Source organism: Caenibacillus caldisaponilyticus, from assembly GCF_002003465.1.
In the GTDB taxonomy this organism is placed as follows: Bacteria; Bacillota; Bacilli; order Bacillales; family Sporolactobacillaceae; genus Caenibacillus; species Caenibacillus caldisaponilyticus.
In genome coordinates, this window is the sequence record NZ_BDDQ01000002.1 from 1 (window position 1) to 57,671 (window position 57,671).

Annotated in this window: 49 protein-coding genes, 2 tRNA genes, 1 other RNA gene and 1 pseudogene (1 of these 53 running past the window's edge); 11 read left to right on the plus strand and 42 right to left on the minus strand. The window is 53.5% G+C overall.

The features are described 5' to 3' along the window. Positions 1-529: IS3 family transposase (locus CCB157_RS00180; protein ID WP_143286856.1), on the plus strand; the 529-nt coding region annotated here is incomplete at its 5' end. A gap of 86 nt (positions 530-615) precedes the next feature. Here CCB157_RS00180 and ssrA read toward each other — a convergent pair. Further along, positions 616-973, minus strand: a transfer-messenger RNA (tmRNA) gene (gene ssrA, locus CCB157_RS00185). 566 nt (positions 974-1,539) lie between these two features. Here ssrA and CCB157_RS00190 point away from each other — a divergent pair. Then, complete coding sequence (locus tag CCB157_RS00190; RefSeq protein WP_077613909.1) at positions 1,540-2,295, plus strand: DUF5694 domain-containing protein; 756 nt, start codon at positions 1,540-1,542, stop codon at positions 2,293-2,295. Between the two features lie 59 nt (positions 2,296-2,354). Then, positions 2,355-2,558 (plus strand): hypothetical protein, encoded by a 204-nt coding sequence (locus CCB157_RS00195; RefSeq protein ID WP_077613910.1) that lies wholly within the window; start codon positions 2,355-2,357, stop codon positions 2,556-2,558. Between the two features lie 33 nt (positions 2,559-2,591). On the opposite strand, the gene smpB is transcribed toward CCB157_RS00195, so the two are convergent. The 10 genes from smpB to secG form a co-directional block, all read right to left on the minus strand. Then, entirely contained in the window at positions 2,592-3,059 is a 468-nt protein-coding gene (smpB, locus tag CCB157_RS00200; RefSeq protein WP_238594538.1) for an SsrA-binding protein SmpB, read from the minus strand. Positions 3,060-3,176: 117 nt separating this feature from the next. Beyond that, positions 3,177-3,476 (minus strand): Dabb family protein, encoded by a 300-nt coding sequence (locus CCB157_RS00205; RefSeq protein ID WP_077614059.1) that lies wholly within the window; start codon positions 3,474-3,476, stop codon positions 3,177-3,179. A 91-nt stretch (positions 3,477-3,567) separates the two neighbouring features. Next, positions 3,568-4,443 (minus strand): Cof-type HAD-IIB family hydrolase, encoded by an 876-nt coding sequence (locus tag CCB157_RS00210; RefSeq protein ID WP_077613912.1) that lies wholly within the window; start codon positions 4,441-4,443, stop codon positions 3,568-3,570. A 133-nt stretch (positions 4,444-4,576) separates the two neighbouring features. Continuing rightward, positions 4,577-5,332 carry a trehalose operon repressor gene (treR, locus tag CCB157_RS00215; protein ID WP_077613913.1) on the minus strand — a complete coding sequence of 252 codons (756 nt, stop codon included), beginning with the start codon at positions 5,330-5,332 and terminating at the stop codon, positions 4,577-4,579. A 257-nt stretch (positions 5,333-5,589) separates the two neighbouring features. Beyond that, entirely contained in the window at positions 5,590-7,260 is a 1,671-nt protein-coding gene (gene treC / locus CCB157_RS00220; RefSeq protein ID WP_077613914.1) for an alpha,alpha-phosphotrehalase, read from the minus strand. Between the two features lie 296 nt (positions 7,261-7,556). Further along, positions 7,557-8,969, minus strand: coding sequence for a PTS system trehalose-specific EIIBC component (gene treP / locus CCB157_RS00225; protein ID WP_077613915.1), 1,413 nt, complete (start codon positions 8,967-8,969; stop codon positions 7,557-7,559). Positions 8,970-9,023: 54 nt separating this feature from the next. Further along, positions 9,024-9,527: a PTS sugar transporter subunit IIA gene (locus CCB157_RS00230; RefSeq protein WP_077613916.1), complete on the minus strand. Its 504-nt coding sequence runs from the start codon at positions 9,525-9,527 to the stop codon at positions 9,024-9,026. Positions 9,528-9,880: 353 nt separating this feature from the next. After that, entirely contained in the window at positions 9,881-12,181 is a 2,301-nt protein-coding gene (rnr, locus tag CCB157_RS00235) for a ribonuclease R (protein WP_077613917.1), read from the minus strand. A gap of 18 nt (positions 12,182-12,199) precedes the next feature. Further along, the gene (locus CCB157_RS00240; protein WP_077613918.1) at positions 12,200-12,949 is read right to left on the minus strand and encodes an alpha/beta hydrolase; all 750 of its coding nucleotides are present in this window, start codon (positions 12,947-12,949) and stop codon (positions 12,200-12,202) included. A gap of 159 nt (positions 12,950-13,108) precedes the next feature. Next, positions 13,109-13,339, minus strand: coding sequence for a preprotein translocase subunit SecG (gene secG / locus CCB157_RS00245; RefSeq protein ID WP_077614060.1), 231 nt, complete (start codon positions 13,337-13,339; stop codon positions 13,109-13,111). Positions 13,340-13,567: 228 nt separating this feature from the next. Between secG and CCB157_RS00250 the strand changes: the two genes are divergently transcribed. Next, on the plus strand, positions 13,568-14,173 hold the full coding sequence (locus tag CCB157_RS00250) for a hypothetical protein (protein WP_077613919.1): 606 nt from the start codon (positions 13,568-13,570) through the stop codon (positions 14,171-14,173). 216 nt (positions 14,174-14,389) lie between these two features. After that, positions 14,390-14,725: a hypothetical protein gene (locus CCB157_RS17800; protein ID WP_077613920.1), complete on the plus strand. Its 336-nt coding sequence runs from the start codon at positions 14,390-14,392 to the stop codon at positions 14,723-14,725. Positions 14,726-14,899: 174 nt separating this feature from the next. On the opposite strand, the gene eno is transcribed toward CCB157_RS17800, so the two are convergent. The 10 genes and pseudogenes from eno to CCB157_RS00310 all read right to left on the minus strand — a co-directional run bounded on the left by eno (position 14,900) and on the right by CCB157_RS00310 (position 25,062). Beyond that, the gene (gene eno / locus CCB157_RS00260) at positions 14,900-16,189 is read right to left on the minus strand and encodes a phosphopyruvate hydratase (RefSeq protein WP_077613921.1); all 1,290 of its coding nucleotides are present in this window, start codon (positions 16,187-16,189) and stop codon (positions 14,900-14,902) included. Between the two features lie 23 nt (positions 16,190-16,212). Then, positions 16,213-17,751, minus strand: a complete 1,539-nt coding sequence (gene gpmI, locus CCB157_RS00265) for a 2,3-bisphosphoglycerate-independent phosphoglycerate mutase (protein ID WP_077613922.1) — start codon at positions 17,749-17,751, stop codon at positions 16,213-16,215. Next, a complete protein-coding gene (tpiA, locus tag CCB157_RS00270) occupies positions 17,744-18,505 on the minus strand; it encodes a triose-phosphate isomerase (RefSeq protein WP_077613923.1) in 762 nt (253 codons plus the stop codon). The genes gpmI and tpiA overlap by 8 nt, the downstream gene beginning before the upstream one ends. A 55-nt stretch (positions 18,506-18,560) precedes the next feature. Next, positions 18,561-19,752 (minus strand): annotated as a pseudogene (locus tag CCB157_RS00275) (phosphoglycerate kinase). A 149-nt stretch (positions 19,753-19,901) separates the two neighbouring features. Then, positions 19,902-20,909, minus strand: coding sequence for an ArsJ-associated glyceraldehyde-3-phosphate dehydrogenase (locus tag CCB157_RS00280; RefSeq protein WP_077613924.1), 1,008 nt, complete (start codon positions 20,907-20,909; stop codon positions 19,902-19,904). 24 nt (positions 20,910-20,933) lie between these two features. Then, positions 20,934-21,959, minus strand: a complete 1,026-nt coding sequence (locus CCB157_RS00285) for a sugar-binding transcriptional regulator (protein ID WP_077613925.1) — start codon at positions 21,957-21,959, stop codon at positions 20,934-20,936. Between the two features lie 369 nt (positions 21,960-22,328). Next, on the minus strand, positions 22,329-22,580 hold the full coding sequence (locus tag CCB157_RS00290; protein ID WP_238594539.1) for a glutaredoxin family protein: 252 nt from the start codon (positions 22,578-22,580) through the stop codon (positions 22,329-22,331). 173 nt (positions 22,581-22,753) lie between these two features. Further along, positions 22,754-23,755 carry a magnesium transporter CorA family protein gene (locus CCB157_RS00295; RefSeq protein ID WP_077613926.1) on the minus strand — a complete coding sequence of 334 codons (1,002 nt, stop codon included), beginning with the start codon at positions 23,753-23,755 and terminating at the stop codon, positions 22,754-22,756. Positions 23,756-24,311: 556 nt separating this feature from the next. Then, positions 24,312-24,839 (minus strand): GrpB family protein, encoded by a 528-nt coding sequence (locus tag CCB157_RS00305; protein WP_077613928.1) that lies wholly within the window; start codon positions 24,837-24,839, stop codon positions 24,312-24,314. Positions 24,840-24,983: 144 nt separating this feature from the next. Next, positions 24,984-25,062: transfer RNA gene (locus CCB157_RS00310), tRNA-Arg, on the minus strand. A 362-nt stretch (positions 25,063-25,424) separates the two neighbouring features. Here CCB157_RS00310 and CCB157_RS00315 point away from each other — a divergent pair. Beyond that, positions 25,425-25,910, plus strand: coding sequence for a hypothetical protein (locus CCB157_RS00315; protein ID WP_077613929.1), 486 nt, complete (start codon positions 25,425-25,427; stop codon positions 25,908-25,910). 17 nt (positions 25,911-25,927) lie between these two features. Beyond that, positions 25,928-26,149 carry a hypothetical protein gene (locus CCB157_RS00320; RefSeq protein ID WP_077613930.1) on the plus strand — a complete coding sequence of 74 codons (222 nt, stop codon included), beginning with the start codon at positions 25,928-25,930 and terminating at the stop codon, positions 26,147-26,149. Between the two features lie 177 nt (positions 26,150-26,326). On the opposite strand, the gene CCB157_RS00325 is transcribed toward CCB157_RS00320, so the two are convergent. The 4 genes from CCB157_RS00325 to CCB157_RS00350 form a co-directional block, all read right to left on the minus strand. Continuing rightward, a tRNA-Arg gene (locus CCB157_RS00325) sits at positions 26,327-26,405 on the minus strand. A gap of 413 nt (positions 26,406-26,818) precedes the next feature. Beyond that, on the minus strand, positions 26,819-29,410 hold the full coding sequence (locus CCB157_RS00330; RefSeq protein ID WP_158077147.1) for an ABC transporter permease: 2,592 nt from the start codon (positions 29,408-29,410) through the stop codon (positions 26,819-26,821). 1,021 nt (positions 29,411-30,431) lie between these two features. Continuing rightward, positions 30,432-30,965, minus strand: coding sequence for a hypothetical protein (locus CCB157_RS00345; protein WP_077613934.1), 534 nt, complete (start codon positions 30,963-30,965; stop codon positions 30,432-30,434). A gap of 198 nt (positions 30,966-31,163) precedes the next feature. Continuing rightward, a complete protein-coding gene (locus CCB157_RS00350) occupies positions 31,164-31,868 on the minus strand; it encodes an ABC transporter ATP-binding protein (protein WP_077613935.1) in 705 nt (234 codons plus the stop codon). A 414-nt stretch (positions 31,869-32,282) separates the two neighbouring features. Here CCB157_RS00350 and CCB157_RS00355 point away from each other — a divergent pair, with 414 nt between their 5' ends. From CCB157_RS00355 to clpP, 3 genes are all read left to right on the plus strand, one after another. Continuing rightward, positions 32,283-33,194, plus strand: a complete 912-nt coding sequence (locus CCB157_RS00355; protein WP_077613936.1) for a TetR/AcrR family transcriptional regulator — start codon at positions 32,283-32,285, stop codon at positions 33,192-33,194. A gap of 15 nt (positions 33,195-33,209) precedes the next feature. Next, positions 33,210-34,832 (plus strand): DHA2 family efflux MFS transporter permease subunit, encoded by a 1,623-nt coding sequence (locus CCB157_RS00360; protein WP_077613937.1) that lies wholly within the window; start codon positions 33,210-33,212, stop codon positions 34,830-34,832. A 511-nt stretch (positions 34,833-35,343) separates the two neighbouring features. Next, positions 35,344-35,943 (plus strand): ATP-dependent Clp endopeptidase proteolytic subunit ClpP, encoded by a 600-nt coding sequence (gene clpP, locus CCB157_RS00370; protein ID WP_077613939.1) that lies wholly within the window; start codon positions 35,344-35,346, stop codon positions 35,941-35,943. 92 nt (positions 35,944-36,035) lie between these two features. On the opposite strand, the gene CCB157_RS00375 is transcribed toward clpP, so the two are convergent. The 7 genes from CCB157_RS00375 to CCB157_RS00405 all read right to left on the minus strand — a co-directional run bounded on the left by CCB157_RS00375 (position 36,036) and on the right by CCB157_RS00405 (position 43,156). Further along, on the minus strand, positions 36,036-36,293 hold the full coding sequence (locus CCB157_RS00375) for an HPr family phosphocarrier protein (RefSeq protein WP_077613940.1): 258 nt from the start codon (positions 36,291-36,293) through the stop codon (positions 36,036-36,038). Positions 36,294-36,863: 570 nt separating this feature from the next. Continuing rightward, on the minus strand, positions 36,864-37,841 hold the full coding sequence (gene whiA, locus CCB157_RS00380; protein WP_077613941.1) for a DNA-binding protein WhiA: 978 nt from the start codon (positions 37,839-37,841) through the stop codon (positions 36,864-36,866). Between the two features lie 55 nt (positions 37,842-37,896). Next, positions 37,897-38,856 (minus strand): gluconeogenesis morphogenetic factor MgfK, encoded by a 960-nt coding sequence (gene mgfK / locus CCB157_RS00385; RefSeq protein ID WP_077613942.1) that lies wholly within the window; start codon positions 38,854-38,856, stop codon positions 37,897-37,899. Further along, on the minus strand, positions 38,853-39,734 hold the full coding sequence (gene rapZ / locus CCB157_RS00390) for an RNase adapter RapZ (protein WP_077613943.1): 882 nt from the start codon (positions 39,732-39,734) through the stop codon (positions 38,853-38,855). The genes mgfK and rapZ overlap by 4 nt, the downstream gene beginning before the upstream one ends. Positions 39,735-39,770: 36 nt before the next feature. Continuing rightward, positions 39,771-40,229, minus strand: a complete 459-nt coding sequence (locus CCB157_RS00395) for an 8-oxo-dGTP diphosphatase (RefSeq protein WP_077613944.1) — start codon at positions 40,227-40,229, stop codon at positions 39,771-39,773. A gap of 322 nt (positions 40,230-40,551) precedes the next feature. Next, the gene (trxB, locus tag CCB157_RS00400) at positions 40,552-41,505 is read right to left on the minus strand and encodes a thioredoxin-disulfide reductase (protein ID WP_077613945.1); all 954 of its coding nucleotides are present in this window, start codon (positions 41,503-41,505) and stop codon (positions 40,552-40,554) included. A 97-nt stretch (positions 41,506-41,602) separates the two neighbouring features. Beyond that, complete coding sequence (locus CCB157_RS00405) at positions 41,603-43,156, minus strand: tetratricopeptide repeat protein (RefSeq protein WP_077613946.1); 1,554 nt, start codon at positions 43,154-43,156, stop codon at positions 41,603-41,605. 341 nt (positions 43,157-43,497) lie between these two features. Here CCB157_RS00405 and cax point away from each other — a divergent pair, with 341 nt between their 5' ends. Then, a complete protein-coding gene (cax, locus tag CCB157_RS00410) occupies positions 43,498-44,565 on the plus strand; it encodes a calcium/proton exchanger (protein WP_077613947.1) in 1,068 nt (355 codons plus the stop codon). Positions 44,566-44,946: 381 nt separating this feature from the next. Here cax and CCB157_RS00420 read toward each other — a convergent pair whose 3' ends face one another. The 10 genes from CCB157_RS00420 to CCB157_RS00480 all read right to left on the minus strand — a co-directional run. Then, positions 44,947-45,438, minus strand: a complete 492-nt coding sequence (locus CCB157_RS00420) for an acyltransferase (RefSeq protein ID WP_077613949.1) — start codon at positions 45,436-45,438, stop codon at positions 44,947-44,949. Between the two features lie 134 nt (positions 45,439-45,572). Next, entirely contained in the window at positions 45,573-46,208 is a 636-nt protein-coding gene (gene ppaX / locus CCB157_RS00425) for a pyrophosphatase PpaX (protein ID WP_238594540.1), read from the minus strand. Beyond that, the gene (locus tag CCB157_RS00430; protein WP_077613951.1) at positions 46,205-47,146 is read right to left on the minus strand and encodes a nucleoside recognition domain-containing protein; all 942 of its coding nucleotides are present in this window, start codon (positions 47,144-47,146) and stop codon (positions 46,205-46,207) included. The genes ppaX and CCB157_RS00430 overlap by 4 nt, the downstream gene beginning before the upstream one ends. Positions 47,147-47,535: 389 nt before the next feature. Further along, positions 47,536-48,459 (minus strand): HPr(Ser) kinase/phosphatase, encoded by a 924-nt coding sequence (hprK, locus tag CCB157_RS00435; RefSeq protein ID WP_077613952.1) that lies wholly within the window; start codon positions 48,457-48,459, stop codon positions 47,536-47,538. Positions 48,460-48,709: 250 nt separating this feature from the next. Beyond that, positions 48,710-49,069 carry a phage holin family protein gene (locus tag CCB157_RS00445; RefSeq protein ID WP_077614062.1) on the minus strand — a complete coding sequence of 120 codons (360 nt, stop codon included), beginning with the start codon at positions 49,067-49,069 and terminating at the stop codon, positions 48,710-48,712. A 39-nt stretch (positions 49,070-49,108) separates the two neighbouring features. Beyond that, positions 49,109-49,306, minus strand: a complete 198-nt coding sequence (locus CCB157_RS00450) for a PspC domain-containing protein (RefSeq protein ID WP_077613954.1) — start codon at positions 49,304-49,306, stop codon at positions 49,109-49,111. Between the two features lie 557 nt (positions 49,307-49,863). After that, a complete protein-coding gene (uvrA, locus tag CCB157_RS00460; RefSeq protein WP_077613956.1) occupies positions 49,864-52,740 on the minus strand; it encodes an excinuclease ABC subunit UvrA in 2,877 nt (958 codons plus the stop codon). Between the two features lie 85 nt (positions 52,741-52,825). Continuing rightward, on the minus strand, positions 52,826-54,802 hold the full coding sequence (gene uvrB / locus CCB157_RS00465) for an excinuclease ABC subunit UvrB (RefSeq protein WP_077613957.1): 1,977 nt from the start codon (positions 54,800-54,802) through the stop codon (positions 52,826-52,828). Between the two features lie 366 nt (positions 54,803-55,168). After that, entirely contained in the window at positions 55,169-56,356 is a 1,188-nt protein-coding gene (locus CCB157_RS00470) for a PDZ domain-containing protein (protein WP_077613958.1), read from the minus strand. A 199-nt stretch (positions 56,357-56,555) separates the two neighbouring features. Continuing rightward, a protein-coding gene (locus tag CCB157_RS00480; protein ID WP_077614063.1) for a S41 family peptidase crosses the window boundary here: on the minus strand, positions 56,556-57,671 show its 3' portion. 318 nt of this gene lie beyond the right edge of the window; only the last 1,116 of its 1,434 coding nucleotides appear in the window; its start codon lies beyond the right edge, outside the window; the stop codon is at positions 56,556-56,558.

Here is a 57,671-nt window from a genome sequence, read left to right on the forward strand (position 1 = left end):
ATACGTGGTATCGGATAACCATTTGAATCGAGAATTTCAAGCCAAAAGACCAAATGAGAAGTGGGTGACGGATATTACGTATCTTCAAAGCAATGGCATCCGATTATATTTATCCGCCATTAAAGACTTATATAACAACGAGATTGTCGCTTATCAAATCAGTCATCGAAATGATGTTAGGCTCGTCATCGATACCGTGAAGTTAGCGATAAAACGAAAAAAAGATGTGTCTGGAATCCTTCTCCATAGTGACCAAGGATTTCAGTACACATCCAGACAATATCACGGACTACTTAAACAATACAATATAAGGGCTAGTATGTCTAGAAAAGGGAATTGTTTAGATAATGCTTGTATGGAAAACTTTTTTAGCCATTTAAAGACAGAATGTATCTATATGCATCAATTTAAAACAGCTGAAGAAATGAAGCAAGCCGTTATACAATATATAGAATTCTACAACAATGAACGGATCCAAACGAAATTAAACAGCTGTAGTCCTAGAGAATATCTGACTACAGCTGCTTAATAAGATCCTTTTTATTTACTGTCTACTTGACAGGGGTAAGTTCATTTCGGGCGAGTCCTTTATTTCTTACATCAAGCTTATATGTATGGTGGAGACGGTGGGAGTCGAACCCACGTCCAGAGATAACGTGGTTTAAGCATCTACGAGCGTAGTCGGCATATTGCGCTTCGCGGACACGTTGGCCTGCCGACGGGCACCAGTGCCGCTAGCCTGATCGGTCTCTTCCCCTCGTTCTCAGGCGGCGAACTTGGGGCGTATCCCGCTAGAGTGAGTCCCTGACCCTACCACGCGGGCGATGGAGGGAGGGACCGCTCGCTGACTTAGGCAGCAAGAGCGAGGTTGTTGTTTTCTTTGCCAGTTATTGGCTTTGGCGTTTTTACGAGGCCGCCGCCCTCGGCTCGCAGCTTAAACCCGACCTATCTCTGTCGAATCCGGATCGTCCCCATGATGAAATATGCGATGGTTGGGTTTCCTTCTCTATTCACGTCACGCCATTAGTATAACAAACACTGCAAACATAATCAAGGAACAACAATTTCCCAATCAAATCGAAAGCGGTTCTGACGACTCCCACTAAATGTTTGCCGAACGGGATGGAGGCTCTTCCATGACCCACTTGCGAAAAGACAAAAACGCCTTTCGCCGAAAGGCTGTTTCAGAGCAAAAAACCGCTCGGAAACTTTCGGGAAACTTATTATAAGACAGAGGCTTTCCATTGTCCAGAAACCTGAAGCGCCGCTATAAAAAGGGGGGCGCCGTTTCTCACGTTCGTTTCCGGCGGTTGCCTCATCCAAGCCGGGATCGGACGGAACACGTGGAAACGCCCCATCGCCATTATCCACGGCAATTTTCGGTTACTATTCGGAGTGCCTACGATGATGGGCGGCGGGCGGTCGATGGGCGATGAGACGAAATGAAAAACGGGACGAAACCGAACCCGGCAATTGAACCGTTGGGTTTATGAGTTAAAATAAATATATAATTTTCAGTCCATAAAGAGGGGGATTCGTATGGCCGTTCAAACGCAACCGCACATATTAGTCCTCGGAACGTACCATATGAGCCGGGGGAAACGGGATGTGCATCAACTGGACGCAGGAAACATCCAAGAAGCGAAAAAACAACGGGAAATCCGCGAGGTGGTCGATCGTTTAACCGCATTCCGGCCGACGAAAGTCGCGGTCGAATATGATCGGATGCGCGCCGACCTTTTGCAGCAAAAATACAAACGCTTTTTGGACGGACATTCAGAGCTGGAGAACGATGAAATTGAACAGCTCGGCTTTCGCATCGCGAAAGAAATGGGCCACTCGTCTATTTATGCCGTCGATTGGAATCGCCCGGTCGGAGGGGTGCCGCTCGGGTATGTGTATGACTTTGCCAAAGAAGAGCAACCGGACGTATTTGAAGAAATGACAGTCGAAGGCAAGAGCGCAAACGAAAAGTACCAACAGCTCCTAAATTCGTGTACGCTTCGGGAATTTCTGCTTTATAAAAACAGCCAAAGCGAAGCTCGGAAAGATCATCAACAATACATTAAATATGTCGCGCGGGTGGCGACCGACGATTACTATGTCGGGATTGACTGGCTGGCCAACTACTGGTACCGCCGCAACCTCATCATTTATGCGAACACGACCCGTTTAATCGAGACGCCCCGTGAACGCATCCTCGTCATTTACGGAGCCGGGCACAAATATCTGTTGGATCGGTTTTTCCTTGAAAGCGGCTTGTTCCATGTAGAAAAGGTGGAAGATTATTTATAAAAAGGGTGGCGGCTTCAAGACGATTACCGATAAGCCCGATGCGGGATGGTATGGGGAGAATGAAAGCGGACAAACCTTTCCCAAAGGCGATTGGAATTCATTCAATTATCGATCGTTCGTCAAAAACAAAAAGGCGCTACAAGGCACACCCGATCTATATTGAATGGAATGCCCTTCTCATTTGGAGGATATCCCTCAACCGCAAGCGAGATACGCCGCATAAATATTTTAAAGTGACGGATGGAGCGGACCGCAGGCCGTGAAAGCTCCTTTCGTCCCGTTCACCTTTCGCCGCGCTACATGCTTTTCTCCGCGCGGCGCAACGCCTTTTGGATTTGCCGCTCCATCGTTTTCTTCCGCATCGTTTCGCGTTTGTCGTATATCTTCTTACCTTTGGCGAGGCCGATCAGCATTTTGGCGAAACCGCCTTTAATATAAAGCTTGAGCGGTATGATGGTATAGCCGGCCTCTTTCGTCTTGCCGATCAACTTGACGATTTCTTTTTTATGCAGCAAAAGCTTGCGCGTCCGGAGCGGATCGTGGTTAAAACGGTTGCCCTGCTCATATGGGGCGATATGCATGTTATAGAGAAACACCTCGCCGTTCTCGACGCGGGCGAACGCGTCTTTAAAGTTGACCGAACCCTTTCGAATCGATTTGATCTCGGTGCCTTTCAAGACGAGACCGGCTTCGTAGGTGTCTTCAATGAAGTAATCATGGCGGGCACGGCGGTTTTCCGCAATCAATTTCACATGATCCGTCACGGCGATCCCTCCTTTTTTCAATGTGTCGTAGAGATAATTATACATGCATAAATGGAAGGCGGGCAATCCGTCCGTCCCGCATCCCGGTCCGGGGCACCCGCCCGCGTTCCATTCCAGTCAGCCGGCGATTTCAAAATCGAGCGCCAGCGTATCTTCCAAGCCGATTTCTTTCAAATAGGCCACCACCGCTTGATGTTCGGGCGACGGGCCGTAATGTTCAAAATCCGCTTTCGTGGCAAAACGGACGACGAGGCCGATTTCGTAGCCTTTGCTCCTTTGGGTGAAATTGAAGCCGGTTTGCAAATCAACGATGCCGGGTAAAAGCTTCTTCAGTTCCCGCAGCCTGCGCATTCCCTCTTCTTTTTGTTCTTTCGTCGTCTTTTCGCTGAATTTAAAAAGCACGATATGTTCAATCATCCGTTCATCTTCCCTTCCGATTCGGTTTTTCGGCCGCAGCGCCAACGTTCCTTAAAAAAGCCGCGCCAGCCAGGACGGCGGCATGGACTGTTTAAAGGCCGACTTCCTCTTCAGCGCCCAATGCCCGGTATATCGCCCGGGCTACGCCGTGTTCGACATTGGTCGCGGTCACCATTCGGCAGCGCCGCTTGATGGCTTCATCCGCGTTGCCCATCGCGACGCCGATGCCGGCCGTTTCCAACATGGACAAATCATTTTGGTTATCGCCGATCGCCATCGTTTCAGCAAGCGGAATGTCCAAGGCTTTCGCCAAGCGTTCCAAGCCCTTGCCCTTCGAGGCGTCTTTATCCATCACCTCGAAATTGCCGCGTCCGCTCGATGCGATGTGAAGATGTTCATCCGCGATGGCCTCGCGCGCGCTGCGAAGCTTATCCTCGCGATACGAAAACACGAAACATTTATAAACCTCTTCTTCAATCGCTTCGGCTTCCGCCGCGCTTTGGAGGATCGGTAACCTCTTTTCCGAAAAAGTTTTCGGCGTCAGCCAGCTGAGCAAGTCTTGGATCTTGCGCAAGTTTTCCGCGTCCATATCGCGAATTTCTTCTTCGAGCCACGCGACGCCGTGCGCATGGGCATAGACGGTTTTCTCAGTAAAAACGGTAAAATACAGGCGCCGCGCTTCCAGTTCTTCCAATATCGGCAGCAATATCGCCTTCTTTAAGCTCGCCGAATGGATGAGCGTTCCGCTTTTGTCGTGTACGGTCGCCCCGTTCGTTCCGATGATCGAGACGGGCAATCCGAGCCGCTTCATCCACGGGGCGATTTCATAGTGCACCCGTCCGCTCGCGATCGCGATTTCCACGCCCCGGGACAGCGCAAAGCGAAGCGCCTTAACATTTTCCGCGCTGACTTCGTGATCCGCCCCCAAAAGGGTGCCATCCATGTCCGTTGCGATCAGTTTGATCATGTTTGAAAATCTCTCCCCGCCTGATGATGGATGCCGCCTTCGTTCGTGCAAGCCGCTGTCACAATGCAAAAACGATGGATTGGTGACGGACGGGCCGCCAAAAATCGGCAACGTTATATGGGCCCCTGTTCCATCATTTCCCGCTCCGGACGCCCGCCAGCAGCCCGTTCACGGACTTTTGCCTGCGGGCGAAATCGACGAAGCGGAATTTGTCCAATCGGTGCCGCGATTCCGTATATTGGATCAGCGTCGCATCATCGAGATGCACGAAGTTTTTTACGACGACGACGTGATCGGTTCCCTTTAAATCGAGATATGCCCGATCGGCCGCCGTCACCTCTTCCACGGTAATCTCTTTTTTGGCGAAGCTGATGACGAGCCCCAAGTCGTTCTCGAAATATTCGTAGAGCGAGTTTTCGCAAATCTCTTTCGTCAGCGTCGGCACCCGCGATCTCTTTATGAAATCGATGTCCAAGATGATGCGCTCGCCGTCCAATTCCCGGGATCGCACGACTTTCCACACGTCTTCATTGCCGGTGATCTGCAACAAGTTTTTCATCAAATGGTCGGGTTTTTGCAAGATTAATTCATAAACAATCGTCTTCCATTTTTTCCCCGAACGTTCGGCCAATTCCTTGAAACTGACGAGTCCGGAAACCGGGAAATTAAAACGGGCGACATCCAGAACGATCGAGCCTTTTCCGCGGACCTTCTGGATGTACCCGTCTTGTGCGAGCATGTTCAACGCCTTGCGAATCGTCTCGCGGGAAACGCCGTAGCGGGCGGCCAATTCATGCTCGGACGGCAGCAGGGAATAAGCGGGAAACCGGCCGCTTTGAATTTTTTCGGCGAGATCGCCGTATATGACGAGGAATTTATTGTTTACCATGGCTACCACCATTAATATTTTACCATGACTCGGCCGCCCATCAGAACGACGGTTTGAATTTTCCCGCGACGAACTTCGCGCAAAGAGCGGCGATGCGGCCAAAACCGGGCATTGGAGCCCGGCATCGCTTCCGCTTGAACCGCTCTTTGCCGATTCCTCGAAATCCGGCCGCAACACGATCGGACCGATGAACAGAAGAATTCAGAAAGCGCCGTCCAGAAAGCCCAGACCTCCTAAACGGCGCCATGCAAGGCCGGCTACTTTTTCAAGTGATAAACGACGGATTCGTAAGGCCGGAGGGTGAAAGCCCGATAGTCGTCCGGTGCATCCGGATAATTGGTCAACAACAGCTCGGCCCGGTAATCCGTCCAGCCCAAATCAGGCGGGAGACGGAATTCGGCCGATTCTCCATAAAAGTTGTTGACGACGAGCAGCTTTTCATCGTTGCCGTGGCGGACGTAGGCAAAAATCTGCGGATCGTCCGGCAAGATCAATTCATAGCTTCCGTACGTAATGATATCATAAGTCTTCCGCAAGCGGATCAACTTTTGATAATGATAAAAAACAGAATCCGGATCGGCAAGCGCTTCTTTGACGTTGATTTCCTTAAAATTCTGGGCGACGTCGATCCACGGCGTTCCCGCCGTAAAGCCGGCGTGCTCCGTATCGTCCCACTGCATCGGGGTCCGCGAATTGTCGCGCGATTTTTGTTTCAAAATCGCCATCGTTTCCTCGTGGCTTTTTCCTTTTTCCCTTAAAATTTTATACATATTGAGCGATTCGACGTCGCGATAATCTTCGAGCCGGTCAAAGTGCGGGTTGGTCATGCCGATCTCTTCGCCTTGATAAATATAGGGCGTACCTTGCATCATATGGATGGCGGTCGCGAGCATTTTCGCCGATTCCTTGCGGTAGCGGCCGTCATCGCCGTAGCGGGAGACGACGCGGGGCTGGTCGTGGTTGCACCAAAACAGCGCGTTCCAACCGCCGCCTTCGTGCATTTTGGTCTGCCATTCCGATAAGATGCGTTTTAATTCGAGGAAATCGAAATCGGCCAATGCCCACTTTTCCCCGTTCGGATAATCCACTTTCAAATGATGAAAATTAAAGGTCATGTTCAATTCTTCTCGTTCGGGATTCGTATAACGAATGCAATGTTCGATCGACGTCGAAGACATCTCGCCAACCGTCAAAAGATCATGGCCGGCGAACACGGCTTGGTTCATTTCGTGAAGAAACTCATGAATGCGCGGCCCGTCCGTGTAAAAGCGGCGCCCGTCCCCATCCTCGTCATTCGGGAACCGTTGATCCTTTGAGATCAAGTTGATGACGTCCAGGCGGAAACCGTCCACGCCTTTTTTCAGCCAAAACCGCATCATCTCATAAACCTTTTCGCGAACCGCCGGGTTTTCCCAATTCAAATCGGCCTGGGTGACATCGAACAAATGGAGATAGTATTGTCCGGTCCGTTCGTCGTACGCCCAAGCTGACCCGCCGAACTTGGATTCCCAATTGTTCGGCTCACGACCGTTTACGGGATCCTTCCAGATGTAAAACTGGCGGTAGGGATTGTCCTTCGACGAGCGCGCTTGTTTGAACCATTCGTGTTCGGTCGACGTATGGTTGACGACGATGTCCATGATGATGCGGATGCCGCGCGCGTGGGCTTCCGCGACGAGCCGGTCGAAATCGTCCATCGTTCCATACCGTTCATCGATCGCGTAATAATCGCTGATGTCGTAGCCGTTGTCGCGTTGCGGCGATTTATAGATGGGCGTGAGCCAGATGACATCCACGCCGAGCTTTTTCAAATAATCGAGTTTTTCTATAATGCCGGGGAGATCGCCGATGCCGTCCCCCGTCGTGTCCTTAAAGCTTTTCGGATAAATTTGATAGACAACCGCTTTCTTCCACCATGGTTCCTTCAAAACTTCCACCACCCATATTCGTTATCTTTATTTGCTCACGTCCGGCGCTCATGAGCGTTTTGTCTGGGCCGCATCCGGGCGCGCTGTTCCGCATGGTTCGCGCCCGCGCGGTAAAAAAGCCTCAAGCGGCGAAAATCGCGCCGCTTTTTGTTGGGATGTGGACGCGACCATGCACGCGGCAACCGCCAATGTTCTCAGGCGGCCAAGCCCCTCATGAGCGGCCGCAGCGCCTTTGCGATTCTCTCATTCGCAAAAAAGGGCATGGGGGTCCGGCGAAGCCGGTACCCCCCAGCCGATTATTTTTGTTTTTTCGTCAACGCGAACAGCGCGGTGAGCGCGAACGGAATGATGATGGCCAACGCCATGCCGAGGAAGAAGACGCCCCAATATTGCGGGAAGATCGATAAAAATCCGGGCAGCCCGCCGACCCCGATGGACGGCGCCTTCACGTGATTCATCGCCAGCACCATACCCGCGATCGCCGAGCCGGTCAGCGCGGCCACAAACGGGTAGCGATACCGCAGGTTGACGCCGAACATCGCGGGTTCGGTGATGCCGAGATAAGCGGAAATCGCCGAGGTCCCGGCCATCCCTTTGACGTTTTTATCCCGCGCGAGGAACAGCATGGCGAGCGCCGCCGAGCCTTGCGCGATGTTCGACATGACGAGAATCGGCCACAGATACGTGCCGCCGGTGCTGCCGATCAGCTGCAAGTCGACGGCGAGGAAGGTGTGATGCATGCCGGTGACGACGAGCAGCGCGTAAATGCCGCCATAGACCAAACCGCCGACCCAGCCGAAGTGATGGAAAATCCAAACGACCGCATCCGTAATCGCATTGCCGATTGCAAAGGTCACCGGGCCGATGATGATGAAGGCGATGAATCCGGTCACGAGAAGCGCGATCGGCGCGACGAGCAAGAGCTGAACCGAATCCGGTATCCGCTTTTTAAGCCAAATTTCCTGTTTGGCAAGGACGTAGGCCGAGATCAACACGGGCAGCACTTGCCCTTGATAACCGATTTTGTTGATGTGAAGGCCAAACAGGTTCCATTGCGGCACGGCGTGTTTTTTCAATGCGTCACCGTAAGCCCAAGCGTTCAACAAATCCGGGTGCACGAGCATCAAACCGAGGACGATGCCGAGGAGCGGATTGCCTCCGAACCGCTTGACCGCGGACCAGCCGATGAGGGCCGGCAAGAACGTAAACGCCGTGTTGGCGATCAAGTTGATCATGTTCGCGAGATCCGCCCATTGTTTGTGGACCTCGATGAACGATTTGCCGTCATAGAAAATGCCTTTCCCGGTGAGCAAGTTGTTCAGGCCCAGCAAGAGACCCGCGGTGACGATCGCCGGCAAAATCGGAATGAAGATGTCGGCGAGCGTTTTGACCGCCCGTTGAAGCGGATTCAACTTTTTCGCCGCTTCATCCTTGATCTCTTGTTTCGTCGCTCGGTCGATGCCGGTGATATCGACCATCAGGTCGTACACTTTGTCGACCGTGCCTTGACCGATGACGACTTGAAATTGTCCGTTCGCGGAAAACGAACCTTTGACGAGATCGATGCTTTCAAGTTTTTCCTTATCGACCTTGCTTTCATCTTTTAGGGCAAAGCGCAACCGCGTGACGCAGTGCGTCGCGGCGGCAATGTTGTCTTTGCCGCCGACGGCTTCGACGATTTTTTCAACGGATTCCCTTGAAATCGCCATGTTTCTCTCTCCCTTGCAATCGTTTTGATTGTAAAATCATGTTTCCTGAATCTTTCAACCCTTCATTTTTATCGCCATCAGTCGCGTCTCCCCGGCGGTCGCCGTCGAATCTGTCGTCTTTTCAACGGTTTGGACCGCATTCATGTTCGTCACGACGAGTGGAATGACCGAGCTGGCCGCCTTTTGCTTGACGAGATCGAGATCGAAACGGATGAGCGTTTGCCCTTTTTTCACCCGGTCGCCCGCCTTGACGGCGGCCTGAAATCCTTCGCCGTTCATCGAAACGGTTTCCAGACCGATGTGAATGAGGAGCTCCAGACCCGATCGGCCCTTCAATCCGACGGCGTGTTTCGTCGGAAACACTTGAACGACTTCCCCGTCCATGGGCGAGACGACCGTGCCGTCAGCGGGCTCAATGGCGATTCCGTCTCCCATCATTTTTTCGGAAAAGGTCGGATCGGGAACTTGCTCGATCGCGATCACCTTTCCGGAAATCGGGGCGTAAATCTCTTCTTCCATCGGTTTGTTTTTCTTGCTGCCGAAGAGTTTTTTAAACATTTTTATAAATCCTCCAATAATACAACGCTTTCATTTGGCGTGAAACCATAAATTTGTATATACATGTTTTCAACGCTATTGTAATTTGTATATACAGGTTTGTCAATAGCTTCTTGAAAACATTTTCAAAACGATCACTCCGCATATCCTGCCGGGGCGAACCGTCTGACAGCGGCCGACGGCGCATGCGCCTCGTGCGCCCTCGATTCAAAACGCGGAGCCCGCAACGCTCGCCGTATCCCGCCGATGTCCGCTACCCTGCCGGATTACTGGGAAAGCACTGCCGCGGGCATAGCGGCAAAAAAAAGAGAAGATCGTTCAACGATCTTCCCCCTTTTCATTGACGCGGTGCGCTATCTTTTCCGCTTCGGTTTTTTCCGATTTCCGGATTTGGTTTTGTTGCCGCTTTTCGGCATTTGGCTTTTGGGCCGTTTGGCGCGTTTGGGCGCGCGGCCGGCGGAACCTTGGCGTCTTTCCGGGCCGGCGATCACCTTCGGCCGGTCTTTCCGGCGCCGCTTCCGCTTTTTCATGCCGACGATTTCAAAGTCGATGGAGCGTTCTTCGAGATTCACTCCGATGACGCGAACGGTAATCTCATCGCCGATGCGGAAAACGTTCCCCGTCCGCTCGCCGATGAGCGCCATGTGCTCTTCATGATAAGAATAATAATCGTCGACGAGGTAGCTGATGTGCACGAGCCCTTCGATGGTATTCGGCAGTTCGACGAACAGCCCGAAATTGGTCACCCCGCTGATCACGCCATCAAACGTTTCGCCGATTTTATCCTGCATAAACTCGGCTTTTTTCAGATCGTCCGTTTCCCGCTCGGCGTCAACGGCCCGGCGCTCCATGTCCGACGAATGCTTGGCGATCTCGGGCAAGAGGCTCGCCCAATGCGCGCGCGTTTTCCGGTCCGTCCGCTTTTCAAAGAGGTATTTGCGGATGAGCCGATGGACGATCAAGTCGGGATAACGGCGAATCGGCGACGTGAAGTGGGTATAAAAATCCGTCGCCAGTCCGAAATGCCCGAGGCTTTGGTGATGGTACTTCGCCTGCTGCATGGAGCGCAGCATCATCGTGCTTATGACGGCTTCCTCGGGTTCTCCGCGCACTTCCTCCAAAAGGGTTTGCAACGTGCGCGGATGGATGGAATCGAGACTTCCCTTCAGCACGTAACCGAGGTTGACGGCAAAGTCGTAAAACCGCTTGAGCTTGTCAGGGTCCGGATCTTCGTGAACGCGGTAGATGAAAGGCAGATCGAGCCAATGAAAATGTTCGGCGACCGTTTCGTTGGCGGCGAGCATGAATTCCTCGATCAACCGCTCCGCCACCGACCGCTCGCGGACGACGACATCGAGCGGATGCCCGTCATCGTCAACGATGATTTTCGCCTCCGCGAGGTCGAAATCAATCGCCCCGCGCCGGCGGCGCTTTTCGGTCAAAATATTGGCGAGTTCCCCCATGAGATTGAAAAAGGGGACGAGATCTTTGTACCGTTCGAGGACGGCTTCGTCTTCGCGCAAAAGAATCTTGCGGACGTCCGTATAGGTCATCCGCTCCGTCGTCCGGATGACGCTCGGAAAGATGTCATGGTCGATAATCTTGCCGTCCGGCGTAATTTCCATTTCACATGTGATCGTCAACCGATCCACTTTGGGGTTGAGGCTGCAAATCCCGTTTGACAACCGATGGGGCAACATCGGAATGACGCGGTCGACGAGATAGACGCTCGTTCCTCTCTCGAACGCTTCGCGATCAAGGGCGGAACCTTCTTTGACGTAATAACTGACATCGGCGATGTGGACGCCGAGCAAATAGTTGCCGTTCGGAAGCTTTTTGACGTTGACGGCATCGTCCAAGTCTTTCGCATCCGCCCCGTCGATCGTCACGATCATCTCGTCGCGCAAGTCGCGGCGCCCCTCCAATTCCTCCGGATCGATTTCATCGGGAATGGCCGCGGCCTCTTTCAGGACGTCCTCGGGAAATTCCAGCGGAATGCCGTGTTTGTAAATAATCGATAAAATATCGACACCCGGATCGTTTTTATGGCCGAGAATCTTGACGACCCGGCCTTCGGCGCTTTTCCGTCCTTCGGGATATTTCGTCAATTCAACGACGACTTTATGGCCATCGACCGCTCCGCCTCCCGCTTCTTTGGGAATCAAGACGTCATCGGGAATCCTTGGGTCATCCGGAATGACGAGGCCGAAATGCTTCCGGTCTTGATACGTGCCGACGAGCGTCTTCGTTCCCCGTTCCAAGATGCGGATGACGACGCCTTCCGGGCGTTCGCCGTGAGAACGCTGGGACAGGCGCACGAGCACGCGGTCGTTGTGCATCGCCCCGTTTAAATCCCCTTGAGCGATATAGACGTCGCTCGCCCCGGGATCGTCCGGGATGAGAAACGCGAAACCTTTGGCGTGCCCTTGAATTTTGCCCCTGACCAAGTTCATCTTCTCGGGGACGCCGTAACGGTTGCTGCGCGTGCGGACGACCAGGCCTTCCTCCTCCAACGCGTTCAGCGTCCGGACCAATTGCTTGTATTCATCCGCATCCTTGATTTGAAAATACTCCTCCAACTCCGACAGCGTCAGCGGTTTATACGCTTCCTCCTTCATGTATGTCAATAGCCGTTCCTTCAGCACTTCATCCAAAGCCATACCTCCATTCGCTCAGGAGACCGACCAATCCAAGCTTTCAAGAAATTCGTAGATGTCTTGATGCAGCGTTTCTTTTTCGGCTCCCAGCGTAATCACGTGTGTTGAGTTTTCGTAGAACTTGAGTCTTTTGTCGACGGACTGCACTTCATTGTAAATGATATTGGCGCTGTTGGGATCGATCATTTCATCGTGGCGCGCTTGAACGACGAAGATCGGCGCGTAAATGAGATCCAGATGGCGCCGCACGTCTTCAATGAGCGGGCTCACTTTGACGATGGAATCCATCGGCGCGTCATAGAACACTTGCATTTCCTTTTCGACTTGTTCGGGGTTTTTTCCTTCTAATTGTTTCCATTCCCGCGCGTATTTTAAAACGCCCGCATAAATTTTTTCCCGCGTTTTGGCGGTCGCCGGCGCGCACATCGGTACAATGCCTTTTACTGGTAAAGTGTAGCCAAGTTTGAGCGAAAATACCCCTCCAAGGGATAAACCGCACACCGCGATTTCATCATAACCCAAATCTTTCAGAAAATGGTAGGCGTCCAGCACGTCTTGCCACCAGTCATCCGGCCCGGTGTTCAACAGCTCTTCTGGCGGCACGCCGTGACCTTTATAATGGGGCGCGTGGCACGTGTAGCCTTTCTTCTCCAAAAAACGCCCGAGCATGCGCACGTCGGAAGAGTTTCCGGTAAAGCCGTGCAAAAGCAGGACGGCGCGTTTGCCTGCTTTAAAAGTAAAAGGTTTCGGCGGTACGATTTTCACTGTGCTTCTCTCCTTATCATCCAACCATTCAGTCTTATGCCTTTTGCCGTTTCATGAACTTAAGCGCGTGACAAAAGAAAACAGCACCTTGAAGGGTGCTGCGCGATTCCGACCTTATTTTAACACAGTCCTCGTTTGATATAGAAACGCGCCGCCTTCTTAAGCGTAGAAGGCGAGGATAAAAGCGACGACGTAAAAGATGACGGCGAAAACGATGGTGATGCGAAGCAACACCCCGTCGATCCCGCGCGCCTTTTGCTTGCCGAACAATTGCTCGGCACCGCCGGTAATCGCACCGGATAAGCCTTCGCTCTTGCCCGATTGGAGAAGAACGATGGCGATGATGCCCAGGCTGGCAATCACGATCAAAATCACTGAAATCAAGTGCAGCACGTGCCCACCTCCCGTTTATCCGTGAAGCCGCTGCCGCTGAGCCGGCCCTTGCCGGCGTCGGAAGCTTGGCCTTTTCAATTTGTAACTAATTATAACATGGTATGCATCAAGCGCATAGCCTTCAGATGTTTCCCGACGTTCCGCTCACCGCCGCAAGCCGCCTTATAATTTGCCTCGCTGATTCATAAGATCAAGTAGACAGCCGTTGCGAAGAGGGGACGCGACATGAAATGGTTCAAAAGGAACGCCGAAACGCGCAACGCCTTGAAAAACATCGAAAAGCGAATGGCGGCTTTGGAAAACGCGTTGACCCGACTGGTCGAAGCGGAACCCTCTTTAGAAATCCACATCGAAAATTTGGACGTGCGCGACCCCGTCATCGAAAACCTGACGTTTAAATTCGACAAATTGGACGTTAAAGAAGTGAGCGGAGCATTAAACCTCGGCAACAACTTCGGTGTCCGCGTCCATCAAGATCCAACGTCCAAACCTTCCGATAAAAAAGTGGCGGCTTCAAGGCGCGCCGACAAGCCCCATATGCCGTCGCGCCCAACCCGTCCGGCATCCGCCCGCGCCGGACGTGAGAGCAGCAAGCAGGAAAAACCGATCGGCCATGAAAAACCGCGCCAACCGGACGCGCCGCCCAAGCGAAAGACAGCGCCCGAACGCGGCACATATCAAGACGAGCCAAAGAAAACCGGAACGGCGCCCGGTTCCGGCGCCCGACCCGACGCCCGCAAAACGGACGCAACAGGCAGGCGCCGAACCGAGGACCGGACAAAAGCGGGGGGCGCTTCGCCCGTCCGGGTGGTGATCCGCGCGAGGTCCTAGACGTGAATGCACATCGCAAGGCTAAGATTGCCGCCGCCAGCATCCGGCGCCGTCCAAAGACCGCTTTAATAAATAGGCGGGAAAAGGCGGCAACAACGAACGCGTTCACCCGGATGACGGATTTTGAATCGGTCCGATGACACCCCCCCATTCGAATCCACGGCATTGACATAGAATAGTATTGCAATCCACTCACCTATAGTTAGGGGGGATACCATGTCCGTTGAGCATTTTCGTACGCTTTGCCATAGCCATATGAATCGACCCGTGGAAATCCGTACGTTGGACGGCAATATTCACCGCGGGATCATCACAAACGTCGACCATGAACATGTCTGGTTGCGCCCTTTGGATGACGGCGGTCCCGGGGCGCGATTCGACGGCCCGGGCTTCGGCGGACCCGGTTTAGGAGGCCCCGGTCTGGGAGGACCCGGACTTTTCCCCGGTCTGGGAGGACCCGGACTTTTCTTTTGGGGCTTCGGATGGGGGTTTCCAGTCGCCTTGGCCGGGATCGTCGGCATCACGGCAATCAGCCTCGCTGCTTTATGGTAAGGTCATGGAGCGGAGTTGAATCGCCTTCACCGTAATTTAGTGCCTGCCTTCTTTTTGCTCAGACAATGGAGCGGTCCACTTTTCATTTTCGCCGTCCCGTTCTTTTGAGAAAACGAATTGAAAAAAGCGGCCCTCCCGCAGAAGGACCGCTTTTTTCTATTGCCATCAAATGTTTCAGATGTTTTTCAGGTTGTAGAAGGCGGTTTTGCCCGCATAAACCGCTTGGTCGCCGAGACCGTCTTCGATGCGGAGCAATTGGTTGTACTTCGCGACCCGGTCCGTACGGGACGGCGCGCCGGTTTTAATTTGACCAGCGTTCGTGGCGACCGCGATGTCCGCAATCGTCGTGTCTTCGGTTTCGCCCGAACGGTGGGAGATGATCGCCGTATAACCGGCGCGTTTCGCCATTTCGATCGCTTCAAACGTTTCCGTGAGCGTGCCGATTTGGTTCACTTTGATGAGAATCGCGTTGCCGACGCCTTTTTCAATGCCTTGAGCCAATTTTTTCGTATTGGTGACGAAGAGATCATCGCCGACCAATTGGACGCGGTGGCCGAGCTCTTTCGTCAACTTTTGCCAGCCTTCCCAATCGTTTTCATCGAGGCCGTCTTCAATGGAGATGATCGGGTATTTGTCGAGAAGGCTGCGGTAAAACTCGATCATTTCTTCCGATGTTTTGACGACGCCTTCGCCTTTGAGATGGTATTTTCCATCTTTGTAAAGCTCGGACGACGCGACGTCAAGCGCGATTTTCACTTGTTCGCCCGGTTTGTAGCCCGCTTTTTCAATGGCTTCGAGGATCGTTTGAATGGCTTCTTCGTTCGAAGACAGGTTGGGCGCAAAGCCGCCTTCGTCGCCGACCGCGGTGTTCAACCCTTTATCTTTGAGCACCTTTTTCAGATTGTGGAAGATTTCCGCGCCCATGCGCAGCGCTTCGCGGAAGCTCTCCGCACCGACGGGCATGATCATGAATTCTTGGAAGTCGACGTTGTTGTCAGCGTGAGCGCCGCCGTTCAAAATGTTCATCATCGGCGTCGGCAGCGTTTTGCCGGCAAAACCGCCGAGGTAACGGTAAAGCGGGATGTCGAGATAATCGGCAGCGGCACGGGCGGTAGCCATCGAAACGCCGAGGATGGCGTTAGCGCCCAATTTGCCTTTGTTTTCCGTGCCGTCCAGCGCGATCAAGGCTTTGTCGACGGCGACTTGATCAAGGGCATCATAGCCGATAAGTTCCGGACCGATGACATTATTGACGTTTTCCACCGCTTTGAGCACGCCTTTGCCCAAATAACGGTTTTTGTCACCGTCGCGCAATTCGACGGCTTCATATTCGCCCGTCGACGCGCCGCTCGGAACGAGGGCCCGTCCGACGGCACCGGATTCGAGGGTGACTTCGACCTCGACCGTGGGGTTTCCGCGGGAATCAAGGACTTCACGGGCATAAACATCAGCGATGATGGACATAAGATTCACTCCATTTCCTGAATCTATTCATGTTTGATCAGCGTTTTACCGGTCATTTCTTCCGGTTGTTTCACGTTTAGCAAATCGAGCAAGGTGGGCGCCAGATCGCCGAGAATGCCGTCTGTGCGCAATTCAATGCCTTTCCGCGTCACGATGACCGGGACCGGACTCGTCGTGTGCGCCGTCTGCGGCTTGCCATCGGGCGTCAAGACTTCATCCGCGTTGCCGTGGTCGGCGGTGATGATCGCTTCGCCGCCTTTTTCAAGGATCGCGTCGACCACTTTGCCGAGGCATTCATCGACCGCTTCGACCGCTTTGATCGTCGGTTCAAGTTTGCCCGAATGGCCGACCATGTCCGGGTTGGCGAAGTTTAGGATGATCACGTCAAACTTGTCGGCGGCAATTTCCTTGAGCAACGCATCCGTGACTTCGTACGCGCTCATTTCCGGCTTCAGATCGTAGGTCGCGACTTTCGGCGAATGGATGAGAATGCGTTCTTCGCCGGGGAACGGTTCCTCGCGGCCGCCGCTGAAGAAGAACGTCACATGCGGATATTTCTCCGTTTCGGCGATGCGCAATTGTTTTAAACCGTTCTGCGAAAGCACTTCACCGCACGTATTGTCCAAGTTCGTCGGTTTGAAAGCGACCGTGCCGTTGACCGTTTCGCTGAAATGGGTCAGGCAGACGAAATGAATGTCACGCGGGAATTTCGGCCCGCGATCAAATTCCCGGAAATCTTCGTTCGTGAACACGCGGGAAATTTGGATCGCCCGGTCGGGACGGAAGTTGAAAAAGATGATGGCATCGCCGTCTTTGATCGTCGCGACCGGCGAACCGTCTTCGTTTTTCATCACCGAAGGGATGACGAACTCGTCGTAGATTTCTTGGGCATAGGAATCGTCGATCGCGGCGAGCGGATCGGTGTAGTCCGGCCCTTCGGCGTAGACCATGGCGCGATACGCCTTTTCGATGCGATCCCAGCGGTTGTCGCGGTCCATCGCATAGTAGCGCCCCGACAGCGTCGCGATGCGGCCGACGCCGTACTCTTTGATTTTTTCCAGCGTCTGTTTGATGTAAATTTTGGCGGTTTGCGGTCCGACATCTCGGCCATCGAGGAAGCCGTGGATGTAGACGTTTTTGACGTTCTCCCGGGCGGCGAGCTTGAGCAAGGCGAACATGTGATCAATGTGACTGTGGATGCCGCCGTCGGAAAGCAGGCCGAAGATATGGAGCTGCGTGCCGCGCTCCTTCACCAGGCGCATCGCTTCAAGAAACGTTTCGTTTTCGAAAAACTCGCCTTTTTCGATGGCCAAGTTTACGCGCGTCAGGCTTTGATAGACGATGCGGCCGGCACCGATATTCAAATGGCCGACTTCGGAGTTGCCCATTTGGCCGTCGGGCAACCCCACCGCCCGGCCGTCGGCGCGCAGCGTCGCGTGCGGATATTCGTTCCAGTAGCGGTCAAAATTCGGCGTTTTCGCCTGTGCGACGGCATTGCCGTACGTTTCGTCACGCAGGCCGAATCCGTCGAGGATGATCAAAGCGCGCGGTTTTTTACTCATTGCGGGTCGCCTCCAATAGTTTCAAGAAGGACGCCGGATCCAAGCTCGCTCCGCCGACGAGGGCGCCGTCGATATCGGATTCCGCGAGCAGTTCCTTAATGTTATCCGGCTTCACGCTGCCGCCGTATTGGATGCGGACGGCATCGGCCGTCGCCGGATCATACAGATCGCGGACGGTTTCACGTATGAAGCGGGCAACGCTATTGGCGTCTTGCGACGACGCGGTTTTGCCCGTGCCGATCGCCCAGACCGGTTCATAAGCGATGACCACGTTTTTCGCTTCTTCGGCCGTAACGTCTTTTAACGCCAGCGTCACTTGGGTTTTGACCACATCGTTCGTGCGGCCGCTTTCGCGTTCTTCCAGCGTTTCGCCGACGCAAAGGATCGGTTTCAAACCATGCGCGAGCGCGGCGCGCACTTTTTTATTGACCCATTCGTCGGTTTCGCCGAAGATCGTCCGCCGTTCAGAATGGCCGACGATGACATAAGCCACGCCCAAATCTTTCAACATCACCGGGCTGACTTCACCGGTAAATGCGCCGCTTTCTTCAAAGTACATGTTTTGGGCGCCGATCTCGACCGGAAGGCCTTCGGCGGCCTTCGTCAAACGTTCCAGGAAAAGATGCGGCGCACAGATGACCGCGTCGACTTGTTCGACCGGAGGCAGCGATTCCTTAATGGCCTCCATAAACTGCACCGCTTCGCCGAGCGTTTTGTTCATCTTCCAGTTGGCCGCAATGATCGGTTTCGGCATCGCGATCCCTTCCTTTCTTTTTCGTCGCCTCACCGGATTCCACCTGAAACAGGCATTACGCTTTGTCGGTCAGCACGGCGACGCCGGGCAAAATTTTGCCTTCCATGAGTTCCAGCGAAGCGCCGCCGCCGGTCGAAATGTGATCCATGCGGTCCGCCAGGCCGAACTTTTCAACGGCCGCTGCCGAATCGCCGCCGCCGATGATCGAAAGCGTGTCTTTCGAGTCAGCCAGCGCTTCGGCGACGCCTTTCGTTCCGTTGGCAAACGCGTCCATTTCGAAGACGCCCATCGGCCCGTTCCAGACGACGAGCTTCGACCCGCGAATGACGTCGGCGTACAGCTTGACGGTTTCCGGCCCGATGTCCAGCGCCTCCCAATCGGCGGGAATGGCGTCGATCGGCACGACTTTTTTTGTTCGCTTGTTCGGAAAAATCGTCGGCCACGACGGCATCGACCGGCGTGTAGAATTTGACGCCTTTTTCTTCGGCCGTCTTCATGAATTCTTTCGCGAGGTCGATATGCTCTTCATCGAGGAGGGAGCGGCCGATCTCAAGGCCTTTCGCTTTGATGAACGTATAAGCGAGCCCGCCGCCGACGATGAGGTTGTCGACTTTGTTCAAGAGGTTGGAAATGACGCCGATTTTGTCTTTCACTTTCGCACCGCCGATGATCGCCGTAAACGGGCGCTTCGGATTTTCAAGGGCTTCGCCGAGCACGCGCAGCTCTTTTTCAAGCAGCAGACCGCTGACCGCGGGTTTCAAGTGATGCGCGATGCCTTCGGTCGACGCGTGCGCGCGATGGGCGGCGCCGAACGCATCATTGACGTAAACATCGGCGAGAGCGGCAAAGGCTTTGGCGAGTTCCGGATCGTTTTTCTCTTCGCCGGGCAGGAAGCGGACGTTTTCGAGGAGCAACACATCGCCGGGCTTGAGTGCCCGCGCGGCCGCTTCCACTTCCGGACCGATGACCTCATTTGTTTTAGTGACGGGACGTCCGAGCAACTCGCTCAGGCGGTTGGCGACGGGATCGAGCCTGAGCTCGTCTTTGACTTCGCCTTTCGGGCGTCCGAGGTGGCTAGCCAAGATCACTTTCGCGCCGTGATCGATCAAATATTGAATGGTCGGGACGGCAGCGCGAATCCGAGTATCATCCGTGATTTGTCCGCCGCTGAGCGGGACGTTGAAATCGACGCGGCAAAACACGGTTTTGTCTTTCAGATCGATGTCGCGGATCGAAAGTTTTTGCATCTTTGACTCCTCCTTTATGACAACCGGCAACGGCCGTCTTTAGAAACCGCGCCCGCCGCCGGCTATATGTATGGCGGGCGACGGCGCGTGAACGGGTTGCGGACAGAAGAAAGAGGAGGCGTTCGGTCTCCTCTTTCTTCTCCAGATTATTATAAACCTTTTTCAGCGATGTATTTGACGAGATCGACGACGCGGTTGGAATAGCCGGTTTCGTTGTCGTACCAAGAAACGACTTTAACCAGGCTGCCTTCGATGACCATGGTCGAAAGCGCGTCAACGATGGAGGAGAGACGGTTGCCGTTGTAGTCCCGGGATACGAGCGGTTCTTCGCTGTAACCGAGAATGCCTTTCAGTTCGCCTTCAGCCGCTTCTTTGAGCGCCGCGTTGATTTCTTCAACCGTCACTTCTTTTTCCAATTCGGCGACGAGGTCAACGATGGACACGTTCGGCGTCGGCACGCGCATCGCCATGCCGTTCAGTTTGCCTTTGAGTTCCGGCAGGACAAGAGCGACCGCTTTGGCGGCACCCGTCGTCGTCGGGATGATGCTTTGAGCGGCAGCGCGGGCACGACGATAGTCTTTATGCGGCAAGTCAAGAATTTGTTGGTCGTTCGTGTAGGAGTGAACCGTCGTCATCAAGCCGCGGCGGATGCCGAATTTTTCATGGATGACTTTCGCCATCGGCGCCAAGCAGTTGGTCGTGCAGGACGCGTTGGAGATGACATGGTGTTCAGCCGGATTGTATTTGTCTTCATTGACGCCCATGACGATCGTAATGTCTTCTTCTTTCGCCGGAGCGGAAATGACGACTTTTTTGGCACCGGCTTCCAGGTGTTTAGCGGCGTCTTTGCGAGCTGTAAAGCGACCGGTCGATTCGACGACGATATCGACGCCGAGATCGCCCCAACCGAGTTGCGCCGGATCGCGTTCGGACAAAACTTTCACTTTTTTGCCGTTGACGACGAGGTCGTTGCCGTCGACGCCGACTTCGGCCGGCAATTTGCCGTGCACGGAGTCGTATTGCAAGAGGTGAGCGAGCATTTTCGCGTCGGTCAAGTCGTTGACCGCGACGATTTCAACTTCCGGATGGTCCAGCGCAGCGCGAAAAACGTTACGGCCGATTCGTCCAAAACCGTTGATACCAACTTTAACCGTCATGTGAAATTCCCCCTTGAAAAAGTTTTAGGCGTGATGTTGAATGATTTGTTTTGCGGCGCCTTCATCCGTGATTAAAACGGAATCGGGTCCCCGCTTGAAATAGGCTTCAATCGCCCGTCCCTTTGATGAACCTCCGGCGACGGCGATGACGGTGCGGCTGTCGTAAAGATCTTCCAGCTGCAGGCCGATCGTTTTCACCTTATGGACGATCCGGCCTTCCCCGTCAAAATAGTAGCCAAAAGCTTCGGCCACCGCCTGTTCGCGCTCGATGATTTCCCACGTCTCTTCATCGGCCCGCCTCCGTGTCGCCATCGTCCTCGCGTCGCCGATGCCGTGGATGACGATATCGGACGCGCGGATCAAACCGATGACCTCACGGATCGAAGGCTCCTCGATCAGGGACTGATAGGACTCTTCGCTCAGCGGATCGGGCACGTGCAACAGGCGGTTGCGGCCGGACGTCTTCTCCGCCATCTTGGCGCAAATGGTGTTCGCCTGGTTTTCCACGCTTTCCCCAAGGCCGCCTCTTGCCGACACAAATAGCGGGTGGACGGCTTTCTTGAACGGGCGCATCATGTCTGCTACCGCCGCCAAGGTCGTCCCGCCCGTGACGGCAATGATGCTGTCGGGTTTCACGTACTCTTCCAACACCCTGGCGCACGCCAAACCCATTTCGTTTTTTACCCATTCTTCGATATCGCTGTCCCCGGGCAACACGATGACTCGGGAAATGTCCAAAATGGTCTTTAATTGTTTCTCCAACTGAGAAAGACCTGATACATCGTTCATCGCCGCTTCGAGCGCTTGAAGCGTCCGCCGGCCGTCCGGCGACAGGCGCATGCCGACCGACGCGATCTCGATCAATCCTTGATCCGTGAGGAACAACACCTCGCCGCGCAGAACGCGTTCCGTCATGCCGAGGTGGGCGGACAAGGCGCGCCGTCCGATGGGTTCCATGGCCTGGATCGCCCGCAAGATGCGATATCGCTTGGTCATGACTTCCAACACATCGGGTATTAACTTTTTTTGCAGATTAAGCAGATTTTCCACGCCATCCACCCTGCTGGGACCTAAAATGTCCCGCATAGTCATTTTGAGTCCCGGTCTTTACGTCTTCATTTTAACAGATCAAGCCGCCCGTAATCAAGGATTATTTTCAGCGCATCCCTTTGTATTATGCGCCGGTTTGGATCCCCTCTATGCTTAAGCAAACTGCTGGCGGCGCCCGCCATTTTCTCAATAATAACGGTGTAGCGTCAAGCCGCTTTTCTTCAAGAAAAAAGAGCGCGTCGGACAATCAGCGGGCATTCCCGGACCGCCAAAAGGGAAGCCACCGATCTTTCCATCTTCACGCTTTTATCGGACAGGACGGCGTTGCCGGCTGAAAATGACGGCAAAAAAAAAAGCGAACGAGCAAAGTCAGCCCGTTCGTCCTTTGCCGTTCAAACGGTCGAGCAATCCGGTATACGTGACGCGCCCGTACATCAGGACGTCGCCGTCGACCTCCACAACCGGAATCATCAATTGGTATTTTTCCAGCAAGCGATCATCGGATTCGATGTCGATTTCCCGGAAAGTGGCGCCCAATTCTTGACAGACGAGTTCGAGGGCAAGCCTCGCTTCCTCGCACAGCGGGCAGCGATCCCGGACGTATAACGTGATTCCGCCCACCGCACCGCACCTCCCATCTTTTCAAGATGCCCCGTCTAAACCGTTTTCATTTTGTTCGCCCTCAATACGCGGCGGCCCGTCCCTATTCACGGCACCGGAATAAGCGGTTCCTACAAAATAGTCGCAAAGAAACGTTAGGCGATTCGAGGCCCAGTTGCTTGACCTTAAATTGCTTACAGAATGGACCCGAAGAATCCTCTTCGGGCCCCGCTAAAACCATCCATTGTCCCGGGACGTTCAAAAATATTTTTCTTCCAAAAAATAACCATCGTCACGATGGAAAGTGTCGCCGATAAGAGAAGCGGGATAAGATACGCGTGCGGCGAATCCTCTCCGGGTATTTTAACGTTCATGCCATAAAAACTGGCGACCATCGTCGGCAAGGCGAGCACGATCGTGACCGCTGTCAAAAACTTCATGACGATGTTGACGTTATTGGAAATGACCGACGCGAACGTATCCATCAATCCGTTCAAAATGTTGCTGTAAACTTCCGCCATTTCGATCGCCTGCTTCGTTTCGATGATGACGTCATCGAGCAAATCCTGATCGTCTTCGTACATTTTATAATAATTGAGCTTGAGCATCTTCTCCATCACGACGTTATTGGCCTTCAAGGATGTCATAAAATAAACGAGCGTTTTCTCCAAGCTCAGCAAGGAGAAAAGTTCTTTATTCTTCATCGACTGGTGCAATTCGCGTTCGATCTCATTGGTGCGGCGGTCGATCTGCCGCAAATATTTCAAGTAATACGTTGCCATCACGTATAGGATTTGCAAAGTAAAGCGCGTTTTTTTAAAGGTAAAGAAGTTTTTGACGCGGTTTTTGGCAAACTGCCGAATAATCGGGTTATCTTCCAGGCAAACCGTGACGAAATAGCGATCCGTTGCGATGATGCCGAGCGGAATGGTATCGTAAAGCGCGGATTCCTGCTCATCGTGCACCAAAATGGGAATATCCACGATCGTTAAAACATATTCCCCTTCTTTTTCAATCCGCGACCGTTCATCATCGTCCAACGGGTCTTTGATGAAATCGTACGGTATGCCGGTGAGATCAACGACTTGGCGAATTTCCTGTTCGGTCGGGTTGATCAGGTTGATCCAGCACCCTTTCCGAACATCGTCGATTTTCAAAAATTCACCGTCCATGGTTGTCAAATAGATGTCAATCAACGCGCATACACCTCCTCGCTATGCGCGGGAGAGAACGCGTTCCTTTCCGAAGGTGATAACGACATGAAGCCCGTCGCGCATGGCGAACGCGCCTCTCCCGCTTTGGCTATTCTGGGGATCGGGACTCGACGCACTATCGGTGCTCATGTTCGCTATCTCCTCCTTCATCTTCCGATTTCTTGCACACTTAATATTACCCTGCGAGGCGCAAGAAAACAAACCTTTTTTTAAAAATCCGCGGCCCACGCGCGCACCTTAAACGCAGATTTTCCAGAGACAAATTTCATACCAGGGGCGATTCACGGCGCCAAACCGCGCAAGCGCACCGGCCAAACCGGCTTCAAACCGTAATGAGACGGGAGCGCGATCCGCAAACGCCGCAACAAAAACGCATAAAAAAAAAACGCCTTGAAACCAAGGCTTGAAAAAGGGGGAGGTCATTTCTGTCTTTATCTTACCCATCCATTTTTAAATCCGAGTAACGCGAAAGTAAAATCTTTATGAAGAAAACACGGCGCGCGCCGGGCATCGATCGCTTTCTTGACGTCCGCCCGCCTCATTTCCCGAGGAAAACTTCCCGATACCAGCGAACGGCGCGCCGCTCGATTTCCCGCACCCGTTGTTCTTTGCCTTTTATGTAGGACTCAATATCGTAAGGATAACGTTCGGCGAGCCGCGCTTTTAACTCACCATAGGCTTTCGCTTCGTCCGGATGGGCTTTTAAATAGTCACGAAAGGCCAAATGCCGTTCGATTTCCGGACTTCCGACCTGGAAAACGTGCACATGGTGCGTTCGCTGGTCGCCGCCTTTTTGAAAATATCGGCGCCCGGGGATCCCGTTCTCCCCTTTCGGTTCATAGCCGGCAGCCGCCATTTTCGCATTATATACGTCGATCCGTCCGATGTCGCGCACGACGGGCAGGATGTCTATGATCGGTTTCGCCGCCAATCCGGGCACAGAGGTGCTGCCGATATGGTGAATCGCCACGATTTCGGGTCCGAAAATCCCGCGCAACACTTCAGCCTCTTCTGCAAACATGGCCGCCCATTGTTGGTTATACGGAGACACCGTCACTTTCCGTATCGCTTACCACCTCATTCCGACGTTTCATCCTCGACCCAAACGGCCGTCCATCGCTCCGTTTCAGATCGTTCAAAGGAAATTTATGCAACAACAAAGGGATCAGCGAACAACGCCAATCCCTGGATGACTGAACTCGGTGTTGTATGGCGCGCCCGAGAGGACTCGAACCCCTGCAAGACGTGGAACCGGAATCCACCGCTCTATCCAACTGAGCTACGGGCGCATGATCTTGTCAAAAACGGCTTAAACTTTGCGTGGGCTGCGGGTCTTTCAGAAAGACCACCAACGCATACAAAAACGCATTGCCTATTATACGACGTCGAGTCACGGATTGTCAACGGATCGGGCATTTCATTTTGTGATGGTTTGGCTAAATGGTTTTCCGAAATTTTGTAATGCTGAGCGTCCTTACTCGGCGCAAACCGTCTCCCCGTCCGAAAGCGCGTCTACCGGCAGCCGTGTTTTTCGACCGGGTGGGTGGCACGTCCTGTCTTATGACGCCCGCGCCCCGCTTCGCATACATTGAGAAGAAGCCTACCCGGATCGACCCGTAAAACTTTCATCTATAAGAAGGGGGCGAGGTTTTTGAAAACGAAATCCATCGATCCGTCCCACATCGCCTTTGGCGACATTTCCGTCAATTCGATTGAAACGAATTCGGGCATTTTTATCGGCGCCTCTGTCCAAGCCAACGGTTGGAGCACCATGAGCAAGGAAAACAACGGGCTGGGATCTTTCAGTCATACATCCGTCTCCCAATGTGTAACGATAATTAAGGACGATGACTTCATCGATTCGCCCATCACCGACCAACATACTTTTTACATTCAGAAAGAAGAAAATGCACAGGCCGACATCCATTTTCGCGATATCAATGTCAACAGCTTGGATCGCAGCGCTTCCGTCTCCGTCGGGGAAACGGATCAAAACGGTTGGAGCGCGCACGGCAAAAGCAACACCGGCCTCGGCTCACAAACGGGAATCCAATACACACTGCATAACCAAACGGTCATTCAAGACAACGACGCCGTCGACGCGCCGATCACCCAATCTACGGCTTACGCCCGATAAACCAAAGAGGGGAGGAAGTGATCACCTTGGCGACTTTCCGGATAAAAAACTTAACCATCGAAGAATTCGCCCGCGCAAGCGGTCTTTTTTACAGCGAGCACAACGCAGAACGCGGCCGGCGCTCTGTCCGGTCCCAAAATGACGGCTTTGGGGAGATCAACGGCATCGAAAACCGGCTGCAGCGAAGCGCCTTTTTCATCAATGCCCGAGACGAGCGCGAAGCATCCGCCGACGACTGACTTCCTTCCATCGATCTCCGGCCACATCAACCGCCGCAGCGGACTTGCGATGTAACCACGAGCTGCTATGATGGCGACAAAAACAAAAAAGCCGACCCGCTGCTAGGTCCTCCGCCGGCGCCTGACTTGAGGCGGAAGGTCCCCTTCGCGTCAATCGGCTTGTCTTTCGCATGAATATGGCGCGCCCGAGAGGACTCGAACCCCTGCAAGACGTGGAACCGGAATCCACCGCTCTATCCAACTGAGCTACGGGCGCATATTGTTCTATGTTCGAGACACGAATGATTATACAACAAAACTGGAATATACTCAAGACATTCTCATCATTTCATGAAGCCTATATTAGGAGAATCGAAGTCTTATAGGCTGGATTTTCGGAGCCATTGAACGAAAACCAATCCTTCCCGCCGGATCAGGACGCTTGCCCTTATTTTAGTTTTATCGATTGGATCGGGCAATGAGGCCATGAAAAAACGGCGGGGGATCTCCGCCGTTGCCAACCGGCTTTATTCAATTCAGAGTTCGGTTTTCTATAAAATGCGGCAGCGATCGGACGCGGCCGTTTGTTTTTCTATAGAATTCGACAGCGCCCCGGGTGAAAATCCCCTGTCTCTAAGGCTATGAAAACACATGGACCGTATCTCATCCCTTCAATCACATGGAGGCCATTCAACCCTTCATGTGATGATACGGGCCGCTCATGCCTTGTACGGGCGGAACGCGCATGGCTTTGCCCGCGGGAATGAGCGACGCCAAAACGCCGACCGTCACAGGGATCAAGCCGGTAAGCAAAATGAACCACAATTCCCCGTACGGGAAGCGATGGTAAAGGAAGAAAATCAGGGCGAGCGCAAGAAGCAAGCCGACGAGGCCCGAAAGCACGCCGACGAAAAAGCCTTCATACACGACCCATAGCCCAACGCGGCCGTCCCGCCAGCCGACCGCCTTCAACAACGCGAGTTCTCCATACCGTTCGGAAACGTTTTGCCACATGATTTCCGCCGTCGTCAACACGGCGATGCCCAACGCGACGCCCATCGCAATATAGTGGGCGGGACCGACCTGGAGCGCGACGTATTGGCCGAGCCAAGTCGTATAGAGCGTGCCCTTGAGTTGAAACGTGACGAACAAGAACAAAGTCAACAGCATCGTCGGCACGGCGATCGCCATGACCGACAGGACATTCCGGTATAGTTTTCCCGCGAGCGCATTCCACGCCATGGTGAACGGTCCGCGCGCTTTGACGACGCGGCGGCCGGCCGCGCGGATTTCCCCGCTTTTTATCGCTTCATTCGGGTTGATACGCCGGATGAGGAGCGCCGGACCGATCGCGCCCAAAAAGTAAATGAGAAATCCGAGGCCGCCGACGATACAGGCGCGCCACGGCGAGAGCACGGAAGCATGGCGGAAAACGATCCAACCCTCGATCAAAAAGGAAAGCACGGCGACAAACAGCCCGATGATCATCGATTCCAAGAACACCATTTTCATCAGGTTGCCCGGCCTCCACCCGATCGCCAGCAAAACCGCAAATTGCTTGCGCCTTGCCAAAAGGGAAACGAAGTGCGTCGCAAAGACATAGGCGATCGCGACGAGAATGACGGCCAAAATGATTCCCGTAAAGCCCAAACGCGTTTGTGTGAAAATCGTAAACGATGCGCCGAGCCGCACCCACAGTTCTTCGATCCAACCGATTTCGGGCTGATTGCCCGCCTTTGGTACATGGACGATGGCTGGTTGCGGCGACGAGCCGAGCGTAATGTCCGCGGCCAGACCCGTCCGCTTTTCAATTTCCTTCGCCACTTTTTCCAGCTTGGATTGGCTCTTTTCATTCAACTCATTCACTCCGGCCACCTTGATGCGGATCGCCGAGATCGGTTTATCGCCGGAGAGCGCCGCGGCCGCTTTCAGCGTCGTCAACATGGCGGGCGGCTGGGTGATAAAGCCAAAGGGATTGGACGTGGCCACCACCTTTTTGGGCGGATTGATCGGCTGATTTTTCGCATTGAGCACCCATTCCGCCGTCGGGGGACGATACGTTTGCATCGGCAATTCGGTCAACGGATCTTTCGGCAAACGCAATTGGGTTGGGTCATAAAATCCGACCCAATCCGCGCTTACAATGGGACTGGAATCCGGGTCCACCACGTTCGGCTTGCGATAGCCGTATGGAAACAGCGGGGACCGAGTCTTATGCGGCAGGATGTTATAAGCAAACTTCCAATGATCGGGAAAAGGGCTTTGAACAGCGGTATATTCGATGGCGCTCGGTTTGACGGCGAGAAAGCTGTCCAGATCAACATTCATGGTGCGCAACGCTTTCTTTCCGGTTTTTGGATCGACGCCGGCCAAACTTTTTATGACGTCTTCGTGAATTTGATGGGACGTCCTTTTAATGGTTTTGACGGGCTCCCCTTTCACGGTTTCCAAATATTTTTCGCCGCCTTTGTCGGCGATCGATTGGATCGTTTGCTCGACTTGCCGCGGCGTGGCAAATGGAAGCGAAAGTTTTTCGAACCGATAGACGATCGCTTCATCGCCAAAATCGTGATTGCTGATCAGGACGGGGATGCGGATCCGCTCGTTATACTCGTCTTTCAAGCGCTCCACCGGATCCTCTTCATCCAAATATCGGCTCAGCCCGTCTTTCATGATCGCGTGGCTCAGGCCGACCAGCTTCGCTTCTTGAACAGGATCGATTCCCGCGACCAAAACGGTTTTGCTGCCCTGCAATTTTCCGTCAAAGACGATCAGTCCCGTTTTTCGCGAATCTTCAATGGAGGACGGCGTCCAGCCCACGGAAAAATAAAAATGCGTTTCATTTCGACTGGTTGTGGCACCGTCGTTGCTTTCCTCGATTTGATCGATGCGATAGACGCCCGGCTCTTTCGGGAGGAAGTTTTGAAAGACGACGCCGTAGCTGAGATAGCCAATCATGGCGATCGGGGCCGCCACTTTAACGTCCTTCATCTTTTTGATTTGGTCATATTGGGAAAGGCTGATGCCGCCCGGAATTTCACTCAAATAATTCGGTTCGAGCAACCGCTTCGATTCCGTAACGCTTTGGCTGCCTTTCGGGCGAACGACGATATCGTACGGGGCTCTCCATCGTTTTTGCAAACTGTCGATGATCGTGCCTTTATTCGTTTCCGACAAGCCGAGCATGTAGCTTAATCCCGCGCTGATGATGAAAGCGCCGATGACGAGCAATAGAAAGCGTTCTTTGTGCCGCCGCCAGTTTCGGAATATGAACCTGAGCACGCTGATCTCCCCCTCCCCCGCAAGAGAAAACCGCATTTTACCTTTTATATAGAATATTCTGATTTTAATAAGCGCGAAGCATTTATATTGTTTTAGTCGTTTCGTCCATTGTTTCAAATTGGATTCCGAGTCTTTATCATTCGATTTCGTCCCCGAATAGTGAAAGGAGCTTACGCTTGTCTTTCAGCTGAGGGCAACGGACACGCATCCGCCACGTAACAAGAGAATGATGAACAGGATCTAATCCTTTTTCAAGTCGGGTCAAAATTTGAACGATTCGGCCGATAGGAGATGACTCATAAATTCACCGAAAGAGATTTGTTCATCATTTTATAAGAAGCGGATTCGTCATTCACTTTTTGGAATGTGTTCCCATGGGATACTCTACTGTTTTCCAAGATGAGATGACATGGATGTTAAGCGGGACTTCATTATCGCCTCGGTCCGTAAAAATACCGGCTTTCAATCCTTTATATTTCGATCCATCTTTCGTGTATTCATAAACGTCGGGACCGCTCAATTCTTCACCTTTTTTTCCGTAAACCGCCTGCAATCTTTCCTTCTGGGCATCCGGATTCAGGATGATAAGAATCGGATCGTTATCTTTAAATTTCGGGGTAGCGAATTGAAAATAAAATTCCTCGTTTTTCTTGACCGTCTTTCTCGCCCATTCTCTTGTTTTGACACGTTATGGATGAGCTTCGTCCCCGGCTTCAGATTGGAGGATTCCCCCAATACGAACACGCCGATCTTTTGGATTTGGATTTCCCCCCGGATGGTGAAAGGTGCTTGCTGCTTTGTTTTTGGATGAGGGGTCGTCACCTCTTGTTGTTTGGACGCGCACCCGCCAATAAAAAGGAACAAGAGGCTCATGAACGTGACAAAAATCTTATTCATGCACTCGACCCTCGCGATTAGTAAATATTGAATGTCCCGTCCATTGTACGGTTTACAAATATTTTTTCTGTTTACATTGATTTGGTTTCATTTCCGCCAAAGTCATTACTGTAGGAATTCATTTTTACTCCGGGTTTCCCATAGGAACCTGAAATGATTGCCAAGATGAAATGACATCGTTTGCAATCGTCGCCATAATATCGCTATGATTTATAAATGTTCCCGCTTTTAGTCCCTTATATTTCGTCCCGTTTTTCATGTATTCATAAACGTCGGGACCGCTCAATTCTTCACCTTTTTTTCCGTAAACCGCCTGCAATTTTTCCGCCTGGACGTCTGGATTCATGATAATGATAATCTGATCGCCTTCTTTAAATTTTGGGGTATCGAATTGAAAATAGAATTCCCCATTTTTCTTGACCGTCGTTTCACCCATTTTTTTGTTTTGGCACGTTATGGTGAGCTTCGTCCCCGGCCTAAGATTGGATTCTCCCAACACGAATACACCGATCTTTTGAATTTGGATTTCACCCCGAATGGTGAAAGGTGCTTGCTGCTTTGTTTTTGGATGAGGGGTTGTCACCTCCTGTTGTTTGGACATGCATCCGCCAATAATGAGAAACAAGAGGCTCATGAACGTGATAAAAATCTTTTTCATGCCCGCTCCCTCTCGTATTAAATTTTTGCCATACATTGTGTTGATCTGCTCTTAAAGCAAAAGCCCCAAACAAACTTGGGGGCTATTCATGAGGGCGGCCGCAACGCTGTACATACACCGGACATCTCGTTCGACATGCTTGGTTGAAAGTCAACTCACGTAAAGACACCACTAAAGCTTGTCACCAAATGAAACCCTTTATGGACTGCCGGACAAAGCCAAGCCTTCCGAGTCAAAGGCAACGGAGCCGTCCCTTAATTCGATCGTCCGATCGGCCTGACGGGCCAAATTTGGGTCATGCGTGACCAACAAAATGCCGATTCCTTTTTCTTTATTTAATGTTTTTAACAGGTTAAACACGGCTTTGCCGCTTTCCGTATCGAGGTTCCCCGTCGGTTCATCGGCCAAAATCCATTTCGGGTGATTGACCAAAGCGCGCGCGATCGCGACGCGCTGTTGTTGACCGCCCGATAATTGCGACGGCAAGGCATTCCGTTTTTCTTCAAGTCCGACGTCACGGAGCAGGGATTCGGCGCGTTCTTTCTTGTTAAAGTCGACTTTGCGGGCAAACAGCGGAGCCATGACGTTTTCCAATGCCGTCAGCGTAGGCAGAAGGTGGAATTGCTGAAAGATGAAGCCGATCTCATGGAAGCGAAAGTCCGCCAGCTCTCTGGTTCTCATCTTGGTCACATCGCGGTCGCCGAAGCGAATGGTGCCCTCCGTCGGTTTGTCAAGCGTGCCGATTAAACTGAGCAAAGTCGACTTGCCCGATCCGGAAGGACCGATGATCGCCGTGAAGCTTCCCGGCTGAAAGGTGAGGTTAATGCGATTGACCGCGACAGTCTCCACGCCGTCGCCTATAAAACGCTTACCTAAATTGATTAATTGGATCGCACCCTCCATTTCCTATCGCTCCTCTCTTAAAAATATTTTGACAATACCCCCTTTCGCTGTCAATGGATCTATTCAAATTTTCCATAAATAATTTCTTATATAAAAAATTTCGTCCCGTACCGTGCGGAAAACGGGCTATGCAATGAAACGTCCCTGTTCGCCAATCACTGACCAATAGGTCATTATAATTATTAACCTTCATTATAATTTTTTGTTGATATAATATGACCGTTTATATATAATATCTTTGACTGACTGGTCATAAAAAAGTATCCTGGAAAAACGCAAAAACGTTAAATGGCCGCGGCGCACAAACGCAGAATCAGAGCATTGACATGAACCGGCGCGGCGGCCACAAGAAGCAAAAAGCATTCGAACAATCCCGCTAAACCGAGAGTTTCACGATTATGGGAGATGGAAAGGATGAGAAAAAAAACCCGCACCGAATGGATCGAGACGGCGTTGAAATTGTTCGCGAAAAAAGGCTATCATTCCACGTCGATTCAAGACATTGTCGAAGCATGGGGCATATCGAAAGGCGCCTTCTATCATCATTTTTCATCAAAAGAAGATTTGATGCTCGCCATCGTGAAGCAGCATTTCGAAAAGCTGAATGCCGCGTTGCTGAACGCTCAAAGCAAGGACCGGGCTGAAAAAGAATCCTTGGTGGAGCAAATTCGCCTTTATTTGGACAACATGTGTTCAAACAAGGAATTTTTTCAGTTGTTGTTCGAAGAACAGCTTCCGAAAATCAGCCAGGACCTCCGTTTATATTTATTCAAACAGCGCTTCCGCATGTTAAATTGGTTCAGCGGGCGGATCGTTGAATTGTACGGCGAGAAAGCGGCGCGTTATGCCCTTGATGCCGCGGCGATCTTAATCGGCATGATTCGGGAATACATGTTTTATATATTGATCACGTCCGGCGGGCTTCGCTCCGAGGAGATCGCCCGCTTTATCGTCCGGCGGCTGGATGCGGTGATCGCCGGTTTTGAACCGCATGAACCGCCAGTATTAAAAAAAGAAATGTTCGAGCAGTTTGCGGAAATCGAAAAGCGCGAGCGGGAAAAACAAAAAAAGGAAATCGGCGCCCGCATCGCCCATCTCAAAAAAACCCTAGCGGCGCTGAAGCTGGATGCCGGCGTTCAGCACCAGCTGTTCTCCGCTTTCGATGCGCTGGAAGCGGAATTGATGAACGAACAGGCCGCGCCGAAAGAACCTGTCGTAGAAGGGATATTGTTATATATTGAAAACCACAAAATCCAACCGATAGCCAGCGATTTGACCGCTTTAAGAAAAATCGTTCATGAGTATTTCACACATTATAATAGATAGATAGGAGACGAGAAGATGACCGAAACCAATGCGTTGGAAATGCAGCCAAGCATGATTCGGCATCGCGCCATGTTGATCACCGGACTCATCATCGCCATGCTGTTTGGCGCCTTGGACGGCACGATCGTTGGGACGGCGATGCCGCGCATTGTCGGAGAGCTCGGCGATTTAAGCTTGATGACTTGGCTGACGACTGCGTATATGCTCACTTCAACGACGATCGTGCCGATTGCCGGAAAATTGGCCGATTTATTAGGACGAAGAATGGTTTATATTTCAGGTTTAGTCATTTTTATGGTCGGATCCGCGCTCTGCGGAATGGCCAACAACATGACCGAATTGATTATTTACCGCGGCATTCAAGGCATCGGCGGCGGCATTATGATGCCGATGGCGATGATTGTTGTCGGCGATCTGTTTACCGGAAAAGAGCGGGCAAAATGGCAAGGGGTTTTTGGCGCGCTTTATGGGCTGGCTTCCGTCATCGGCCCGCAAATCGGCGGTTTCATCGTCGACAATTTGAATTGGCGCTGGGTGTTTTACATCAACCTGCCCGTCGGTATATTGGCGACGGTGTTTATTGCCCTGGGTTTAGTCAAACATTCTGCAAAGGGCCGGGTGAAATTTGATGTCGCCGGTATGTTCACCATGACGGTCGGCGTCGTCAGCCTGTTATTGGCCCTGACGTTTGGCGGCAATCAGTACGACTGGGCGTCATGGCAAATCATCAGCCTGTTCGCCGCCGCGATCATATTCCTAGCGCTTTTCGTCTGGGTCGAATCCAAGGCGGAAGAGCCGATCTTGCCGATTCATTTCTTTAAAAACCGCACGTTTACGGTATTGAACGGCATCGGCTTTTTGATGAGCGTCGGCATGTTTGGCGCCATCATGTTCGTCCCGCTGTTCATGCAAGGCATTGTCGGCGTAAGCGCCACGCAATCCGGCACGATCATGACGCCGATGATGATCACGATGATTGTAGGCAGCATCCTTGGCGGCCAAATCGTTTATAAGATCGGGGTTAAGCCGCAATTGACGCTCGGCATGGTGATCATGGCGCTTGGGCTCGGTTTATTAGGCACGATGGATACGGATACGACGAAATGGACGGCAACGCTCTACATGATCGTCCTTGGCCTCGGCGTCGGTTTAGTCATGCCGATCCTTACGGTGGCGCTGCAAGAAAGTTTTTCGAAGTCCGAACTCGGGGTCGTCACTTCTTCCAGCCAATTTTTCCGGGCAATCGGCGGAACATTCGGGATGACGATCCTCGGAGCGATCATGAACAATCGCTCCAGCCATTTGTTGCAAGACCGTTTAATGCCGAAGCTGCAAGCCCTTCCGGAACAAGCGAAGGGGATGGTCCAGCAATTGACCCATATGATTCACGACGATCCACAAGGATTATATTCCGCCTTGCTCAATCCCAAAGCCCTGGCAAAAATGCCGGCGCCATTTAAGGAAACGCTCATTCCGATTTTAAAACAGTCGCTCGTCGATGCGCTGCAATCCGTCTTTATGTTTGGCCTTGTGTTTGTCGCTTGCGGCGTCGCGCTCGTCTTTCTCCTGAACAAAATCAAGTTGACCGATCACCGGCGCGCGATGAAAGCGGCAAGAGAAGCCAGGGAGGCCAATTAAAAAGGTCAAAGGGTTCACGCGGCAAACGTGAACCCTTTTTTATGGTGGCAAACGGGCGAGAACACTCTCAGAGGCGCGTATTCCTGCCAGGCGGTGAACGCGCCCGTACGATGCAATCCGCATGAAATAGCCCCGCATCGGGATGAATGAAACCGATCGAAGCGGACGGCCGGCACAGAGCGGTCGCTTCCACGCATATTCAATTAGACGAGAGGTCTCCCCCGACGACTGGAAAGGAGGGCTGGCCGCCGATCCGAAGCCAGCCGCGATGCCCCGCCCGCCTTTGTTTTCCGCTCATTTTTTCAGCAGAACACGGTTTGAAACGCGGTGCGCGCGGACATGATGAAAATGGGCTCCAAAAACGGAGAAAATATTTGACCTACTTTGACCAATAGGGTATGATGGTCTCAAGAGGGAAAGGCAGAATAAAATGAACTCACATTTCCCGATGCATTACGGTTTGAACCGGCCCGACTGCAACCGGGCAAATTGAAAAAAGGAGGATGGACCAATGCCATTAATTCCAACCGTTATCGAACAGACGAGCCGCGGTGAACGGGCGTATGACATTTATTCCCGCCTGTTAAAAGACCGCATCATTTTCCTCGGCACGCCGATCGATGACAATGTCGCCAACGCCATTGTGGCCCAATTGCTTTTCCTTGAAGCCGAAAACCCTGAAAAAGACATCTCATTGTACATAAACAGCCCGGGCGGATCGATCTCCGCGGGTATGGCGATTTATGATACGATGCAACACATCAACGCGAAGGTGTCGACGATCTGCATCGGCATGGCCGCGTCCATGGGCGCGTTCCTCTTGGCCGCCGGCGAACCGGGCAAACGCTTCGCGTTGCCGAACAGCGAAATCATGATTCACCAACCGCTCGGCGGCGCCCAAGGACAAGCGACGGACATTGAAATTCACGCCCGCCGCATTCTGAAAATGCGCGAGACGATCAATCGCATCCTCTCCGAACGCACCGGGCAACCGATTGAGGTCATCGAACGGGATACCGACCGCGACCACTTCATGAGCGCCCAAGAGGCGAAAGAATACGGCCTCATCGATGCGGTGTTGACGCCGAATCGGAAGTCCAACGAGGCGTAAGCTTTAAAAAAGCTGATCCCCAGTCAAACCGGGGATCAGCTTTTTCTATTTGAGACCACAGTCCGGAAGCGCGCAAACGAGCCAACATTTGGTCAATCGGTCTTTTCAATCAACGCTTTCAAACCGGCCACGGCTTCCGCTTCATCCGGTCCGTCTGCGCTTAACACCACTTCTTCGCCCTGGCGAAGCGCGAGGCTCATGATTCCCATGATGCTTTTCGCGTTCACCGCTTTCCCCGCTTTTTCCACTTCGATGTGGGCGCTGTACCGATTGGCCGCCTGGACGAATTGCGCCGCCGAACGGGCCTGCAGCCCCCCTGCAATTTTGATGACGGTTTTCTCCTTCAACAAACGCCTTCCCCCCTTTCCAACGACCGAAAAATGCCATGAAACACTAAAGCTCACGGCAGACAAATTTGCTAACCACGGTGCACCGAGCATTTGGGCGTTTACAAAACACTCGCGGGACTGCGGCTATGACTCATTGGCAATTGCTCCCCGTCACTGAACATCGCACGGTTCCGCCGGTCAAGCCGAGGTTGAAATCCCGCCGCTTGTGTTCCGCGGCACGGGGCAGCCGTTTCCCGGGTCCGCCGACCGTTGCGCCGCCACGGTTTGAATGGTTTGATCGGCCACTTTTCCAACATCGTAATCGACAAAAATGCGAAAATCAACACATATGTAAGCGTTGTCAATTTATATAAAAATTATAAGCGATCCCGGATGCCTCCGTTCGCGCGACCGGCGGTGCCGCCTGCCTCGGCACCACCGATACGCGCCCAGGACCGCCAGCGACTTCCGGGCCGATGCGGCGGCCGCCCACCGGACGGTACAATGACCAGCGCCGATCGAGCCGTCTGCCGCATCCAGACCCCCCAGCCCGGCCGGATGCTCACACCGGCCTTTTTTCTCCCCCAGCCGCTAGGAGGGATCTGCCATTTCGGTTTCCGCGGCGATCGCGGGCGATGATTCGCCTTTGCGAATCCGGTCGGCAATCGCCGCGAGCTTGCGGAAGCGGTGGTTGATGCCCGATTTGCTGATGGGCTCCCCGGCCAAAAGTTCGCCGAGCTCTTTTAACGTCGCATCGGGATTGTTCAAGCGCAGCAAAGCGATTTCCCGCAGCTTATCGGGCAGGTTGTCCAACCCGATCACCTTATCGATCAAACGGATGTTTTCCATTTGTTTCATGGCGGCACCGACGGTCTTGTTCAAATTCGCCGTCTCGCAGTTGACGAGGCGGTTGACCGAATTGCGCATATCCTTGACGATGCGCACGTCTTCAAAAAAAAGCAAGGCTTGGTGAGCGCCGATGAGGCTGAGAAACTCGGTGATTTTCTCGCCCTCTTTCATGTACAGGATAAAACCGTTCTTGCGCGGCAATACCTTGACGTTTAACCGATAGCGGTTCATCAGGTCGGCGAGCGAGCGCGTGTGCTCTTCGTAATTGGAAAAAATTTCGAGATGGTAAGAGGACTCGGGATGGTTTAACGACCCGCCCGCGAGAAAGGCGCCGCGCATATAAGCCCGGCGGCAGCATTCCTTCTTGATCAAAGTCGGTGCAATTTTGCGCGTAAACATCATGCGGTCGTTGACGATTTTTAAATCCTCGAGCATTTCCCGGGCGTGATCGGTCATTCGGACGATGTAAACGTTGTTTTTTTTCAGGCGCATTTTCCTGCGGACAAGGACTTGCGCCGGGTAGTGATAGACCAATTTCATCAGCGTATAAATCCGACGCGCGATTGCGGCGTTTTCCGTCGAAATGTCCACGCTCATCTGCCGGTTGGAAATGGAGATGGAGCCGTTCATACGGATCAGCGCCGCCAGTTCCGATTTGGCACAGCACGCATCGGGGCTGATCTGAGTCAATTCTCTTTTCGTTTCCGCAGCAAAGGACATTGCGACCCCTCCATTTCCATGATCCGGTCTCGTTCACCCAACGCCGCCATCGCCATCAAACGGGTAACAGGCGCACGATCCAGTCCGCCAAGCGCCGCTCATCATGACGAATGACGCCGCCGTCGTCGATCTTTACGATGTTATCGCTTATTATTTTTAGATTATAGGCTGAAAGCCGCTCCCGATCAAGAAGGACCGGTTCCGCCCCTTCTTTGGCATAGCGTTCCAATACGGGCTGCGGTATGGGCTGTTCGTTGACGATGACCGCATCCAAGCAGCCGGGGCCGGTGTGGTCGAGCAACACCTTGACGTGATCGGCGGCCGTAAAATGATCGGTTTCCCCTTTTTGCGTCATGACATTGCATATATAAATCTTTTTCGCCTTCGCCCGGCAAATCTCCGCGCCGAGCTTGGGGACGAGCAAATTCGGCAGAACGCTTGTATAAAGACTGCCGGGCCCCAGCACGATCAAATCCGCTTCACGAATCGCCTCCAAGCTTTCCGGCAGCGGTTCGACGTCCTCTGGGGTAAGAAACACGCGATCGATTTTTTCGCCGTGGCGCGGGATGTTGGATTCCCCTTCGACAATCGTCCCGTCCGCCATCACCGCGCTGAGGACGATGCTCTGATTGGCGGCGGGCAGCACCCGGCCTTTGACGTTTAACACCCGGCTCAATTCGCGGACACCGCGCGCGAAATCCCCGGTGATGGCGGTCACGGCCGCGAGAAGCAGATTGCCGAGCGAATGGCCGCTGAGGCCGTTGCCGTTGACAAAACGGTACTGTAATAATTTTTCAAACAACGGTTCGATTTCCGAGAGGGCGACGATGACGTTGCGAATATCGCCGGGAGGGGGGATTTGCAATTCGTTGCGCAGCCGGCCCGAGCTCCCCCCGTCGTCCGCGACCGTCACGATCGCCGTGATGTCCAAAGGTTTCTGCTTCAAACCGCGCAAGAGGACGGACAACCCGGTACCCCCGCCGATGGCGACGACTTTCGGCAATGCCGCACTCATGATATACGAACCTTTCCTTTAAGGATGTCGCGGTGCGTCACCTTCGTCACGTATTCCCTTTCCAGTTGCTTGCCGATGTATTCCGCGATCGCCACCGAACGGTGTTTGCCGCCCGTACAGCCGATGGCGATGACGAGCTGGCTTTTCCCTTCCCGCTTATAGTGCGGCAAGGTGAATGCGAGGAGATCCATCAGCTTTTTAAGGAATTGCTTCGTCTCCGACCATTTGAAAACATAATCGGCCACCTCGGCTTCCTGCCCCGTCTTCTCGCGCATCGTATCGACATAGTAAGGATTCGGCAAAAAGCGGACGTCGAAGACGAGATCGGCGTCGATCGGGATGCCGTATTTGAAGCCGAAGGAAACGACGTTCACGTTAAAGACCGACCCGTTGTCATCGCCGAAGAGGCGGATGATCCGCTCTTTGAGTTCGGACGGTTTCATGTCCGTCGTATCCAAATAATATTGCGCACGCCCCTTGATTTCTTCGAGCAAGGTACGTTCCGCGCGGATGCCTTCGAGCGGCAGCCCTTTCGGCGCCAGCGGATGGGAGCGGCGCGTTTCTTTGTAGCGGCGGACGAGGGCGTCGTCCTTGGCGTCCAAAAACAAAACCTTGGGCTGCACGTGTTCGTTTTGCCCGAGGGCGTCGATCGCCGGAAAGAGCGAGTCGAAAAAGTCGCGCCCGCGCAAATCCATGACCAGAGCGAGTTTGGTCAATTTTCCGTCCGTTTCGTTCACCATCTCGATGAATTTCGGCAAAAGCGTCGGCGGGAGATTGTCGATGCAGAAATAACCGAGGTCCTCAAAGCTTTGGACGGCTACGGTTTTCCCCGCACCCGACATCCCGGTGATGATCACGATTTGAATATCCTTATTCATGGCGTCAACCCCGTTCACACGGATTCCATTTTATTTTTAATTGGAAGGATCGAGCCGGTAACCGAGCAGCTCGAACTCCGGCGTGTAATAAAACTTCCCGAATATGATGCCTTCGCCGCGGAGGACGTAATCCAGAAGGTGCCGATCCCCTTCGGCCATCGGCAATTGCTGGAGCTCATCGACCGGCTGCCAGGCCAAACGTCCTTCTGCGCTTTCAGTATATGCCTGGCCTTCATAACGGTCGGCATAAAAAGTAAACATCATCCATTCGCCGTTTTCTTCGTCGCCTTCCATTATAAACGTCGAAACGCCTCTGAGAATCGGGTTGATCAAATATAAACCGGTCTCTTCGCGGTATTCGCGGATCACCGCATCTTTAACGGTTTCCCCGTCCTCCATTTTGCCGCCCGGGGCAACCCACCATCCCCGCCGCGGCTTTTGCAAAAGGAGAACGCGGTCGCCGTCCCGCAGCAAACAATTCGTCACACGGCGCACACCACTCACCTCGATTTCCTCCTTAAGTATACTATGGATGATTTTCGCTCACAAAACAATTACCTTTTCAGCCGCTTGGCGCCGGCCGCGAAGAAGCCAGGAAATCAAAACAAAAGACACGGGCGTGCACCCGTGTCGAGGCAAAGATATTTCAAAGGGGGTCAATTTGTTAATTAAAAGCTTAAGCCTTTTTTATTTCACGCGTGTTACACACGAATTAAAAACGGGTGACTTTTTCCCGGGAAATACGCGGCAAAGCCTAGGCCGCTTGCCCTTCTTTCGCACTACGCGCCGGTTCGCCTGAATCGCCGCGGCTTTCGCCTTACGCGCGTGCTTTGGCCGCTTCTTTAACCTCTTCGATATACACCTGAGCCGCTTGGGCAGCGATCGCGCCGTCGCTCGTCGCGGTGACGATTTGCCGCAGTTCCTTTTCACGGACGTCGCCGGCTGCAAAAATCCCCGGTATTTTCGTCTCCATGCGCTCGTTGGTGACGATATAGCCATTTTCATTCGTAATGCCGAGGTTTCTGACGGCGTCGTTCAACGGCAGCATGCCGATATAGATGAACACCCCGTCGGCTTCGACTTCACGCTCGGAGCCGTCCACCGTGTTCACGAGCGTCACCTTGCCGACCTTTCCGTTCACTTCATGGATTTCTTTGACCGTGTGATTCCATATGAAATCGATCTTTTCGTTGTTCTTCGCCCGTTCTTGGAGGATCGGCTGCGCCCTCAGTTTGTCGCGGCGATGGACGATCGTCACTTGTGAAGCGAATTTGGTCAAATACACGCCTTCTTCGCATGCGGAATCCCCGCCGCCGACGACGATGAGCTTTTTATCTTTGAAGAAGGCGCCGTCACAAACCGCACAATAGGAAACCCCGCGGCCGCTCAATTCCTTTTCGCCGGGAACGTTTAATTTTTTATATTCGGCGCCGGTCGCGACGATGACGGCAAGGGCTTTATACGCCTTATCGCCGACAATGACGGTTTTGTAATCTTCGCCGTCGCGGATTTCTTTAATGTCGCCGTACATGTATTCGGCGCCGAATTTTTTCGCGTGTTGGAACATTTTTTCGGACAATTCCGGGCCGAGAATGCTTTCAAATCCCGGAAAATTTTCGACTTCTTCCGTATTGACCATCTGTCCGCCCGGAACGCCCCGTTCAATGATGAGGGTATCCAAATTGGCGCGGGCCGCGTATACGGCAGCCGTCAGCCCCGCCGGCCCGGCCCCGGCAATGATGCAATCGTAAATTTTATCGGTACTGGCCATAACAACCATCCTTTTCCCAAAAACTCTTTATCTTATTTTTCGATATCGGTTGTATTCTATGCTAAAAGAGGCGGGCGATGATGTCCATCATTTTGCCTTATGGGCCATCCTTCCGATGGTCGCTCAAACGGGCCGTTATCCGGTTTTCCATCCAGCGTTCCCAACAGTTCAAACAATAACGAAGCCGGTCGGCCGACGTTTCATACTGTCCGGCGATCTCTTCCTGCAAAACGGGTTGATGTTGTTCCTTCCGCCGTAAATAGTCCAGGGAAGCCGCCCAAGCCCGCACATCCGACGGGTCGATGTCCGCTTCCAGCCTTTCAAACAAGAAGCGCCACCACCCGTAGAGATGAAATTGGTCGATGAGCGGACGCCCGCCGCCAATCTTTTCTTCCAAAATCTGCATGATCTCCAAGCGGCGGTCACCAACCGCTTCGGCGTCACGGTTTTCCAAAGCAGCGGCCAGTTGACGCGCGATCAGGCGGACGGTGCGCTTCTCCCGCCTGTTGGTCGCGATATCCGCGAAAAGCTTCCGGACATCGGCATCCCCAAAAGCCCGGAGAGCGAACAGGGCCGCGATCTTGGCGTCCAGCTGTCCGCCGAGCGCCACATGGCGCAAGAGCGAACGCGCCAGCGGATTGGCTTTCGCATCTTTCGCCCAAAGCATCTCTTGGACTTTCCCATATTCAAAAGGATGAAAAGGCGTTTCGCTGAAGAAGTCGACGCGCGCCCACGCCTTTAAGGCTTCTTCGGTTTTTCCGATTCGGTATGCGGACAACGCCAACCAAAAATAAAAAATTTGATCCCAGAAACCGCCGAAACGGTCGGCGAGCTTCAGCCAACGGAACGCTTTTTCATATTCTTCGACAAAGAAGTAAGTCGCGCCGAGCTTGCTTTGGTGTTCGGGGAAAAACGGATAAAGTTTATCGAGAATGGCCATCTGCTTTTCCAAATTCCTGAAATCGCCGAGGTGGAAATAAAACGTCGCCAAGTTGCAAAGCGCATGGACGTTGCCGGGATCTTGCCCCAAGACCTTGTCCAAAATGCGGAAACTTTTATCCGCCTCACCGATCGAAAAATGGGCGATGGCCAAGTTGTTGTACGCCGCCCAAAACTCGGGCCGATCTTCAATGACCTTTTGAAAATAGTAGATCGCTTTTTGATATTGGCCTTGTTCCAGCGCCTTGCGCCCTTTTTCATGGTCGGCGATATAACCGCCTTCTTCGCGGACGGCTCCCGGCGCTTCCAACAGAAGAATGCGGTAAAGTTCATGCGCCTCTTCAGAAAAGCCGCCCCGCGGTTCCAAGGCCAGATACGTTTTGATTTCCCGGAGGGCGTCTTCATAGCGGCCGAGGTAGGCGTAATTGTTGGCCATAAAAAAGTAACATTCGGTCAACGATTCGTCCAATTCGCTGACGACTTTCTGCAGCAATTGGTTGGACGCTTCGTATTGCTCCAGTTCGGCCAGGATCGCCGCCAGTTGGCAGAGATATTCCGGCTCGTCGGGATTAAAGTCGACGGCGCGTTCCACGAATTTTTTTGCGCGGTAAAGATCGCCTTTCTGATAGGCGGCCATGCCTTTTTGGTAATAATATTCCCCATCCGGTCTAAAGGAAATCACTCGCTCGCGAGAATGTCTATCTAATTTCATTGTCTCCCCCGTATTTAATCCACTAATTTTTTTATACGTTCAAGTCGTTAACTGTAAAAATTATAGCATAAATCTCATGCAAAGCACTTTCCGCGCCGCGATGAGATCGTGCAATTACCTTTATCCTTTCACAGGACGTTTCGGGAGTCAACAGGCTGAAGGTCACTTTTTTCGTAAAATAAATGGAACGCCCGCATCCATGCATGGCTGCGGGCCTCGCCGCATGTTTCCAGTCTTTGTGGGAACCGCACGGATGCATCGCGAAGATAAAAAAAGCGCGCTTGATCGCGCCGCTTCTAACTGTGTACACTAATAGCGAGTTGATTCGACAGAAAGTTATAATGGAGGTTGTGCGGTTGAACTGGTTGTTTTTGATCATCACGCTTGTCGGCGTCCCCTTATCGCTCATCGGTGGCTTTTTTCATTGGCCCGACATCTTCATGTTCATTCTGTACGCCGTCACGATCGTAGGCTTAGCCAGCTATATGGGCCGGGCAACCGAGAGTTTGTCGATCGCCGCCGGGCCGAGCGTCGGTGGGCTCTTAAACGCCACATTTGGCAATGCGGTGGAATTGATCATTTCTTTTTTTGCTTTAAAAGAAGGGCTCGTCGGCGTCGTCACCGCGTCGATCACCGGTTCGGTCATCGGCAACTTGTTGCTTGTGGGCGGACTGTCCATCTTGGTCGGCGGGCTTCGCTACAAAAGGCAGACGTTTAACATCCACGTTGCAAGCCATACCGCCGGCATCCTCGTCTTCAGCATCATCGTGGCGTTCGTCTTTCCCGTCGTCTTCGCCCAAAAGATGACCGCTTATAACGTTCAACTATTGAGCACGGCGATCGCGGTCGTCATGATCTTGATCTATTTATTCTCTTTGCTCTTCCGCCTCGTCACGCACCGCGGCGTGTATAAGGGGCCGGAAGACGAAGAGCCATCGCATGAAGTGCCGGAATGGGGCGTCGGAAAAGCGGTGCTGATCCTCGCCGCCGCCACCGTTGCCGTCGCTTACATCAGCGAACGGCTCGTCGGGACGATTGAACCAGTCGCCCGGTCGTTCGGCTGGACTGAATTGTTCATCGGCGTGATCATCGTCGCGATTGTCGGCAACGCCGCGGAACACGCCACGGCCATCGTCATGGCCTATAAAAATCGCATGAACGTAACAGTCGAGATTGCCATCGGCTCCACGCTGCAAATTGCGATGTTCGTCGCCCCGTTGCTCGTCATCGTTTCTTGGGCGCTCCCGACCCATTTGCCGCTCGTTTTTCCGGTGACGGAATTGATCGCCATGGTGCTTTCCGTCCTGCTCACCATCAGCATTACGTCGGACGGCGACACCAACTGGTTTGAAGGCGCCATGCTCCTCGCCGCGTACATCATCATGGGCTTCGGCTTCTTCCTCTTGTGACTTGACGGGGGACAGTCCCCCACTGCTTTAAAGCGCAAAAGTGTAAACAGAGCAAAAGCCTTTGTTCATCGCTATAACGCTTTAACTCAGCAGTTTGGTGGGGGACAGACCCCCTTTTTCTCCATCGCCCGGCGGACGCGCGGTTTCGGATCCCAACATTTAAATTGGTACTCCGGCCGAGTATCGTAGCCCAGCCGCGTGCACATCGGGATTTTTTTGCCCGCTTCTGTGCGAAAGCCGAAATGCCGGCAAGACGCGCAATGATGATAATGATTGAGCATATCTTCCCTCCCGGGGGACTGTCCCCCGCCGCTTTAAAGTATTAAAAAGCCGGGGCTGAAAATCCCGGCTTTTTTTGCTTTAACACTTTAGTACATTATCTTAATGGGGGACTGTCCCCCGAATGATGCGCATGGGATTGCCGCCGACGAAGCTGCCGGGCGGGACATCCTTGTGGACGAGCGTGCCCGCGGAGACGACGGCGCGGTCGCCGATCGTCACGCCCGGCAAAATGGTGCAGTTGGCGCCGATCATCACTTCATCACCGATGACGACTTCACCCAGGCGATATTCGTCGATCAAATACTCATGCGTCAAAATCGTCGTATTGTAACCGATGACCGAATTGCGTCCGACGGTGATCTTTTCCGGAAACATCACATCCGGCATGGCCATGAGCGCAAAGGAGGTTTTTTCGCCGATCTTCATGCGGAGAAACGTGCGATACAGCCAATTTTTCATGCGCATGGAAGGGGTGTAGCGCCCGATTTGAATGACGATAAAGTTTTTCATCACTTTTAAAAAAGGCACCGTCCGGTAGACGTGCCAAAGGGGATTCGGCCCTTCCACCGGATAGCGCGTCGTTTTTCGCATCGCCATACCTCCTCCTGACCACTGGAAGCCGGAGCGGAAAAAGCCGTCGGACTGAAGAACCGGCCAAGCCTGCACCCGAGCCGATGACGAGACAGGACAAGCCAAATCAAATCGTCCGGGCCTCCCGCGAAAAATCACGCGTCAACGATCGCCAGCAATTCCTTCATATCGTCGATCAGATAATCGGGATGGACCTCCCGAAGCGCGGCCACGCCTTTGATGGTCCACGACACGCCGACCGTTTTCGTCCCGGCGCTCCGGCCCGCTTCAATATCGAATGGACTATCGCCGATCATGACCGCCTGTTCCGGCTTGGATCCGAGTTTTTCCAAAGCGAGCCGAACGGGATCCGGCGCGGGTTTCGGACGCTTCACATCATCGATCGTCACGATCACATCGAAAAACGGTTCGATTTTTGTCAGACGAATTCCGAGGTTGACGGTCTCCCTCCGTTTGGTCGTCACGATCCCGAGCTTGTACCCTTTTTCTTTCAAAGTCTTCAGCGTGTCGTTGACATTCGGAAATTCTTTCACAAGTTCATCATGTTTCTCAAGGTTGTAACGGCGGTAATGTTCGCACAACTCTTTAACACGAGCGGGATCAACGCGATGAAAACTCACTTCAAGCGGTTCCCCGATAAACGCGATCACGTCTTTTTTCGTATAGCGGCCGGGGTAATAATGATTTAACGTGTGCAAAAAGGACGCGATGATCAAATCGTTCGTATTGATCAACGTCCCGTCCAGATCAAACAAACAGGTGTCGATCACAAAGATGCCTCCTCGCTGTTCTTTAACTGTGGCCATCCTCTATTCCAAATATACCCCACCGCACAGGTCAAAATCGTCGCAACGGCGAGACGGATGAGAAACAGCGGCCAAACCGGAATGCCGAGCGGAACGAAGATCAATGTGTCTTCGATCACGGCGTGGCAACTGATCAAAAAGATAAAGGTTAAATATAAACTGCGGCGGTCGACGCCGTCCTCTTTCGCCGCGTGCTCCATCACGCCTGCGCCGTAAGCCATGCCGAAAAGCAAGCCGGCGGCGAGCGTCGTCGACGCGTTGGCGCGCATGCCCAAAAATTTCGTGACCGGCGCCATCCACCGGGAAAAGTGATGGAGCCAACGCAAATCTTTTAAAATTTGGATCCCGATCATGAGCGGAATGACAATGACAGCCAGTTGCCCGATCCCCATCGCCGCTTTGGCCGCACCGGCTTCAATCATCGCGGCCCAACCATGAGGCACGCTTTCCTTTGACGGAATGAACCCGTAAACGGCTTTTTCACCGCCGCCGTGCCAAAGATGGGAGAGAACCACACCGGCGAGGACGGCAAGGCCCAAGCGGACGGCGATCATCACCCAAACCTTTACGCCGACCCGGGAAGCGACGCCGCATTCCACCAAAAGGTTATGAGAAAAAGACAACATGACGGCTAAAATAAAAACGCTTTTAACGGTTAAATCCAGCGACAAAATCGCGCCGATCGCGGCGTACAAGCTTAAAAAATTGCCGAAGACGAGCGGGATCGCCGCTTCACCCGGAAGGCCGATCCATTTCATCGCCGGGGTGACCGAGGCGATGAGGTGATCAAACAGCTCGGTGTAACTTAACACCGTCATGACGAGCGTCACGGGAAAGATGATTTTGCCAAGCGACCACGTCGTCTCTAGACCTTTGATCAATCCGGTTTTCAAAGATTTCATGCTCCCACTCCTTTGCGCGCGCCTGCACAAAAAGAAGAGCTTTCCGCAAGCCGGCCCAAAATCAGCGAAACGATCGCGCCGCTCGTCAGGCACACGCCGTCGATATCTCTATTTGGTCATATTCCTCACGTCAGATCTACCGACGCGTTTAGTTCATCGATGGTTAAAAAAGCGGATTGAAAATCCGCCAAGCATGGCGAAACCGCACCGCTCATGTCCGTTGGCACCGTGTTCCTTCTTAAACCGTCCCGGTCGGCCTTTCATCGGTTTGCGCCCAACGCGGCACGATCCGAACATCCATTCAACGGTTGAAGAACAGAATCCGCCAACTTACGCCCCCAAAAGGAGCATGCCAGCGGAAGAGCGGAAACCCGCTCTTCCCTGGCGTTTCAATTTCTGCCTTCGATCGCATCGTTCAACCGTTCGGAAAACTGTTTGGCGGTGTTGATCCCCATTTGCTTCAACCGGAAATTCATCGCGGCCACTTCGACGATGACGGCGAGGTTCCGGCCGGGGCGCACGGGGATGGTCAGCTTCGGCAGCACCGTATCGACCATTTTCACCGTTTCCTCTTCAAGGCCGAGCCGATCATAAAACTTGTCGGGATCCCACAGCTCCAAATGAATGATCAAAGAAATTTTTTTATAAGAACGCACCGCCCCCGCTCCGAACAGCGTCATGACATCGATGATGCCGAGCCCGCGGATTTCAAGCAAATGGCGGATGAGCTCCGGCGCGTTTCCGACGAGTTCGTTTTCACCGGTTTGGCGAATCTCCACGGAATCGTCCGCAACCAAACGGTGGCCGCGCTTGACGAGCTCCAGCGCCGTCTCGCTTTTGCCCACCCCGCTGTCACCCGTCAGCAGCACGCCGATTCCGTAGACATCGACCAGGACGCCGTGAACGGTGATCATCGGCGCCAAGCGCGCTTCTAAATAATTCGTCAACATACTGCTCAACTGCGTCGTCTTCAAAGTGGAGCGCAGGACCGGCACGCCGCTCTCTTTGGACGCTTCGAACAATTCCTCAGGCGCTTCCAGGCCCCGGGAAAGGATGATGCACGGCGTATCCACGTTGCACAGCTTTTCCATGCGGTCAAGCCTTTCCGATTTCGGCAAAGATTTAAAAAACGACAATTCCGTCATTCCGAGAAGCTGAATGCGCTCCGCCGGATAATAAGTGAAATAGCCAGCCATTTCCAAACCCGGCCTGGAGATGTCGCTCGTCGTAATCGTCCGTTCGAGGCCGCTTTCGCCAGCGAGGAGTTCAAAGTTAAAATGTTTGAGGATTTCTTTGACTGTCACTTGGCCCATCATGAGAACTCCTTTTTGTGATATCATCCAAAACCTTTTGTGTGGTTACGACCCAAAATCTTGCTTATGCGTTTTGCGTCTAAAAATGAAGGCGTCCGATTGACGTCATTCATCCTCCATTTTACCAAAACCGCTCGATAAGTCACGACGCAAAACAGCGCTTTGAAAGCGCCGATGGAGAAGACCGAGCGGGATAAAAGGACGGCCGGAACCCTGGCAATCAAGACGAAGCGGACCGCTTCGATCCGCTTCATTTATTTTTGAGAGGATGGACAATAAAGGTTTGGATGAGGAGATTGAGAAGCGATATAATCAACGAGGCCAAGAAAGCCGAACCGAAGCCGGCGATCTTGAAAGCGTCGCCCATCAGCCAGGCGGTGAGAGACAACGTGATCGCATTGATGACGAACAAAAATAAACCGAGCGACAAAATCGTCACCGGCAGGGTGAGCAGAATGAGGACGGGCTTGACGACGACGTTCAAAATCGACAAAATGACCGCCGCGCCCAGCGCCGCCCACACGCTTCGCAATTGAATGCTATCCATGTATCCGTCCACGGTCATAAGAACAATCGTATTCACGACGATGTGGATCAACCAATTTTTCAACAACGGTCCAACCCCCGCTCGCTTGACCGGATTCCGGCATCATCCGTCATATTCGGAAGCCGGGATGATAAAATATAGCGCCAAGTAAATCAAAACCAGCGGAAAAACGGCGGTCAAAATGAGCAAGATGAGATAAACGACGCGGACGACCGTCGGATCGACATCTAAATATTCGCCGATGCCGCCGAGTATTCCTGCCAACATCCGATTATTTCGCGACCGATAAAGTTTTTTCATGCACAGTCCACTCCATTTAAAAATTTTAAGCCCCACAAATCCGCTCACAAAACATCTTCGCCTCGCGCTCCCGCCGCACATGCACGTCATGCAGGCGCCAACCGCGATCGCTCTGCAAACGTGGTTTCTTTTAATTATTCCGTCTTCTCGCGACCAACGGTCCGGTTTTTCATGCACGGCGCCAAGCTGAATACATTTAGCATTCCATTTAAACCTTATGTTGATGAATACTTGTCCAATCCTTTGCATCAAACGCATTCCGGCTCCTTGCCGAATCGAGCGCATGCCTTGCGCAAAAGCCCCGCTTTTACGAAAAAGCCAGCTTGCGCCCGCCGGCGCGACCGATCCGGCGACAAACCGGCATCCGGCCCCGGACTTCGAGCATGATCTCTCCTTTGACCTCAAACATCGCCTCACCGCATGCCGACATGAAAAACCGCCGTTGTATAAAAAGGCATCCCATGGCCAGGATGCCTTTTTGCCTTGCCGCTTTGGCGTCGCCATAAGGAACCACAGATTTTAACGGAACAAGCGGGCAGGCCGCACAGCCATCGGCATCAGCGCGTGGGGACGGACTGCTGGGCGGCAATGCGTTCCGCCATTCGGCGCCGGTCGCGCTCCAAGATCCGTTTCAAGTATTGTCCCGTATACGACGCTTCCACTTCAGCGATCTCTTCCGGCGTTCCGCAAGCGACGACTTCGCCGCCTCTGACCCCGCCTTCCGGACCGAGGTCAATGATATAGTCGGCCGTCTTGATCACGTCGAGATTGTGTTCGATGACGAGCACCGAGTCGCCGTTGTCGACGAGCTGATGCAAGACATCGAGCAACCGCTTGATGTCGTCGACGTGCAGGCCGGTCGTCGGTTCATCCAAGATGTACAACGCCCGGCCGTTCGTGCGCCGGTACAACTGCGACGCCAGTTTGACGCGCTGCGCTTCGCCGCCGGAAAGCGTCGTCGCCGGTTGTCCCAATTTGATGTAACCGAGGCCGACGGCGTATAACGGCTCCAAACGCCGCTTGATGCGCGGAATGTTCTCGAAAAAGGCCAACGCCTCTTCCACGGTCATCTCCAGAACGTCCGCGATCGTTTTGCCTTTATAAGTGACTTCGAGCGTTTCCCGATTATAGCGTTTCCCGTGGCACACTTCGCACGGAACGTAAACGTCCGGCAGGAAATGCATCTCGATTTTGATGATGCCGTCGCCGCGGCACGCTTCGCAGCGCCCGCCTTTGACGTTGAAGCTGAAGCGCCCTTTCTTGTATCCGCGCATTTTCGCCTCGTTCGTCTGCGCGAACACGTCGCGGATCAGATCGAAGACGCCCGTGTACGTCGCGGGATTGGAGCGCGGCGTCCGCCCGATCGGCGACTGATCGATGTCGATGACGCGGTCAAGGGCTTCGATGCCTTCGATTTTTTCGTGTGCTCCCGGTTTTTCCCGGCGCCCGTTCAATTTTTGCGCCAAGGCTTTGAACAAAATGTCGTTGACGAGCGTGCTCTTGCCCGAACCCGAGACGCCCGTGACGCACGTAAACGTTCCGAGCGGAATATCGACCGTTACGTTTTTCAAGTTGTTTTCCTTGGCGCCGACCACCCGGATCACCCGTCCGTCCGGTTTACGCCGTTCGGCCGGGACGGGAATGAACTTGCGGCCCGACAAATATTGGCCGGTGAGCGACTTTTCGTTTTTCATCAATTCCTCGGGCGTGCCTTGCGCGGTCACATAACCGCCATGGGCGCCCGCTCCCGGTCCGATGTCAATGATGTAGTCGGCCGCCAGCATCGTGTCCTCATCGTGTTCGACGACGATCAGCGTGTTCCCAAGGTCGCGCATGTTTTCCAACGTGCGAATCAAGCGATCGTTGTCGCGCTGGTGCAGACCGATCGACGGCTCATCGAGGATATAAAGCACGCCCATGAGCCGCGAACCGACTTGGGTCGCCAGGCGGATGCGCTGGGCCTCACCGCCGGAAAGCGTGCCCGCGGCGCGGTTCAGCGTCAAGTAATCGAGGCCGACGTCGACGAGAAACCCGGTGCGTTCGATGATTTCCCGCAGGATCAAGCGGCCGATCGCCCGCTCCTTCTCCGTCAGCTCCAGGTTTTTGAAAAAGTCGCGGACTTCGCGGACGGACATCGCCGTCACTTCACCGATGTTTTTCCCGCCGACATAAACGGCCATCGCTTCCGGCTTCAGGCGGTTGCCTTTGCACGCCGGACACGGTTTTTGCGCCATGTAGGCCTCCATTTGTTCGCGCGTGAAATCCGAAGTCGTCTCTTTATAGCGGCGCTCGATGTTGCGGACGACGCCTTCAAAATAAATGTAGTTCTCCTTGAGTTGCCCGAAGTCATTTTCATAGCGGAATAAAATGCGCTCGTCGCCGCTGCCGTACAAGATTTTCTCCATTTGCCACTCGGGCAGATCCCGGACGGGCGTGTCCATGTCAATGCCGTAATGCGCGCACACGCTCTGCAGCAATTGCGGATAATAATTGGAGCTCGACGGTTCCCACGCCGCAATCGCATGTTCGCGCAACGTTTTCGACCGGTCCGGAATGACGAGGTCCAAATCCACCTCTAATTTGAAGCCGAGTCCGTCACAAGCGGGGCAGGCGCCGAACGGACTGTTGAACGAAAACAGGCGCGGCTCCAGTTCGCCGATCGAAAACCCGCAATACGGGCAAGCGTAGTGCTCGCTGAACAGCAATTCCTCTTCACCGATGACGTCGACGATGACGCGGCCGCCGGAAAGTTTCGTCGCCGTTTCCAAGGAATCGGCCAAGCGGCTCCGGACGCCGTCTTTTATGATAATGCGGTCGACGACGACCTCGATGGTATGTTTTTTGTTTTTCTCAAGCCGAATGTCTTCCGAGACCTCGCGCAGTTCGCCGTCGACGCGGACGCGAACAAATCCTTGTTTTTTAATGTCTTCGAGCACTTTGACATGCTCGCCTTTCCGCCCGGAGACAATGGGCGCCAGGATTTGCATTTTCGTCCGCTCCGGATATTTCAGCAAGCGGTCGACCATTTGCTCGATCGTCTGCGAGGTGATCTCGACGCCGTGCTCCGGGCACACCGCCCGTCCGATGCGGGCGTACAACAGCCGCAAATAATCATAGATCTCCGTGACGGTTCCGACGGTCGAGCGCGGATTGCGGCTCGTCGTTTTTTGGTCGATCGAAATCGCCGGCGACAAGCCTTCAATCGCGTCGACATCGGGTTTGTCCATTTGTCCAAGAAATTGGCGGGCATAGGCCGACAGCGACTCGACATAGCGGCGCTGGCCTTCCGCATAGATCGTGTCGAAGGCGAGCGAGGACTTGCCCGAACCGGACAGGCCGGTGAGCACGACGAGCTTGTCGCGCGGGATCGTCACGTCGATGTTTTTTAAATTGTTTTCACGGGCACCTTTTACAACGATATTTTCCAATGCCATGCGTCGGTCATCCTTCCGTCGAGAGTTCCACTGGCAAATTGTCGGTCCGAATCTCGCGCGGCGTGGAGCTTGGCGCGAAGGCCGCTCACGCTTCCGCTTTCAGCTCCAAAATGATATCGCGCAGTTCGGCCGCCCGTTCGAAATTGAGGTTTTTCGCCGCTTCCTTCATTTCCTTTTCGAGGCTCGCGATGAGTTTTTCCCGTTCTTTCTTCGTCATCTTCGTGACATCCGGCTTTTTCTCCGCGTACGTTTCCTGCGCCTCCGCCGCATACGTCGCGCGGATGACGTCGGGAATGTCCTTCTTGATCGTCTGCGGGGTAATATTGTGCTCTTTGTTGTATTGCTCTTGAATTCTCCGCCGCCGCCTTGTTTCTTCGATGGCGACTCTCATGCTGTCGGTGATGCGGTCCGCGTACATGATCACGTGGCCGTTGGCGTTGCGGGCCGCCCTGCCGATCGTCTGGATGAGCGACCGTTCCGCGCGCAAGAACCCTTCCTTATCGGCGTCCAGGATGGCGACGAGCGACACCTCGGGGATGTCGAGCCCTTCGCGCAAGAGATTGATGCCGACGAGCACGTCGAACACGCCGAGGCGGAGATCGCGGATGATTTCAATGCGTTCGAGCGTTTTAATTTCCGAGTGCAAATAGCGCACCTTCACGCCCATTTCTTCCAGATAGTCGGTCAAATCTTCCGCCATCTTTTTGGTCAAGGTCGTCACAAGCACGCGCTCGTTGCGTTTGACCCGCTCATTGATTTCTCCGAGCAAGTCGTCGATCTGGCCTTCGGTCGGGCGGACGTCAATCGTCGGGTCCAGCAAGCCCGTCGGCCGGATGATCTGTTCGACGACTTCGGGGCAATGCTCCAGTTCGTACGGCCCGGGCGTCGCCGACACGTAAAGGATCTGATGAATGTGTTGTTCGAATTCTTCAAACCGAAGCGGGCGGTTATCCCGCGCCGACGGCAGGCGAAAGCCGTGTTCGACCAGAACGTCTTTGCGCGCCCGGTCGCCGTTGTACATCCCGCGAATCTGCGGCAGCGTCACGTGCGATTCGTCGACGATGATGAGAAAATCTTTCGGGAAATAATCCAGCAGCGTGTAAGGCGTCGATCCGGGCTCGCGCAGCGTCAAATGCAAGGAATAGTTCTCAATGCCGGAACAAAAGCCCATCTCTCTCATCATTTCCAAGTCATAACGCGTTCTTTGCTCGAGACGCTGCGCTTCCAGCAATTTTCCTTGCTCGCGCAGCTCTTTCAGCCGCGCCTCCAGCTCGGCTTCGATCCGCTGGATCGCGATTTTCATCTTTTCTTCGCCCGTGACGAAGTGGGAAGCCGGAAAGATCGCGACGTGCTCCCGTTGCCCGACGATCTCGCCGGTCAGCGCGTCAATCTCGGTAATCCGGTCGATCTCGTCGCCGAAAAATTCGACGCGGATGCAATGTTCGTCGCGAGAAGCGGGGAAGATTTCGACGACGTCCCCGCGCACCCGGAACTTGCCGCGCACAAAATTGATGTCATTGCGTTCGTATTGGTTGTCGACGAGCTCGCGCAACAGTTGGTCGCGATCTTTTTCCATGCCGACCCGGAGCGAGATGACGTGCGCCTTGTATTCTTCGGGAGAACCGAGGCCGTAAATGCAGGAAACGCTGGCGACGATGATGACGTCGTCGCGTTCTAAAAGCGCGCTCGTCGCCGAATGGCGAAGCTTGTCGATTTCATCGTTGATGCTGGCGTCTTTCTCAATATAAGTATCCGTTTGCGGAATATACGCTTCCGGTTGATAGTAATCGTAATAGCTGACGAAATACTCGACGGCGTTGTTCGGGAAGAATTCCTTGAACTCGCTGTACAGCTGGCCGGCGAGCGTTTTGTTGTGGGCGATGACGAGCGTCGGTTTATTCAACTGTTGGATGACGTTCGACATGGTGAACGTCTTCCCGGTGCCCGTCGCCCCCAAAAGCGTTTGATGTTTCTTGCCGCGGCGAAACCCATCGACGATTTGCGCAATCGCCTTCGGTTGATCGCCTTGAGGCTTAAACTTGGACTTGAGCTGAAACGGCATGGCACGTCCCTCCGATGATCAAGTTGCCTTGCAAAATCAAGACCTTCCGTCGCGATGTTTCGTTCGATCAGGCGTTCATCATTTATGGTCAAGCTCTATAACGCAGAGCTTCATCGCATTAACGCATTCCGCTAAACGCGCCATCCAGTTCAGGCGCGGCGGTAAAGCCGCAAGCGCATTTTGTGTTATTATAACACAAGAAAGAATGGCGAACAAACATTCGAAACCTTATGCCGCGCGGCCGATTGCCAAAAGTGATTGCCGTCCCCGCCAAACGCGATGGCCGGAAAACGACGCGTCTTGAAACGCAGAAAAACCGGTGAAAGCCCAGGCTTCCATCCGGTTGCTGTCCGTTTCATCCGATTTTCAATTCGCTTTTTCTTTGACGCGCCGCGACGGCTCCAAAAACAAGAGACCGATTTTGTGCGGATCGTTTTCAAAAATCGTGCCCTTGACGAAGCGGACTTCATCTGCCGCATCGACCACTTCCAACCGGCAATACGTCGCGTTCTCCTGAAGCGCGTAATAAAAGTCGGCCTCGCTGCGGACGGGTTTTCCGTTGACCTTTTGGACGATTTCTCCCGGTTGGATGCCCATTTTTTCGGCGGGCGTGTTCGGGATGATTCCGACAACGCGCAGCCCGTCGCCGCGATCGACAAAATACAAAGGTTTGCTGTTTTGCTCATGGGCATGCCAAACGATGAGCGCCAAACGGCTCAAAAGCGCAACCGCCCCCGCGGCGGCCACGCAAAGATCCGGGCGGAAAAAATAGCCGACGGCGGTCCATGCGGTGACCACGATCGCCGTTGCCAGCAGCCAAAGGCCGGAACGCTGCACCGCCTTTTTCGGCAAGCTGTGCGTGATGAATTGCTGATAGCCGATCGCGACGGGCAACGCGCACAGCCCGAACACCGTCCCGTCGGACAACGGCCACCAGCCGGCTTCGTGAATCGCCCCCGTCGCCGGAATCAGGAAAAAAATCGGAGCGATCCAAAGGCGATTGGCTTCATGGGCGCCGACTTTCTTGCCGCGTTTGCTGTTGATGAGGCGGGGCGATGTCTGTCTGTCTCCCCAAAGCAAGACGGCCGCCGCTTCCATCAAAGCGGCAACGGCAAACGCGATACCGAAATCAAACAAGGAAGCGTCGCGGATCTCGGCCGCCCAGCGGTCAATGACCGCGATGCCCGTGTGTACACTGGGCATAAAAGCGGCAAAAACCGCGGCGGCCCCAAAGGAGAGCATGGGTGAAACGCAGCGCAACTGCCCGGTCAGCATAAAGAGCAACGTCCAGACGGTGACGAGGACAACGAGCCCGGCCGGCAAAGCCACGCCGAGGCCGATGAGGACAACGGAACCGATCGCTCCGAGAAGAAAGCTCGGTCCGATCAGCGCCAATACCGTGTTCAGAATGCCGTACACCTTGATGCCGAAAGACCGCCGTTCCCTGCGAACGCGCTGCCAGCCGACCAGAAAGACGGCAGCGATTAATAAGTACAAGAGCGGATTATACAAAAGGGTCAAGACGCCTCGCAGGATCGTGATCAGCATGTCCATCTTTTCCATCCTCACCTTTGTCCTTTGTTAAATGCACGCGTCGTTCATGGCGGCCTTTTAAAAAGATATCCGTACATCGATTGTACGGATAGCGTCAATAAAGAGGATTTCGCCGTCGAACAAGGAAATTCCTGCCGGATGCGCCGCAAAGATTGGCCTGAATCCAGCGCATCCGGCCGGGAGCCGTTCCGAAGCGGGATTACGATTTAATCTCCTTCAACAAGACGCGAAGCGCGGTTTGCAGTTGCAGGTCGTTCTTCGGATTTTTGACGGCATCCATGAGTTTTTCTTCCAGCTTGGTGGCGGTTGGGGCATCGATTTTGCCCGTGACGGAAAGACCGTTCGCTTTTTGGAAAGCCTTCACCGCCGTCACCGTGCCTTCGTCAAAATAACCGTCCGTCCGGCCGGGATTAAAACCGGCGCCCTTGAGCATCTTCTGGGCGTTGGCGATCTCCGCGTTGTTCATATCAAAGGTGAGCGCTTTGCCTTTGTCGACGACGAGCGGAGCCGCATAAAAGTAATCCGGTTCCTTGACTTTGACGGTCGGTTGGATGCCTTTTTTGTGGATCCAATGGCCGTCGGGGGTGAGCCATTTGAACATCGTCAACTTCAGCTCGCTTTTGTCGCTGAGCGTCACCCCTTGTTGCACGGTCCCCTTCCCGAACGTTTTCTCTCCGACCAACGGATAGCCGCCCGCTTCGTGCAGCGCGGCCGCCAAAATTTCCGACGCGGAGGCGCTGCCGCCGTCGATCAGCCCGACGATCGGGTACGGTTTTTTCCTTTTATTGTCCGTATAAATCGGGCGCTTCTTGCCGTTGCGGTCTTCGATTTGAACGATCGGCTTGGCGCTGGTGACCAGCCGGCCGGCGATGTTTTGCACTTTGTCCAAGTAACCGCCGGGGTTGCCGCGGACATCGATGATCAACCCGTCGATCCCTTGTTTTTCCAATTTGTAGAGCGCGGCATCGAATTCCTTGTCGGTTTTTTCATTAAAGGACGTGATTTCGATATAACCGAGATGTTTGCCGCTTTTGTCGAACATCTTGGAATGAACCGTCGCCAGCGGAATTTCGTCCCGCGTAATGTTGAATTCGAGCAGGTGGGAGACGCCCGGGCGTTTGACGACCAAGTGGACGACCGTCCCCTTTTTGCCTTTGATCATGGACACCGCTTCGGATAAACTTTTGCCTTCCAGCGATTTTCCGTCCACTTTCAAAATTTGGTCGTGCGGCCTGAGACCGGCCTTTTCGGCAGGCGAACCTTTGATCGGGGAGACGACGGTCACGATGCCGTTCACCTGTTGGACTTCCGCGCC

Bases quoted from the DNA above. Each gene is read 5' to 3' on its own strand.
- trxB (WP_077613945.1), bottom strand. From the start codon at position 41,505: ATGGCCAGTACCGATAAAATTTACGATTGCATCATTGCCGGGGCCGGG.
- CCB157_RS00450 (WP_077613954.1), bottom strand. From the start codon at position 49,306: ATGAAAAAACTTTATCGGTCGCGAAATAATCGGATGTTGGCAGGAATA.
- CCB157_RS17800 (WP_077613920.1), top strand. From the start codon at position 14,390: ATGTCCGTTGAGCATTTTCGTACGCTTTGCCATAGCCATATGAATCGA.
- CCB157_RS00430 (WP_077613951.1), bottom strand. From the start codon at position 47,146: ATGAAATCTTTGAAAACCGGATTGATCAAAGGTCTAGAGACGACGTGG.
- eno (WP_077613921.1), bottom strand. From the start codon at position 16,189: ATGTCCATCATCGCTGATGTTTATGCCCGTGAAGTCCTTGATTCCCGC.
- CCB157_RS00205 (WP_077614059.1), bottom strand. From the start codon at position 3,476: ATGATTGAACATATCGTGCTTTTTAAATTCAGCGAAAAGACGACGAAA.
- CCB157_RS00405 (WP_077613946.1), bottom strand. From the start codon at position 43,156: ATGAAATTAGATAGACATTCTCGCGAGCGAGTGATTTCCTTTAGACCG.
- clpP (WP_077613939.1), top strand. From the start codon at position 35,344: ATGCCATTAATTCCAACCGTTATCGAACAGACGAGCCGCGGTGAACGG.
- CCB157_RS00345 (WP_077613934.1), bottom strand. From the start codon at position 30,965: ATGAAAAAGATTTTTATCACGTTCATGAGCCTCTTGTTTCTCATTATT.
- CCB157_RS00195 (WP_077613910.1), top strand. From the start codon at position 2,355: ATGAAAGCGGACAAACCTTTCCCAAAGGCGATTGGAATTCATTCAATT.
- gpmI (WP_077613922.1), bottom strand. From the start codon at position 17,751: ATGAGTAAAAAACCGCGCGCTTTGATCATCCTCGACGGATTCGGCCTG.
- CCB157_RS00470 (WP_077613958.1), bottom strand. From the start codon at position 56,356: ATGGACATGCTGATCACGATCCTGCGAGGCGTCTTGACCCTTTTGTAT.
- uvrA (WP_077613956.1), bottom strand. From the start codon at position 52,740: ATGGCATTGGAAAATATCGTTGTAAAAGGTGCCCGTGAAAACAATTTA.
- mgfK (WP_077613942.1), bottom strand. From the start codon at position 38,856: ATGAGTGCGGCATTGCCGAAAGTCGTCGCCATCGGCGGGGGTACCGGG.
- CCB157_RS00230 (WP_077613916.1), bottom strand. From the start codon at position 9,527: ATGTTTAAAAAACTCTTCGGCAGCAAGAAAAACAAACCGATGGAAGAA.
- CCB157_RS00350 (WP_077613935.1), bottom strand. From the start codon at position 31,868: ATGGAGGGTGCGATCCAATTAATCAATTTAGGTAAGCGTTTTATAGGC.
- rapZ (WP_077613943.1), bottom strand. From the start codon at position 39,734: ATGAATAAGGATATTCAAATCGTGATCATCACCGGGATGTCGGGTGCG.
- CCB157_RS00360 (WP_077613937.1), top strand. From the start codon at position 33,210: ATGACCGAAACCAATGCGTTGGAAATGCAGCCAAGCATGATTCGGCAT.
- CCB157_RS00210 (WP_077613912.1), bottom strand. From the start codon at position 4,443: ATGATCAAACTGATCGCAACGGACATGGATGGCACCCTTTTGGGGGCG.
- uvrB (WP_077613957.1), bottom strand. From the start codon at position 54,802: ATGCCGTTTCAGCTCAAGTCCAAGTTTAAGCCTCAAGGCGATCAACCG.
- hprK (WP_077613952.1), bottom strand. From the start codon at position 48,459: ATGGGCCAAGTGACAGTCAAAGAAATCCTCAAACATTTTAACTTTGAA.
- cax (WP_077613947.1), top strand. From the start codon at position 43,498: ATGGAGGTTGTGCGGTTGAACTGGTTGTTTTTGATCATCACGCTTGTC.
- CCB157_RS00420 (WP_077613949.1), bottom strand. From the start codon at position 45,438: ATGCGAAAAACGACGCGCTATCCGGTGGAAGGGCCGAATCCCCTTTGG.
- tpiA (WP_077613923.1), bottom strand. From the start codon at position 18,505: ATGCCGAAACCGATCATTGCGGCCAACTGGAAGATGAACAAAACGCTC.
- whiA (WP_077613941.1), bottom strand. From the start codon at position 37,841: ATGTCCTTTGCTGCGGAAACGAAAAGAGAATTGACTCAGATCAGCCCC.
- CCB157_RS00190 (WP_077613909.1), top strand. From the start codon at position 1,540: ATGGCCGTTCAAACGCAACCGCACATATTAGTCCTCGGAACGTACCAT.
- CCB157_RS00355 (WP_077613936.1), top strand. From the start codon at position 32,283: ATGAGAAAAAAAACCCGCACCGAATGGATCGAGACGGCGTTGAAATTG.
- treP (WP_077613915.1), bottom strand. From the start codon at position 8,969: ATGGCGATTTCAAGGGAATCCGTTGAAAAAATCGTCGAAGCCGTCGGC.
- CCB157_RS00280 (WP_077613924.1), bottom strand. From the start codon at position 20,909: ATGACGGTTAAAGTTGGTATCAACGGTTTTGGACGAATCGGCCGTAAC.
- treR (WP_077613913.1), bottom strand. From the start codon at position 5,332: ATGGTAAACAATAAATTCCTCGTCATATACGGCGATCTCGCCGAAAAA.
- CCB157_RS00250 (WP_077613919.1), top strand. From the start codon at position 13,568: ATGAAATGGTTCAAAAGGAACGCCGAAACGCGCAACGCCTTGAAAAAC.